Below are 55,956 nucleotides of genomic sequence, written 5' to 3'. Positions count from 1 at the left end.
GGACGCGGGCAGCAGCTCCGGCAGGCAGGCCTGTTCGACGCCCAGCAGGCGCATGGAGCGGACGGCCCGGCGGATCAGGCGGCGCAGGACGTAGCCGCGGCCCTCGTTGGAGGGGGTGACGCCATCGGAGATCAGCATCAGGGCCGAGCGGATGTGGTCGGCCACAACGCGCATGCGCACGTCATCGGTGTGGTGGGGGTCGTCGGGAGTCTCCGCGGAAGTGTATTCCTTGCCCGACAGCTCCGCGGCTTTGTCGATGACAGGCCGCACCTGGTCGGTCTCGTACATGTTCTCGACGCCCTGCAGGATCATCGCAAGGCGCTCCATGCCCAGGCCCGTGTCGATGTTCTTCTTGGGCAGTTCACCCACGACGTCGAAGTCCACCTTGGAGCGGACGTTCTCGATCTGGTACTGCATGAACACCAGGTTCCAGATCTCGACGTAGCGGGTTTCGTCCGCTATCGGGCCGCCCTCGACGCCGTAGGCCGGGCCGCGGTCGTAGTAGATCTCCGAGCAGGGACCTGCAGGCCCCGGCTGGCCGGTGTGCCAGTAGTTGTCCGACTTGCCCATCCGCTGGATCCGCTCGGCGGGGACGCCGGTGTTCTTCAGCCAGAGTTCCTCGGCCTCGTCGTCTTCCTCGTAAACGGTCACCCACAGCCGCTCGGGCGCAAGGCCGTAGCCGCCGTCGTCAACGCTGGTGGTAAGCAGCTCCCAGGCGAACTTGATGGCGTCTTCCTTGAAGTAGTCGCCGAAGGAGAAGTTGCCACACATCTGGAAGAAGGTGCCGTGGCGGGCGGTCTTGCCCACCTCCTCGATGTCACCGGTGCGGATGCACTTCTGCACGCTGGTGGCGCGGGAGTAGGGCGGTTCCTCGCGGGCCGTGAGGTAGGGAATGAACGGGACCATGCCGGCCACCGTGAACAGCAGCGAGGGGTCGCTGGAGACCAGCGATGCGGAGGGAACCGCGGTGTGGCCCTTGCTGACAAAAAAGTCCACCCAGCGCTTTGTGATCTCCTGCGACTTCATGAGCTGTTTTCTTACCCTTCTTGGTCCGCGCCGCCTTGCGGCACGGGAATTTCGTTCAGGTGGCCGGTCCCGCGAGGGGATCCTGCCGTTGTTGGCTGGCTGCCCGTCAAACGCCCAGGGGGCTCAGCGACGAACCAGTTCCGCGGATTCAATCCCCAGGGCGCTCCGCAGGTCGGTTTCCCGCTCCTGCATCCCGGCGCGGACGGCGTCGGCGAAGTCGTAGACCCCGTCCGCGAGCCGTCCCACCGCGCGGTTCAGGCCCTCCGGTCCGAGGCTGGACTGCGCCTGGCTCACTTTGCGGAAGGCGATGACGCCAATGGCCACGCCGATTCCCATCCAAACAATTCTTTTCATGTTCTTCTTTTCGGATCTAGCGGCTGCGGCGGCCGGCTGCGGGCTTCCGGCGGGTGGCGAAGGCGCTGCGGACGCCGTAGCTGAACGCCGCCACCTTGATCAGCGGGGAACCCACCGTCGCGGCCACCAGGGAGGACAGGGCGGAGATGTTGGCGGATGCATCCGACACATTGGTCGAGATGCCGTCCACCTTCTTCAGCTGCTGGTTGGTGGTGGACACCGTGGCCGTGACCTCGTCCATCAGGGGCGTTGCGCCGTCGCTGATGGACCTGATGGCGGTACGCACCTCATCGAAAACCTTCCCCAGCTTCAGGATGGGGACCGCAAGCAGCAGGACCAGGAGTGCAAACACCCCGGCAGCGATCAGGCCGGCAATATCGCCACCAGACATAGACGTTCATCTCCTCGAAATTCCGTGGTTGGGCTCCATCCTGCACGCGCCTGGAAGGTGCGCCGCGCAGATTGTCCCCCAAGTACCTTACATACAAAGAAGCCCGCGGCGCTTGCCACGGGCTTCTTTGGATACGCTGCTGGGATTTAGCGTGCGTAGAATTCGACGACGAGCTGCTCTTCGCAGGTCACCGGGATTTCCGAACGCTTGGGGCGGCGCACCAGGCGTGCCTGGAGGGCTTCCAGCTTGACGTCCAGGTAGCCCGGAACGGCAGGCAGGACGTCGCGGTGTGCACCGGCTGCGGCAACCTGGAGCGGAACCATGGTTTCGCTGCGGCTGTGAACGTGGACCAGCTGGCCCTCGCCGACGCGGAACGACGGACGGTCAACGCGGACGCCGTCAACCATGATGTGGCGGTGCACAACCAGCTGGCGGGCCTGGGCGATGGTGCGGGCGAAGCCGGCACGCAGGACCAGGGCGTCGAGGCGCATTTCGAGCAGTTCGATGAGGTTCTCACCGGTCAGGCCCTTGGTGCGGCGGGCCTCTTCGAAGGCACGGGTCATCTGTGCTTCGCGGATGCCGTACTGGGCGCGCAGGCGCTGCTTTTCGCGCAGACGTACGGCGTAGTCGGAGTCCTGCTTCTTGCGGGCACGGCCATGCTCACCGGGGCCGTACGGGCGGCGCTCCATGTACTTGGCGGCCTTGGGGGTCAGAGCGATGCCGAGGGACCGCGAGAGGCGGGCCTGACGGCGAGCACGAGTGTTGTTAGCCACTTGTGTCCTTCCAATATCTGCGGTGTGTCAGTGTTACTGGCCTCCACGATGGAGAGCATCGGCCAACCGCTGCCTTTTGCTACTGGGCACAGGGCATAACCTGCTCGAAGGGAATTCAAGGGGATTGTGCGTCCGTGCCTTGCCAGACAAAGATTCAGCTTACCATGCCGTCAGGTGCCCCGGACAATCTTCCGCAGCCGCTCCAGCCGTTGTGCAATGTCCCGCTCAGCGCCGTTGCCGGTGGGCTGGTAGTAGTCGCGGCCCACCAGGTCGTCCGGGGGATACTGCTGTGTTGCCACAGCGTGGGGGGCGTCGTGCGCGTATTTGTAGCCCACGCCGTGGCCCAGTTGCTTTGATCCCGGATAGTGCGCATCGCGCAGGTGCGCGGGAATTCCGATGCCGAGGCCCGCCCGCACGTCCGCGATCGCTTTGTTGATGCCCATATAGGCGGCGTTCGACTTTGGTGCGGTGGCGAGGTGGACGACGGCCTCGGCCAGGATGATCCGGCCTTCGGGCATACCGATGAGCTGGACCGCCTGTGCGGCTGCCACGGCGGTCTGCAGCGCGGTGGGGTCCGCCATGCCCACGTCCTCCGCCGCGGAGATCACGATCCGGCGGGCCACGAACCGTGGGTCCTCCCCGGCTTCCAGCATCCGGGCCAGGTAGTGCAGGGCCGCGTCCACGTCGGATCCCCGGATGGATTTGATGAAGGCGCTGGCCACGTCGTAGTGCTGGTCGCCGGCACGGTCGTAGCGGACGGCGGCTGCATCCAGGGCGCGCTCGGTGTGGCGCATCTCCACGGTGACCGGCTCTTCGGTGCCCGCCGCGGAAGGTGGACCGTCCTCCCCCACGGAACGTTCGACGTCGTCCGCGTCACCGAACGCGACACCGGCCGCGGCCTCCAGCGCCGTGAGCGCCCTGCGGGCGTCCCCGCCGGACAGCCGGACCAGGTGTTCCAGGGCTTCATCGCTGAGCCGGACCTTGCCGCCCAGCCCCCGCGGATCCTCCACGGCCCTTACCAGGAGGCCCTCGATGTCCGCATCGGTCAGGGGCTTGAGCGTGAGGAGCAGGGAGCGGGACAGCAGGGGCGAGACCACCGAGAAGGAGGGGTTTTCCGTGGTGGCGGCCACCAGGACCACCCAGCGGTTTTCGACGCCGGGCAGCAGGGCGTCCTGCTGGGCCTTGTTGAAGCGGTGGATTTCGTCCAGAAACAGCACTGTGGTGGTCTTGTACAGGTCGCGGGCCGTAAGGGCGTCATCCATCACCCGGCGGACGTCCTTGACGCCGGCGGTGATGGCGGACAGTTCCACGAACTTCCGGCCGGGGCCACGGGCGATCACATGCGCCAGGGTGGTCTTTCCGGTACCCGGTGGTCCCCAGAGGATCAGGGAGCTGGGGCCCGCCGGCCCGGCGGCGTCGGCCCCGGCGCCGGCGGCAAGCTGCCGCAGCGGCGACCCTTGGCCGAGGAGATGCTGCTGTCCAACCACTTCATCCAGCGTGCGCGGCCGCATGCGGACGGCAAGCGGACTCCGCGGCGAGCCCTGCCCCCGCGCACCTTGCCCCCTGGAACCGGTGCCTTGCCCCGGGGTGGGACGTTCGTCGTCGTCGTCGTTTTCTGGCCCGTTGCCGAAGAGATCATCCACATAGATAGGCTACTTCCAGTCCAGCACCTGCTTTTCCCCGACACTTTCTCCCCGACGCTTCAAGGAAGGCCGCATGCCTGCCCCAGGTCCACCCGGTGCCCCGGTGTCCGTCCGGACTGCCTTTGTGACCGGCGCCCGGCTGGCCGGGTGGGCGGAGCGCTTCGGCTCATCCCACGGCGGGTACCGGCTGCAGGATTGCGACGACGGTCTCCGCCTTTTGGCGGGCGACGGCACGGAAGCGCTCCTGCAGCCGCCGTGGCCGGCAGACGGACGGCCGGGACGCGGCGCCGGAGCCCTGGAGCGCCTGGCCGCGCTTGCGTCGCAGCCGCGCCGGCTGGGACTGCTGCTGGTGCGGCGGGGCGGTTACGGCATTGGGGTGGCAAGCGAAGGCACGCTGCTGGCGTCGAAGGCGGGCACCAGATACGTCCAGTCCCGCACCGCGGCCGGCGGCCAGTCCCAGCAGCGGTTTGCCCGTCGCCGTTCCAACCAGGCCGACGCCTTGGTAGTGGCCGTGGCGGAACAGGCAAGGCTGGTCTTCGCCGGCCACCCTTTCGAATATGTGGTGCCCGGCGGCGACCGTACCCTTGCTGACCTTGTCCTTGAAGAACCACTGCTGCGTGATTATGCACCCCTTCCGCGCCTTGCCTACTTGGATGTCGCTGAGCCCCGGGCCGCCGTGTTGAAGAAGGCCGCGGCAGATGCCTGCTCAGTGCGGATTACGGTGACCGACGCGTAGGGCCAATCGGTGGCCGGGAACAGGTACGGCAGGCTCAGCCACCGGGTGCGGTCAGCAGCCTGTGGGGGCGCGCCGAGGGCGTTCCTGCCGGTACAGGTAGCGGCCGGCTTCGCGGAACCCGGCTTTCCCGTAGAGTTCCTGCGCCCCACGGTTCGCCTCTGTGACCAGCAGCCAGAAGCCGTCCACTCCCCGCTCGTTGCCTGCCCGCAGCAGGGATTGCAGGATGGCGGCCGCGAAGCCTCGGCGGCGCGCTTCCGGGAGGGTGGCCATGCAGTACAGGCCACCCCGCGACGAGCCGGTGGGGAGGGCGAGGCGTCCGACGGCGGCTGGCCGGCGGTCGCCGTCCCGCAGCAGCGCATAGACGGAGGGACAGCCCTTAAGGATGGTTTCGGCGACGGCCAGGGAGTCCTCCCCGCCGCGGCCGTCCACCTCCCACCAGACCCGCAGCCACTCCGCTGACGGCTCCGTGGAGAGTTCCACCGCCAGCGTGGCGCCCGTGGGAATCCGGGCGTCCATGGCGCTGCGGGTCATGACCAGGGTCTCGGACTGGCGGGTGAAGCCCTCCGCGTCCAGCAGTTCATGGAGACCGGACGCTGCCGGGGTGTCGAAGACCTGGAAGATGACCGGCAAGCGGCGGCTGCGGTACCAGGCCCTGGCCTCCCTGAGCAGGCCCGGGAGGTCGTCGCTGCACTGGTCGCCACCGTACTGTTCACTGCGGGGCCAGATGGAGTTGGCCCGTTGGGTGACGCCTGCGGCCGCACGCAGCGTCCAGCCGCCGGCATCATGGCGGTCCAGGGCAGGCCAGGCGGCGTCCATGGCGGATTCCAGTTCGTCGGGCTCGATGCTGTTGCGGGTGGTCAACGGGCAGGCTCCTTGATGACCGAAGGGAGGTTCCCCGGAAATGTCCGGGGAACCTCCCTTGGCTGCTTTCTGCGCGGGATTGCGGGTGCTACTGCTTGTCTTCGGGCTTCTTCACTTCCGGCTTTTTGGCCTCCGGCTTGAAGTCCACGCCGGCCTCCTTGCGCTGCTGGGGCGTGATGGGGGCCGGTGCTTCCGTGAGGGGGTCGTGGCCGCCGCCGGACTTCGGGAAGGCGATGACGTCGCGGATGGAGTCAACCCCTGCCAGCAGCGACACCACGCGGTCCCAGCCGAATGCGATACCGCCGTGCGGGGGTGCGCCGTACTTGAAGCCCTCCAGCAAGAACCCGAACTTGGTCTGCGCGTCTTCCTTGTCCAGGCCCATCAGTTCGAAGACGCGCTCCTGCACGTCGCGCTGGTGGATACGGATGGAACCACCGCCGATTTCGTTGCCGTTGCAGACAATGTCGTAGGCATAGGAAAGCGCCGACTCCGGGTCCTTGTCAAAGGTGTCCAGGTATTCCGGCTTGGGCGAGGTGAAGGCGTGGTGCACGGCCGTCCACTGGCCTCCGCCGACAGCAACATCGCCGGAGGCGACGGCAGCGGCGGCGGGCTCGAACATGGGCGCATCCACCACCCAGCAGAAAGCCCAGTCGTTGGGGTCGATCAGGCCGGTGCGGTGGCCGATCTCCACGCGGGCAGCACCCAGCAGGGCGCGCGACGGGGTCTTCTCACCCGCGGCGAAGAAGATGCAGTCGCCGGGCTTCGCACCAACTGCGTCGGCCAGCCCCGCACGCTCCATCTCGGTGAGGTTCTTCGCAACCGGTCCTGCGAGCTCGCCGTCCTCCTTGTACAGGACGTAGGCCAGGCCCTTGGCGCCGCGCTGCTTGGCCCATTCCTGCCAGGCGTCCAGGGCACGGCGCGCCTGGGAAGCACCGCCGGGCATGACCACCGCGCCCACGTACGGAGCCTTGAAGACGCCGAAGTTGGTGTCCTTGAAGAATTCGGTGAGCTCCGTCAGTTCCAGCCCGAAGCGAAGGTCCGGCTTGTCCGAGCCGTACCGTGCCATGGCGTCGGCGTAGGTGATCCGCTGGATGGGCGTGGGAATGTCCGCTCCGATGAGCTGCCACACGGCCTTGACGATGTTTTCGCCCAGCCGGATGATGTCGTCCTGGTCAACGAAGCTGGCCTCGATGTCCAGCTGGGTGAATTCCGGCTGCCGGTCCGCACGGAAGTCCTCATCGCGGTAGCAGCGTGCAATCTGGTAGTACTTCTCGAACCCGCCCACCTGCAGCAGCTGCTTGAAGAGCTGCGGGGACTGCGGGAGGGCGTACCAGGAACCCGGGGCCAGGCGTGCCGGAACCAGGAAGTCACGGGCGCCCTCCGGCGTCGAACGCGTCAGCGTCGGCGTCTCAATCTCCACGAAGCCCTCCTGGTGGAGCAGGTCGCGCGCCACCCGGTTGGCCTCGGAGCGGAGGCGCAGGTTGCGGCTGGGGCCGGGGCGGCGCAGGTCAAGGTAGCGGTGCTTGAGGCGGGCTTCCTCGCCGACTTCCACGTGTTCGTCAATCTGGAACGGCAGGGGGTCGGAGGTGTTGAGGATGGTGACGTCCTCGGCAATGACCTCGATCTCGCCGGTGGCCAGCGCAGAGTTCTCGTTCCCCTCCGGACGCTTGGACACCGTGCCCCTAACCTGCAGGACGTACTCGTTGCGCAGTCCGTGGAACACTTCTTCCTCGCGGACCACCACCTGGGCCACGCCGGAAGCGTCGCGCAGGTCCACGAATGCCACACCACCGTGATCACGACGGCGGCCCACCCAGCCGGCCAGGGTTACGGTTTGTCCAATGTGCTCGGAACGAAGGGATCCGAGGTCATGTGTGCGCAGCACAGCACGCCTTTCTGCGGGAAAACAGTGGGAAGTTCAATATGATCGTTGCGGGAACGATCCCGTCCGAGTTTACCCGCTGGAAGAGGAATGCCGCCCCATGAGCGAACCGCAGCAGCTGCAGCGCAGGCTCGGGACCTTTGATGCCACCGCGATCGGACTCGGCTCCATGCTGGGCGCCGGCGTCTTCGTAGTCTTCGCTCCGGCCGCCGCGCTGGCCGGAAATCTGTTGGTCCTGTCAGTGCTCATCGCGGGGGTGGTGGCGTACTGCAACGCCGTGGCCTCTGCCGCCCTCGCCGCCAAGTACCCCACCAGCGGCGGTACCTATGTGTATGGCCGAAACCAACTCGGTGAGTGGCCGGGCTTCCTGGCCGGCTGGGGTTTCGTCACCGGCAAGACGGCGTCCTGCGCGGCCATGGCGTTGACATTCGGCAGCTACGTGGCCCGGGACTATGCGGTCCCGGTTGCTGTGGCCGCCGTCGTGGCGCTCACCGGCGTCAACCTGCTCGGCATCACCCGGACCGCCCTGCTGACTCGGATCCTGCTGTGCATGGTCCTTGCAACGCTGGTGTTCGTTGCCATCGCCGCAGTCCTGGGCCCGCACCCTGCCGCGGCGACAACCGGCACGCAGTCGGGCGGAGCGGCAGGGGTCCTCCCTGCCGCTGGCCTGATGTTCTTTGCCTTTGCCGGTTATGCCCGAATCGCCACGCTTGGCGAAGAGGTCCGGAATCCCGCGCGGACCATCCCGAGGGCCATTTTGGCGGCCTTGGCGGCGGCTTTCTCGATCTACCTGCTGCTGGCGGTACTCCTGCTGGCCCACCTCAGAGAGCGGCTGGCCACTTCCGGGACTCCCCTGCTGGACACCGTATTGGATTCCCGCTTTGCCGCTGCTGCGCCGCTGGTACAGGCGGGCGCTGCCGCCGCCTGCCTGGGCGCCCTCCTCGCCCTCATCACGGGCGTGGGGCGGACCACCCTGGCCATGGCACGGGAACGCGATCTTCCGGGTCCGCTGGCAAGGGTGGGCGGCGCCCGGACTGTCCCGTTCGTGGCGGAACTTGCCGTGGCAGCCGTCGTCATCCTGCTCCTGCTGACCACCAACGTGATGACGGTGGTGGGCTTCTCAAGCTTCGGCGTCCTGATGTACTACGCAGTGGCCAACGCGTCCGCCTTCACCCTCACGACCCATCCAGGCTATGCTCCCCGCTGGCTCAACGCCGCGGGTCTCCTTGGGTGCGTCGTCCTTGCCTTTACCTTGCCGCCGGCGCCGGTCCTGACCATGGCTGCCGTTCTCGCTGCCGGGGTGGCAGGGCGCTGGCTGGTGCTGCGCGTCCGGCGGCACCAGCCCAAGCTTTAAGTTCCCGCGCTATAGGGAGGCTGCTGCGGAAGCGGTTGTTTCCACCTGCACCGTCAGGTCCTCCAGCGGCGGCATCCAGGTTTCGGGGGCCGCCAGCACCTGTTCTCCGGTGCGGATGTCCTTCACCTGGTGGATTCCGTCCTCGTCGGTGAACCAGACGAACGGGATCCCCCGCCGGTCCGCGAACTTGATCTGCTTGCCGAACTTCTCGGCCTTGGCCGCCACTTCGGTGGGAATGCCCCGGCTGCGCAGCAGGGCGGCTACGTCCTGGGCGCCGCCCCAGCTGTCGTCGTGGTTCAGGGCCACCAGTACGGTGGTGGGAACCGAACGGGAGGCTTTGGCCAGCTCCTGGCTCAGGATCCGGGACACCAGACGGGTGACGCCGATCGACAGCCCAACGCCCGGGAATTTCCGGTTGCCCTTGGACGCCAGGGCGTCGTACCGGCCGCCGGAGCAGATTGACCCGAGCTGTTCGTGGCCCACCAGCACGGTTTCCACCACAGTGCCGGTGTAGTAGTCCAGGCCGCGGGCGATGCTGAGGTCTGCCAGGACTTTGCCGGGAGCCCGCTGCACGGCCGCGTCGATGACCTGCTCCAGTTCGTCCAGGCCTTCATCCAGGAGTTCGTCGCTGACGCCCAGGGCGCGGACCTGCGCCACGAAGGACGTGTCTTCGGTGCGGATGGCTGCAAGCTGCAGCGCCTTCGCGGCCTGGTCATCAGTAGCGCCCAGTTCGGTCTTCAGCAGTTCGGCCACCTTTGCGGGACCGATTTTTTCAAGCTTGTCGATGCTGCGCAGCACGCCTGCGGTGTCATCGAGGCCGATGCCGCGGTAAAAGCCTTCGGCAAGCTTGCGGTTGTTGATCCGGAGGCGGAAGTCGGGGATGGGCAGGGCGCTGAGGGCCTCGGCGATGACCAGCGCAATCTCAACGTCGTAACGGAACGGAAGCTCGCCGTCGCCCACCACGTCGATATCCGCCTGCGTGAACTCGCGTGCCCGGCCCTCCTGCGGCCGCTCGCCGCGCCACACCTTCTGGATCTGGTAGCGGCGGAAAGGGAACGCCAGGTAGCCGGCGTTCTCCACCACGTAGCGGGCAAACGGTACCGTCAGGTCAAAATGCAGGGCCAGTGCGTTGGGGTCCGCTTTGCCGCCCTTAACCGGGTTGTCGCTTTCATCCTCCTGGAGCCGGCTGAGTCCGTAGACTTCCTTGTCAATCTCCCCCTTGCGCAGCAACTGGCCAACGGTTTCCACCGCCCGGGTTTCGATCGAGGCAAACCCGTGCAGTTCGAACACTCGGCGCAACGTATCGAGCACGTGCAGCTCCACCATCCGCTCCTCGGGAAGCCACTCGGGGAATCCGGACAGGGAGGCGGTGCGTGCCATGGGAAAGGTTCTCCTTAAGGGGATGGACGGCGCGCCGAAGCTGCCTGCCGCAACCCCTTCAGAGGCAACGTACGGCGGCAGCACAGCCAGCCATGCATAAACTATGTGCGGCAGCCAGTTTATGCGTCATCCGTGTGCATCTCTAATGCGGCGGACACGCACAGCCTGGCCCTGAAGACCTGCGCCCTGCGGCCGACCGCCGGGCACCAGCAGCCCGACGATGAGGAGGACCCTTGGCGGCCAGTTCACGCAGTGCACGCGAAGCGAAGCGGCGCATCCAGCAGATGGAAGCCAAGCGTGAGTTCCGGCGCGCCCAGGAGAAGCGGCGGAAGCGGGACAACCTGATCGCCGCGGGTGCCGGAAGCGCCGCCGTGGTCCTCGCCGTCGTCCTCCAGCTCACTGCGTTCGCCGGGAATCCCACTGAAGCCGAATATGCAGCCGCGCAGGCGGGCCTGACCGAACCTTCGGCCAGCGCAAGTGCCTCCGCCACGCCCTCTGCGCCGCCGACCAACGGGCCCAACATTCCCTCGGCTGACACCGCTGCCGGCAAGACGTTCACGGGTGAGCTGGTGCTGAATGGCAGCCCGCTGGGCGTTGAAGTGGACGGCACCAAGGCGCCGCAGGCTGCCGCGGTTTTCAAGTCCCTCAGCGATGAAGGCTACTTCAAGGGCAAGACATGCCACCGGCTTACCACTGCCGACCAGTTCGGCGTCCTGCAGTGCGGCTCGCCCAATGGAGACGGGCAGGGCGACCCCGCCTACACCTGGGGTCCGCTGGAAAACACGCCGGCTGACAACACCTATCCGGCGGGGACCATCGCCGTAGCCCGTACCGGGAACAACGCGTATGGCAACGGGACCCAGTTCTTCATCGTGTACAAGGACACCGTCATCCCTCCGGACGCGGCCGGTGGCTACACCGTGGTGGGAAAGGTGACGTCAGGGCTTGATGTCGTGACCGGCATTGCTGCCGCGGGCATCACTCCTGGCAGCAGCGACACGGACGGCGCGCCAAAACAACCAGTCACGATAGACTCGTTTTCTCTGAAGTAGGAAGCCGGGCCGCACAGGCCACGGTGCAGTACGTGAGTATTTCCCTCCAAGCGAAAGACTTTTAGCGGTGACAGACAGTCAGAAATCCGACGAAACAGCCACAGGCGTGACCGAAACGGCAGTACCGGAAGCTACGGAAGCAGTACCCGACGCTGCAGGAAACGACGGAACCGGCGCGCAGGAGTCTGCAGCCCCCCAGGAGTCCGCGGAAACGCCCGCTGCTGCCCCTGCATCTGCACCGGCAACCCCGGCTGCTCCGGCCCCGCGGCCGTCTGCCCCGTCGCCCGCCGCCTTCGCATCGCGCCCCAAGCCCGCTGCCGCCGCGCCCGCGGCCACCCCGGCTCCCGCTGCCCCGGGCACTTCCGTCGCCGAGGCGTCCAAGTGGGGCCGCGTGGAGGGCGACGGCCACGTCTACCTCACCATCGACGGTGGCGAGCACCCCGTGGGGCAATACCCGGGCGTCAGCGACGAAGAGGCACTGATCTACTTCGCGCGGAAGTACGACGACGTCCTCGCCCAGATTGTGCTCCTCGAGCAGCGCGTCAGCTCCAAGGCGCCGAGCACGGATATGCAGAAGACCGTAACGCACCTGCGAGAGCAGCTCGCCGAGCGCAACATGGTGGGCGACCTGCGCGCAGCCGAGGCACGGCTGGACACGCTGTCCGACCAGATTGCTGAGCTTGAAAAGGCCGAAAAGGCCGAGCACGACGCCGTCCGGGCCGCCGAACTGGCAGCACGTGAAGCGATCGTTGCCGAAGCAGAGCAGATCTCCGGCCAGGACCCCACCCAGACGCAGTGGAAGACCTCCAGCGCCCGGATGAACGAGCTCTTCGAAAGCTGGAAGGCAGCCCAGAAGAGCGGTGTTCGCCTGGGTCGCAGCAATGAGGACGCGTTGTGGAAGAGGTTCCGGGCAGCCCGGACCGTGTTCGACCGCCACCGCCGGGCATACTTCTCCCAGCTGGACAGCAACAACTCGGCAGCGAAGGCTGCCAAGGAGAAGCTCATCGCCGAGGCCGAGGCCTTGTCCACGTCTACGGACTGGGGCTTCGCCGCGGGCGAGTACCGCAGGCTCATGGACCAGTGGAAGGCGTCGCCGCGGGCCAGCCGCAAGGACGATGACGCACTGTGGGCACGGTTCCGCGCCGCGCAGGACGTCTTCTTCACGTCGCGCCAGGCCGCCAACGACGAGATCGACCAGGAGTACGCCGCCAATCTCACCGTCAAGGAGGCGTTGCTGGCCGAAGCCAACACAATCCTCCCGGTCAAGGACCTGGCGGCTGCCAAGAAGGCGCTCCAGTCCATCCGCGACCGCTGGGAAGAAGCCGGTAAGGTGCCGCGTGCCGACATGGGCCGGATCGAAGCTGGCCTGCGGAAGGTCGAGGACGCCGTCCGCCACGCCGAGGAAGAGCAGTGGCAGCGGTCCAACCCGGAGCGCAAGGCCCGGACCAACAGTGCACTGTCCCAGCTGGAGTCGGCCATCGCCGGGCTGCAGGAGGACCTGGCCGACGCCGAGAAGACCGGCGACCAGCGCAAGATCAGGGCTGCAAGGGAAGCCCTGGAGGCACGCCAGTCATGGCTCGACCAGATCCAGCGTTCGGCCAGCGAGCTGTCCTGATGCTCCCGTCCTGATGTGACGGCACAGGCCCGGTCCCGGTTATCCACATAACCAGGACCGGGCCTGTCCCTGTTAAGCATGGTCCGGGCAGGATGGAGGCATGGCCTCACCTTCAGTTCCTTCCGCCGCCGGACCCGGCAGGGACGCCTTACTGGCTGCATCCTGGGCGGGGTGCCAGGCAGGGCCGGCGGAGGCGGCCACCCCGCCCCGGTTTCCGGAACTGTACGCGCCTGGCATGCCCTTTGCCGGACCCGAACTGCAGTCCCTGGCAGCGGACGGATTGCTGGCCAGGTTCCATCAGAACGGGTACACCCTTCCCGGGACGCATGCATCCCCGCAGATGCGGGCGAGGGCAGCCGCCGGGGCGGTGCCCGCGGCAATCCGGCAACGGGTGGTCGCTGGACGGATGACTGCGGCATGGATCTACGGCTGCGCCGCGGAACAGGACAGGCTGGCCCTGCTGGTGGACGCCAAACGTAGGGTGTCCAGCCTCCGGAGCACCCGCGGCTGCACCCTGCACGAAGTAAGGCTTGGTCCGTTCGACGTCGTCAGCCTCGGGGGCCTGATGGTAACCAGTCCGCTGCGGACCGCCCTCGATCTTGCCCTGCATGTCGAACCGGAGCGTGCGGTACCCGCTCTGGCCGGACTGTTGGCCCGGCCGCAGCAGGATGTACGGCTGCGGCTGCTGGTACGCGCAGTTGAAGCCAGCCCCCGCGTGCCGCACAAGCGTGCCGCCCTGGCGAAGCTTGCCCTGCTAGCTCCGGCGCTTGTTTCCGGTGGTGCGGTAGACGTCGAAGACACCGTCGATCCTGCGGACGGCGCTCAGGACGTGGCTGAGGTACTTGGGGTCGCCCATCTCGAACGCGAACTTTGAAATTGCCACGCGGTCCGTGGAGGTGTGGACGCTTGCCGCAAGGATGTTCACATGGTTGTCCGACAGGACCCGTGTCACGTCCGAAAGCAGGGATTTACGGTCCAGGGCCTCCACCTGGATTTCCACCAGGAACACGCTCGACTGGGTGGGCGCCCAGTCCACGTCGACGATCCGGTCCGGCTGGTCCTTCAGGTCCGAGATGTTGGTGCAGTCGGTGCGGTGCACGGAAACCCCGGAGCCCCTGGTCACAAAGCCAAGGATCGGATCCGGCGGAACCGGCGTGCAGCAGCGGGCCAGTTTCACCCAGACGTCGCCGACCCCGCGGACCACCACGCCTGAATCCGAGAAGCGGGCCTTGGTGACCTGCGTGGGGATGCTGACTTCCTCGACGTCGTCATCTGCGCTCTCGTTGCCGCCGAGGCTTTCGATGAGCTTCTCCATGACCGACTGGGCCGACGTGTGCCCGTCGCCGACCCCGGCGTAGAGGCCGGAGATGTCCACGTACTTGAATTCCTCGGCGACGGCGGCCAGGGCCTCGTGCGTCATGAGCCGCTGCAGCGGGAGGTTCTGCTTCCGCATGGCGCGGGTCAGCAGCTCCTTGCCGCGGTCAATCGCCTCTTCGCGGCGCTCCTTGCTGAACCACTGGCGGATCTTGTTGCGTGCCCGGGCGCTCTTGACGAAGTGCTGCCAGTCCTGGCTGGGCCCGGCGCCCTCTGCCTTTGAGGTGAAGATTTCCACCCAGTCGCCATGGTTCAGTTCGCTGTTGAGCGGGACCAGCTTGCCGTTGACCCTGGCGCCGATGGTGCGGTGGCCAACCTCGGTATGCACTGCGTAGGCGAAGTCGACGGGCGTTGACCCGGCCGGCAGCGCCATGACTTCACCCTTGGGCGTGAAGACGAATACTTCACGGGCGTTGATTTCAAACCGGAGCGAGTCCAGGAACTCGCCGGGATCGGAGGTTTCCTGCTGCCAGTCCACCAGGGACCGCAGCCAGCCCATGTCGCCGTCGCGGGGGCTTCCCGGACCCACGGCGGTGCGGTTGGGCTGGTCCTTGTATTTCCAGTGCGCAGCCACACCGTATTCCGCCCGGCGGTGCATCTCGTGGGTGCGGATCTGGATTTCCACCGGTTTGCCGCCGGGACCAATCACGGTGGTGTGCAGCGATTGGTACATGTTGAACTTGGGCATCGCGATGTAATCCTTGAACCTGCCGGGCAGCGGATTCCAGCGTGAATGCATGATGCCCAGGGCGGCGTAGCAGTCCCGGACGGAGTCCACGAGGACGCGGACACCCATGAGGTCGTTGATGTCGTCGAAGTCCTTGTCGCGGACGATCATCTTTTGGTAGATGGAGTAGTAGTGCTTGGGCCTGCCGGTAATGGTGGCCTTTATCCGTGCACCGCGCAGGTCTTCGGTGATCTGGTCGCGGATGACGCCCAGGCTCTTCTCCCGCTCAGGGGTCCGGTCCCCCACCATCCGGACGATCTCTTCGTAGACCTTGGGGTACAGTGCCGCGAACGAGAGATCTTCAAGTTCCCATTTGATGGTGTTCATGCCCAGGCGGTGGGCGAGCGGAGCGAAAATCTCCAGGGTTTCGCGGGCCTTGCGGGCAGACGATTCCGCCGACACGAAGCGCCATGTCCGGGCGTTGTGCAACCGGTCGGCCAGCTTGATCATCAGGACGCGGATGTCCTTGGCCATGGCTACGACCATTTTGCGGACTGTTTCGGACTGGGCGGCCTCGCCGAAGCTGACTTTGTCGAGCTTGGTCACGCCGTCGACCAGCATGGCCACTTCAGGTCCGAAGTCCCGCTTCAGGTCTGCGAGGGTGTAGGGGGTGTCCTCAACGGTGTCGTGCAGCAGTGCTGCCGCGAGGGTGGTTCCGCTGAGGCCCAGTTCGGCCAGGATGGTCGCCACGGCAACGGGGTGCGTGATGTAGGGGTCCCCGCTCTTGCGCTTTTGCCCGCGGTGGCTGCGCTCAGCGACATCGAAGGCGCGCTGGATGAGGTCGAAGTCCTCTTTGGGGTTGTTGGCGCGGACGGTCCGCAGGAGCGGCTCCAGGATGGGTGAGTAGGTGGTGGTTCCGCGTCCGGTCAGGCGCGCCAGCCGGGACCGGGTGCGCTCCCGGCGGCCCGGAAACGTGGCCCGCGATCCTGAATTGTCGACAGGGACCAGGGATCCAGGGCGCGCAGGCGTAGCCGCACCGGCCTGTACGCCGGCAGGACTCTTATCTTCCTGTGCCGTTGGCGCCGACGCCGAACGTTCTTCCAATGAAGCACCCCTCACACCGTCTTAATTACCTCAGTCTATTCCTCACGGCACCCACTTTTATAACCGGGCCGGAACGGCCAACGGCCGGGCGACGCGAAAGATGCGTCACCCGGCCGTTGTACGTTTTTGGCTCCCCGGCAGCCCGTCCGTCAGGCCTTGGCCGGCGAGGCGGGAACTGCCTTGTCCGCGGACCCGGCGCGGCGTTGCTGGACGCGCCGCGCCTGCTTGACAAGGTCAGGTTCGCCCTGGCGCAGCCAGGCATACATGGGGGCTGCCACGAAGATGGTGGCCGCCGTACCGATCAGGATCCCGACAAACAGTGCCAGGGACAGGTCGCGCAGGGTCCCGGCGCCAAGGAGGCCGGCACCGATGAAGAGGATGGCCCCCACCGGGAGAATGGCCACCATCATGGTGTTGATTGAACGCACCAGCGTCTGGTTGACGGCGAGGTTGACTTCCTCCGCGAATGTCCGGCGCGTGGACGCATCGATCCCGGAGGTGTTTTCCCGGATCTTGTCGAAGACCACCACGGTGTCATACAGCGAATAGCTGAGGACGGTGAGGAAGCCGATGATCGCCGACGGCGTGACCTCGAAGTCACTAAGGGCGTAAACTCCGGCGGTGATGAACATCGTCACGGCCATGCCGGCAAGCGCTGAAAGGGACATCTTCCAGGTGCGGAAGTACAGGGCCATCAGCAGGGCCGCCAGCAGCACGAACACCGCCAGGCCGATCAGGGCCTGCTTGGTCACGTCGGCGCCCCAGGTAGGACCGACGAAGGTGGAGGTGACCTCGTTGTCCGTGACGCCGTAGGCACCGGTGAGGCCCTGCTTGATGCGGAGCGTCTCGTCGTCGGTCAGCTTGTCCGTCTGGATGCGCATGGTGTTGCCCGCGACGTTCGCCACGCGTGGCACGCTCCCGGAGACAACGTCCGTGACAGCCTTCTCGCCGATTCCGGCATCCGTGGTCTTGACGTTGGACACCGTGAATTCGGAACCGCCGCGGAACTCGATGCCGAGATTGAAGCCGCCCTTTGCCAGCGGGATGATGATGGCCAGCGCCACCCCCACCGCGGCGATGATGAACCAGATCTTCTTGGCGCCGACGAAGTCGTAGGAGCGCTTTCCGGTGTAGAGCTCGTTGCCGAATGTGGCGAAGCCTGACATTACTTGTTCTCCTTACCGGATGTCTTGGACGAGCCGGCCAGCTGTTCCTGCTTTTCCGCCATGCGCCGTTCCGCGATCGTCATGCGGCGTTCGGCCTCGGCCGCGGCGCCTGCGTTCTTGGTGCGGACGGCCACGGGCCGGTCCTCCGGAGTGCGGACGCGTCCGGCACCGCGGTACAGCGGCACGGCACCCAGCCGTTCGGGATCCAGTCCGGAGAATTTGTGGCCTTCACCGAAGAACCGGGTGCGGGCCAGCATCTGCAGCGTGGGGTGCGTGAACATGAACACCACGATCAGGTCGGCAATGGCTGTCAGGCCCAGCGTGAATGCGAAACCACGGACGTTGCCCACCGCCACGAAGTAGAGGACGAGTGCAGCCAGGAGGTTGACGGCCTTGGAGGCGAGGACGGTGCGTTTGGCGCGCTTCCAGCCGTTTTCGACGGCGGACACCAGGCCGCGGCCTTCACGGAGCTCATCACGGATGCGTTCGAAGTAGACGATGAACGAGTCTGCAGTCTGGCCGATGGCCACGATGATGCCGGCCACGCCTGCCAGGGACAGGCGGTAGTTTTCGGTCCAGCCCAGAATCGCGATGGCGAGGTAGGTCAGGGCACCGGCCACCACCAGCGAGGCAATGGTAACAAACCCGAGGGCACGGTATTGGAAGAGCGAGTAGACCACCACGAGCAGGAGTCCGATCAGGCCCGCCAGCAGGCCCATGCGCAGCTGTTCGCCACCAAGCGTTGCGGAAATCTGCTGTTCGCTCTGGATGTCGAAGCTGATGGGCAGGGCGCCGAACTTCAGCTGGTCCGAGAGGGCCTTGGCGGTCTTCTCGGTGAAGCCGCCGGTGATCTGCGGACGGCCGTCGGTAATCACGGCCAGCGCACGGGGCGCGGAAATGACCCGGTCGTCCAGCACGATGGCGAACTGGGCCTTGGGGTCGGTGCCCGACTCGCCGCCCGCCGCCACGTAGAACTGGTTCAGGCGCTCGGTGACCTCTTTGAACTTGGCCGTGCCGTCGGCGTCGAACTGGATGTTGACGGCCCAGTCATTGGTGACCGCACCCTGTGCACCCTGCTGCAGCTGGAAGGAGGAGGTCACGATGTTGCTGCCCTTCACCTCCACCGGACCAAGGATGTACTTGATGGCCGGGGACTTGTCGGTGGCAGGTTCGCAGGTCACCAGCGGCTTGGCCGGATCCGAGCGTTCGGACTTTTCCGCCGCGGCGCTGTTGCAGTCCAGAGCCTCGAACTGCTTGTAGATCCCCGGGGTGATCCAGTTGGTGTCGCTGCTGTTGGCCGGCGCGGCGGTCGGCTTGGGCAGCTGGTCTTCGGGGGTCTGGGATTCCGGCGGAACAGCCGCGCCGTCACCGTTGAGGAGGACGGGCCGGAAATTCATGTCCGCAGACGCCTGGATCAGGTTCCGGGTTTCGGCGGAGGGGGTGCCCGGGAGGCTGACCACCACGTTGCGCCCTGACTGGGTGCTGATTTCCGCTTCCGAGACGCCGGAGCCGTCAACGCGCTGGCGGATGATCGCCACAGCCTGGTTAAGCTGCTGTTCGTTGATGTCCGAACCGCCCTCAACCTTTGGAGCCAGGATCATCTGGGTTCCACCCTCGAGGTCGAGGGCCAGTTTAGGTGCCCAGCTGGCCTGCCCGGCGATGGTTCCGCCAGCCAGGACGGCGGTGAGCGCTGCCAGGAGTACACCGAGCCATACCAGGACGCGGAGCCCTGGTTTTTTGCGGCCAGTTCGTGCCATTGTCGATCTTTCTCTTATTCGCGGAGGAACCGCCGGCACGGGCTTCTGCCTGCGCCGGCGGTGGTCCGCAGCGGTAGAGGGAGGAAAGGGGCCAGCGGGCCTAGCTGTCCTTCTTGCCCTCGTCGTTGAGGCGCTTCAGGGTTTCTTCAGGAGTCTCGACGCCGGCGGCGTTGCTCCCGGCCTCCGGAGTGGTGAGCGAGGACGCGTCGTCCGGCACCACGGGCGAAGCGGCGGCCGGTTCGGCTGCGGCCACCGCTGCAGGCTCGATGACCTTGGTGACGGCCTGGCGGTGCACGCTGGCGAGGGTGCCGGGGGAAAGCTCAAGGGTGACCTTGTTCTCGGCTTCGTCGATGTCCACGATGCGGCCGAAGAGGCCAAAGCTGGTCATGACCTCCACGCCCGGGCCAAACTTCGACTGGAGCTCTGCCTGCTGCTGCTGCGTCTTCTTGTTGCGGCGGAACATCATGAAGATGAACACGCCGAGCATGACGAACAGGAGAATTGACATTGGATCCAAGGGGGAATTCCGTTCTTTAGCATGGTGAAGCTGGTTTACCAGCGACGTCGGCTTCGCTTCGGCCGGGGTGGGCTGGTGGCGCAGGCACAAAGCCCTGCATGCCGTTCCCCAAGCGACGGGGGCATCGGGGCCACCCGCGAAACAAAGACCCGAACGTGCCGGGCGTCATACCAGTCTAAAGGGAAAAGCTGAAGGGAGCCTGCTATTGGCCTTCCGGGGCCCAGTCCCCCGCAAGGGAGTCATCCCCGACAGGTTCGAAAAGGTCCAACGGCTCCTGCGCGAAGCTACCCGCGGGGATGGCGTAACCCAGATGTGTCCACGCCGGCGCCAGCGCAATCCGGCCGCGGGGCGTGCGGCCCAGCAGGCCCTCCCGGACCAGGAAGGGCTCTGCAACTGTTTCCACCGTTTCGGTCTCTTCTCCGACAGCGATGGCAAGGGTGGAAAGACCCACCGGGCCGCCGCCGAATTTCGTGATGAGGGCGTCCAGGACGGCCCGGTCCAGCCGGTCCAGCCCCTTCTTGTCCACTTCGTACATGTCCAGGGCGGCGGACGCGGCCCTGGCATCAATCTGTTCCACCCCGTGCACCAGGGCCCAATCCCGGACGCGGCGCAGCAGCCGGTTGGCGATGCGGGGAGTACCGCGGGAACGCCCCGCGATTTCGGCGAACCCGGCGGAGTTGACCTTCAGGTCCAGCAGTCCCGCTGAGCGCCGCAGGACCAGCTCCAGCTCGGGGACGGAGTAGAACTCAAGGTGCCCCGTGAATCCGAACCGGTCACGCAGCGGGCCCGGCAGCAGCCCGGCACGGGTGGTGGCGCCCACGAGGGTAAACGGGGGCAGCTCCAGCGGGATGGCGGTGGCCCCGGCGCCCTTGCCCACCACGATGTCGACGCGGAAGTCCTCCATGGCCATGTACAGCATCTCTTCGGCCGGCCGGGACATCCGGTGGATTTCATCGAGGAACAGGACCTCACCCTCGGACAGGGAGGACAGGATGGCGGCGAGGTCCCCTGCGTGCTGGATGGCCGGTCCGCTGCTAAGACGCAGCGGAGCGTTCATCTCTGCCGCAACGATCATTGCCAGGGTGGTTTTCCCGAGGCCGGGAGGACCGGAGAACAGCACGTGGTCCGCCGTGCGCCCGCGCATCCTGGAGGCCTGGAGCACGAGCGACAACTGCTTGCGCACCCGGTGCTGGCCCACGAAATCGTCGAGGTTCTTCGGCCGGAGCGCCGCCTCGATGGCCCGCTCCTCCGGTTCCTCCCCAGCGGCAACCACTGAAGGTTCAGCCACGGCTGCCTACGCGGTTGCCGGCACGCGCGCCGTCTTGGCCCAGCCACCGCAGGGTGGTGCGCAGGATCTCGGCCACGTTGCCCCGGAAGGAAACTTCCGGCTCGTCGGCCAGGGCTTTGTCGATGCTGGCGGAGGCGTCCTTCTCGGACCAGCCCAGACTGGTCATCGCGGCCACCACCTGGGGCTTCCAAGCGGCCTCGGCAGGGGTGGCGGCACCGGCAGGTGCGGTGGTTCCGTGCGGAACCAGCTTTCCGGCAAGCTCCAACACGATCCTGCCGGCCACCTTGGGCCCGATGCCGGGAACCTTGGTGAAGGTCTTGCTGTCCTCTGTATGGGCCGCAACCCTGATCGCCTCGGGATCGTGGACGGCCAGGACAGCAAGGGCAAGACGTGGGCCGACCCCGCTGACACTCAGCAGGACGTCGAAGACCTCGCGTTCGTCGTCGGATGCAAAACCAAAAAGGGTGAGCGAATCCTCCCGGACAATCAGGGACGTGAACAGCTGGCCCTCGTCACCCACGCGCAGCCGGCTCAACGTCTGCGGGGTGGCGTTGACGCTCATCCCGGCACCATTGAGGTCGATCACGGCCGTTGACAGGCCAACGTGCGCTACGGTTCCGCGGAGGAAACTGATCAAGGCCGGGCTCCCGTTGTACTGCGGGCCTCAAGCGTGAGAGCCCGGCTATCCGAACATATCTACGAATACCCTAGCAAGCGGCAAGGATAATCAGCGCGCGCGGCGCGCCTTGGCCTCGGCTTCGGCCCATGCCCGCTGGGCGGGTGTGAGGGATGAACTGCCGGGGCCGGTCGTGGCCACGGCCGCCCCGCTTCCGGCCCGCCACGCGTGCGTGATGGCCAATGCCAGGGCATCTGCCGCGTCGGCAGGGCGGGGCGGAGCATCCAGCCGCAGGATTTTGGTGACCAGCTTGGTGACGGCGTCCTTGTTGGAGGACCCACTGCCGGTGACCGCGGCCTTGACTTCCGACGGCGTGTGCAGCGCTACCGGGATACCCCGCCGTGCCGCCGCCGCAATGACCACACCGGACGCCTGGGCCACGCCCATCACCGTGCTGACATTGAGCTGGGAGAAGACACGTTCGACGGCGAGGACGTCCGGTTCGTAGCGGTCCAGCCACTCGTCGATGGCGGTGGCGATCACCAGCAGGCGCCGGTCAAGGGTCTCGTCCGGGGACGTGCCCACCACGCCCACAGCCACCATGCTGGCCCGCCGGTTCCGCTCGACGTCCACCACGCCAATGCCGCAACGGGTCAGGCCGGGATCAACGCCGAGAACCCGCAGGGTCACTTCTGCCCCGCTGCGGCCACGCGACGCTGCTTCAACTCCGGCGGGCTAGCTGGCAAGGCGGGAGATCACTCGGATTCCAGGGCAGCCTGGACTTCGTCGCTGAGGTCGGCGTTGCTGTAGACGTTCTGGACGTCGTCAAGGTCCTCCAGGGCGTCGGCCAGCTTCAGGAACTTCCGGGCGCCGTCGACGTCCAGCTCTACCTGCATGGAGGGCACGAACTCCACCTCGTCGGTGTCGTACTCTATGCCGGCTTCCTTGAGCGCCTCGCGGATGGCCGGCAGGTCGCCCGGTTCCGAGTGGATCTCGAAGCTGTCGCCGTTGTCCTTTACTTCCTCCGCGCCCGCCTCAAGGACGGCCATCAGGACGTCGTCCTCGCTCAGGCCGTTCTTGGGCAGGTTGACGACGCCCTTGCGGGTGAAGAGGTAGCTCACGGAGCCGGGGTCGGCGATGGTGCCGCCGTTCCGGGAGATGGCCAGGCGGACTTCGGAGGCCGCACGGTTCTTGTTGTCAGTGAGGCACTCGATCAGGAGGGCTGAGCCCTGGGGCCCGCGGGCCTCGTACATGATTTCGGTGTAGTCCACCACTTCGCCGGTGAGGCCGGCGCCGCGCTTGATGGCGCGGTCGATGTTGTCGTTGGGAACCGAGGTCTTCTTGGCCTTGGTCACGGCAAGTTCCAGGCCGGGGTTGCCGGCGAGGTCCGGTCCGCCCATCCGGGCGGCAACTTCGATGTTCTTGATCAGCTTGGCGAACGACTTTGCGCGGCGGCTGTCAATGATCGCCTTTTTGTGCTTGGTCGTCGCCCATTTGGAGTGGCCTGACATGCTTTACGCTTCTCCTCTGATCATTCGGATAAAAAGTTCGTGTACGCGTTTCTCGCCGGTCACTTCCGGATGGAAGGAGGTGGCCAGCAGCTGGCCTAAACGCACTGCCACAATTCTAGCCGTCCCCGGCAGCGGGGCGGCGTGCGATGCATGGCCGGGGTCTGCCGGTTCCACCTGGGCCAGGACCTCCACGTCCGGACCCACCCGTTCCACCCAGGGGCCCCGGATGAAGACGGCGTGCACGGGTTCGACGCCGGATTCGGTGGCGCTGAAGTCCAGGCCCTTGAAGTCGAGGTCGGTTTCGAAGGATTCGCGCTGCCGGCCAAAGGCATTGCGGCGGACCGTGATGTCCAGCCCGCCGAACGTCTGCTGCGGCGCCCCGGACAGATCTGTCGCCGGATCGGCGATGTCCGCGGCCAGCAGGATCATGCCGGCGCAGGAGCCGTAGACGGGCAGGCCCTCGGCGATGTACTTGCGGAGGGGGTCCGCGAGTTCGAAGGCACGGGCCAGCTTGTCGATGGTGGTGGACTCGCCGCCGGGGATGATGAGGCCGTCCAGGCCGTCCAGCTCTTCCGGGCGGCGGACAGCCACGCCGTGCGCGCCGGTGGCTTCCGCGGCACGCAGGTGCTCGCGGAAGTCTCCCTGGAGGGCCAGGACACCGACCCGAAGGCCTGAGCCCACGCTCGCAGCGGCGGCAGAAGGGGGATTTGTCATCCCTCCAGCATACGGGTCCTGCTCCGCCGGCTCATGCGCCGGAGCGGTCCCCGGCAAAGGTTGCATGCCGCTGCTGGGATATATTCAAAACATGGTCTTCTTCAGTGTTCCGCTCGGCAAGCTGGTCCGCGGGGTGTCCCGGCTGCGGGGCGGCGGGTCCGCACTTCCCGGCCTGGTGGTCGAAAAAATCGATCCCGGCTTCATGCGGCGTACGCTGACCACGCTGCCGCATGGGGTTGCCGTGGTCAGCGGCACGAACGGCAAAACCACCACCACCAAAATGGTGGTTGAGCTGCTGGAAAGCCAGGGCCTGAAGGTCTTCACCAACCGCACCGGCAGCAATTTCACGCGTGGCGTGGCGGCAGCCCTCCTGGGCGAGGTGGACTGGCGCGGCAGGCTGGACGCGGATGTTGCCGTCCTGGAACTCGACGAAGCCCACGCCGTCCATTTCGTGAACAGCGTCCCGCCCCGGTACTGTCTGCTCCTCAACGTGCTTCGCGACCAACTGGACCGCTTCGGTGAGATCGATAAGACCGCACAGCTGCTGCAGCACATTGCCGCCAAGACCACGGGAACGGTGGTGCTGAACCGGGAGGACCCGCGGGTTGCGCGGATCGCGGACACGCTGACGGGACAGGACGTCAGGTACTTCGGCCTGGACGATTCCCTGCTGGCGACCTTTCCGAACGATGACGAGATGCGGGCCGCTCCGGGCAGCCCAGCGCCGGGGGGCCTGCCCGCAAAGCCGGCTGCCGACGTCGTACTTCGCAAAGTCGGCGCGGACAGCGCTGAATTTGAATACGACGGCCGTACGGTGACCACGGCGATGAAGCTGCGCGGCGTGTACAACATCTTCAACGCAGCTGCCGCGCTGACGCTGGCCCGCAGCATCTGTGGTGGAGGCGCCGCCGCCACCAACCATGAGACCCTGCTGCATGCGCTCTCCCAGGTGGCTCCCGCTTTCGGCCGCGGCGAAAGCCTGACGGTGGACGGCCAGCCCCTGGACCTGGTGCTGGTCAAGAACCCCAGCGGTTTCCGCCTGGGACTGAAGTCCTTTCCCGCCGGCGGATACGCCACCATGATTGCCATCAACGACAACTACGCCGACGGCCGGGACATGTCCTGGCTATGGGACGTCGAATTCGATTCGCTCCGCGAGGGCGGGGTGGATACGCTCACCGGGTCCCGGGCCTATGACATGGCACTGCGGCTGCAGTATGACGAAGTCCCCGTCGGGGCCGTGGAGACGGACATCCCGGCAGCCCTTGCTGCCTTCATCAGGGAAGGCCAGGGCAAGCCCAAGCGCATCTTCTGCACCTACACTGCCATGCTCGCCATCCGCCGTGAACTGTCCAAAATCACCACCGTGGAGGTTGTCTCGTGAATCCCGCAGAAGCAACGGACGGCGGAAAGTCCAAGGGCATCATCCGTGTGGTCCAGCTGTACCCGCGGGATATGAACATCTACGGCGACTGGGGCAATGCCCTGGTCCTGCAGCGCCGCATCCAATGGCACGGGTACACCCCCGAACTGCTCGAATACAACGTGGGCGATCCCTTCCCCGCGGACGTGGACATCATCCTCGGCGGCGGCGGGCAGGACAGCGGGCAGCTGGTCATCCAGGACGACCTGCAGGCCCGGGCCGGCGAACTCAAGGAACTGGCCGAGGACGGTGCGCCCATGCTGCTGATCTGCGGCTTGTACCAGCTTTTCGGCCGGTTCTTCAAGACCCGTACCGGCTCCGTGATTCCGGGCATCGGCGTCCTGGACGTGGAAACCCAGGGCACCGATGAGCGGCTGATCGGCAACGTCAAGGTGGCCACCGAGGAATTCGGCGAGGTCCTTGGATACGAAAACCACAGCGGCCAGACGACGCTGGGCAGCGGCGTGCGGCCGCTTGGCACGGTGGCCAAGGGTACGGGCAACAACAGCAGCGACGGTCATGAAGGTGCCCGGTACCGCAACATCGTTGCCAGCTACCTGCACGGCTCCCTGCTGCCCAAGAACCCCGCCATCGCGGACTTCCTCATCCGTACAGCCGCGGAACGCAAGTTCGGCAGCTTCTCCCCCGGCACCCCTGACGACACCTATGCCGTCCTGGCCCGGGAGCACGCGGTGCGCCGCCCCCGCTGACACGCCCGGGTCACCGCCACTGGAAATACTCCCGGTGAATGTTGGCCCTGCGGACACCCGCTGCCCGGAAGGCTTTACGGAACTGCCGCAGCATCGCATCAGGGCCGCCCATGAACACGGACAGCAGCCGGGGCTCGGTACCGGCTGCAGCAAGCACCGCCTCCGGTGTCAGCCGTCCGCCGGCCGCAGTATCCACCCAATGCACCGTGAGCCTGGGCTGGTTCCTGGCGGCGGCGACGATCTCGCCGGCAAAGGGGGACGGACCCGCAGACGTCACGAAGAAGTGGACATCCTCCTGCAGTTCCCGGTCCAGCGCCCTGAGCCAGCTCAGGAAGGGCGTGATGCCCACCCCGCCGGCGATCCATACCTGGTGGGCCGTACCGTGGTGACGGTCAAACCGGCCGTACGGGCCGCCCACCACAGCCGGCATCCCGGGCTGGACCACATCCGGGAGCCTGGTGGTGTGGTCACCCAGGGCCTTGACCGTGATGCTGATCCCGCCTTCCGGTGCGGGCCCCGAAATGGAAAACGGGTGCCGTTGCCAGCCGTCCGCGGTTTCCAGGTACACCATGGCGAACTGGCCGGGCTTGAACTGAAGGGGCCGGCCCAGTGGGCGCAGTGCCACCTCCACCAAATCCGCCGCAACCGGCCGGACCGCCGACACCTGGTAGTCGTGGTGTGGCAGGAAATGCCGAGCCAGCAGTTCCCGGTAGGCATAGAATCCCAATCCAATCCCGCCGATCGCCACGTAGCTCCACCGAAGGGCAGGTGCAGCCTCGAACGCGCTGGCATCGAGCAGGCCATGCAGGAACCCGGCAGCCAGGAAGAGCCCTGTCAGCCGGTGGAAGCCCCGCCACCGTTCATAGCCGCCCAGCAGGCGTGCAGCCAGCTGCACCGGCCGAGTGGCAAGCGACGTCAGGACAACGCGCCGGACGGGGGCGGGAAGCATGGTCCGCCAGCGTGGAAGGATGGCCCACACCACCAGCGCCGCGAGTCCGCAGATGGCCACCACGGCAAGTGTCTTTCCCAGGCTTGTTGCTTCCGGGTTGGAGGCAAGTTCAATATGTGGCAAAAGCAGGATGGTTGCCGTTACCGCTGCCCGGCGGTGCCAGATGGCCGCATGGTCGATGCCGCCAAAGATTGGTTCGACGTGGGGAAGGGTGCTGATCAGGACCATCGCGATCGAGTAGAGCAGCACGGACTCACCGCCGAGGAGCTGCCCCGCATGACCCAGGACCGGTTCGCCCGGCGGACGCACCAGGAACCAGAAAATGCCGTACGCTCCCACCAGCACCACGATGGCGCCCGGGCCCACCCAGCGGTACGGCATTCCCAGGAAGCTGGTTCCCGGCGTCGTGCCCTCTTTGGCCATGCCAGCGTCCTTCCATCGTGCCGATCCGTGCGCCTTCCCTGCTGGAAACCCCCGCGCGGTCCGGGACGGGCCGCATAGCGGCAATTGTAGGGATGCTTGCTGGGAACACGGCCAGTTTCCCTTCGTTGAGAAGGCTGTCCGGCTGTGACAGGTTTAGCCCATGACGAATCCTCTTCTGGCCGCCAGTCCCCTGCCCTACGGCCTTCCTCCCTTCGAAGACCTCACCGTGGAGCAATACCGTGAAGCCTTCGAGGCTGGGCTGTCGGCACATCTGGACGAGATCCGGGCCATCACCGAAAACCCGGAGCCGGCAACGCTCCACAACACGGCCCTCGCCATGGAACGCTCCGGGCAGCTGCTGAACCGGGCGGCTGCCGCGTTCTTCACCCTCGTCTCGGCGGATGCGTCCCCGCAGATCCGGGAACTCGAAACCGAGCTCTCGCCCCGTCTCTCGGCGCACCAGGATGAGGTATTCCTCAACCGGGCGCTGTACGGGCGTTTTGCCGCGCTCAGCACCGACGGTTGCGATCCTGAATCGGCTCGCCTGGTGGAGGAGTACCTCAAAGAGTTCCGGCAGTCCGGCATCCAGCTCGACGAACCGGGCCAGGAGCGGCTTCGCGCCATCAACTCGGAACTGGCCCGCCTGGGCACCGGATTCGGCCAGCGGGTCAAGGAGGGGATGAAGTCCGCCGCCCTCCTGCTCGAGGACGCCGCTGACCTGGCCGGCCTGCCGGCCGGCGACGTGGCCAAGGCCGCGGAAGCAGCCCGTGCCGCCCGGCATGCCAGCGGATACCTGCTCACCCTGGTCCAGCCGGGCAACCAGCCGGCCCTTGCCGCGCTCGAGAAGCGGGATGTCCGACGCCGCCTCTTCGAGGCGTCAGTAGCCCGCGGCACCGGCGGCGGCACCCTGGATGTCCTGGACCTCGCGATCGACCTGGCCAGGCTCCGGGCGGAGAAGGCCCAGCTGCTGGGTTTCGGCAACTACGCGGAACTTGTGGCGGACCGACAGACGGCGCCGGACTTTCAGGCGGTGGGGTCCGTGCTGAACCGGATGGCGCCGGCGGCGATCCGCAACGCAGACGCCGAGGCCCGTGCGTTGGCACAAGTTGCCGGACACCCGCTGGAGCCATGGGACTGGGCTTACTACTCGGCAAAGGTGCAGCGGGAGAAGTACGACGTCGACGAGCAGGCGCTCCGCCCGTACTTCGAACTGGAACGGGTCATTACCGACGGCGTGTTCTTCGCTGCCACAGCGCTGTACGGGATCACTTTCCAGGAGCGGACCGACCTCTACGGCTACCACCCGGATGTCCGCATCTGGGAAGTCCACAATGGGGACGGCACGCAGCTCGGGCTGTTCCTGGGCGACTACTATGCCCGGGAATCGAAGCGGGGCGGCGCCTGGATGAACTCGCTGGTGGACCAGTCCGCGCTGCTGGGCACCCGGCCCGTGGCCATCAACACGCTCAACATTTCCAAGCCTCCGGCCGGTGAGCCGACGCTGCTGACCCTTGATGAACTGCGGACGCTCTTCCACGAGTTCGGCCACGCACTGCATGGCCTGCTCTCTGACGTCACCTATCCCCGCTTCTCCGGCACTGCCGTTCCGCGGGACTTTGTCGAATACCCGTCGCAGGTCAACGAGATGTGGATCATGTGGCCCGAGGTGCTGGCCAACTACGCGCGCCACCACACCACCGGCGAACCGCTTCCCCAGGACGTTGTGGACCGGCTGGAGGAATCCCGGCTCTGGGGTGAAGGCTTTGCCACCACCGAGTACCTGGGTGCCGCCCTGCTGGATCTGGCCTGGCACACCCTGGAGCCGGGCGACGTTCCGGATGATGCCTTGGAGTTTGAGGCAAAGGCCCTGGCCGCGGCAGGGATTGCGCACCCACTGATCCCGCCCCGCTACCGCACGGGCTATTTCCAGCACATCTTCGCCGGCGCCGGCTACGCAGCCGGCTACTACTCGTACATCTGGAGCGAAGTGCTGGACGCGGAGACCGTGGACTGGTTCAAGGAAAACGGAGGCCTCACGAGGGCCAACGGGGAACGCTTCCGCCAGGAGCTCCTCTCCCGCGGCAACAGCCGCGACCCGCTGCAGTCATTCCGCATCCTGAGGGGCCGCGACGCCCGCCTCGAGCCGCTGCTCAAGCGCCGCGGCCTGCAGTAACCCGATCGATTGCTCCGTACATGCCGTTTTGAGGCCTGAAAACGGCGTTTACGGAGCAATCGATTTAAAAAGAACGACGCCGGTCCCCCACCACAGAGGGTGAGGAACCGGCGTCGTCAGTCAACACCGAAAGCAAGGCGCCCACGAGCGACAGGCGGCGATGATCCGGCAGCACGCGTAAAAGGGCCCCCGCGCCCCAGCCAGCTTCTAAGCTGCCAACAAGGCGCGGGGAATAGCGTGCAGAGGATCAGCGCCGCCAGACGCCCCTACAGGACGCGAGGAGCGAGTTACCAGCCGCGCTCGGCGAGGCGGTGCGGCTGGGGGATCTCGTCGACGTTGATGCCCACCATGGCTTCGCCGAGCCCGCGGGAGGCCTTGGCTATGACGTCGGGGTCGTCGTAGAAGGTGGTGGCCTTGACGACGGCGGCGGCGCGCTGGGCGGGGTTGCCGGACTTGAAGATGCCGGAGCCGACGAACACGCCGTCGGCGCCGAGCTGCATCATCATGGCCGCGTCGGCAGGGGTGGCGATGCCGCCTGCGGTGAACAGGACCACGGGGAGCTTGCCTGCTGCGGCAACTTCCTTGACCAGTTCGTACGGGGCCTGCAGTTCCTTGGCCGCGACGTAGAGCTCGTCCTCGGGCAGCGAGGACAGCTTGGCGATCTCGGAGCGGATCTTGCGCATGTGCCCGGTGGCGTTGGAGACGTCGCCGGTGCCGGCCTCGCCCTTGGACCGGATCATGGCCGCGCCCTCGTTGATGCGGCGCAGGGCCTCACCGAGGTTCGTGGCGCCGCAGACGAAGGGAACGGTGAAGTTCCACTTGTCGATGTGGTTGACGTAGTCGGCCGGGGTCAGGACCTCGGACTCGTCGATGTAGTCGACGCCGAGGGACTGCAGGATCTGGGCTTCGACGAAGTGGCCGATCCGGGCCTTGGCCATGACCGGGATGGACACGGCGTCGATGATCTGGTCGATCATGTCCGGATCGGACATCCGGGACACGCCGCCCTGGGCACGGATATCGGCCGGAACGCGTTCCAGCGCCATGACTGCCACGGCACCGGCGTCTTCGGCGATGCGGGCCTGCTCGACATTGACGACGTCCATGATGACGCCGCCCTTGAGCATCTCGGCCATGCCACGCTTCACGCGGCTGCTGCCCGTGACGCTGTTCGCGGACGAACCGGCCTCGTTGCTTACATCAGGTGTAGACACAAAAACCCCTATGGGTAGACAGATGATCTTCGCCGGGCATGCGGCGGCAGCTGCCGGGTGAGCACGCACGGATTGCCGGGTCCGTTGACCGGGCACTTATATACTAGACCCCCGCTGGCCGGCCGGCTTAATCAGGCTTAATCAGCCGGTGTCGGTTCCGCCAGCGCCTGCCGTCGCACCGAGATGACACGCTGCACCACCGTGATGAGGCTTGCCCCGGCGAGGAGGACCAGGGTCACCAGGAGCACCACGGGCGGCAGGCCCAGGCCGGTCAGGCCGGTGACCACCAGGACGGAGACCAGCCGTTCGGCGCGCTCAGCGATTCCTACGTTGGCGCTGAATCCGAGCGACTCCGCCTTGGCGCGGGCGTAGGAGACGACCATTCCCAGGACGAGGCAGAGCAGGGCTGCGACGGCAATGGCGGTGTTGTTTCCGCCAGTGAAGAACCAAACGGCTACGCCGGCAAAAAGTGCCCCGTCCGCGATCCGGTCCAGCGTGGAGTCCAGGAAGTTGCCCCAGCGGCTCTTCACGTCCTGCATCCTGGCCATGATGCCGTCCAGGACGTCGGAGAAGATGAAGGCGGTGATGAACAGGGTGCCCCAGAAGAGCTGGCCCAGGGGGTAGAACACCAGGGCGCCGGCCGAGACGCCGGCAGTACCAAGGATGGTGACAGCGTCAGGTGATACACCGATTTTAAGGAGCCAGCGGGCCAGCGGGGTGAACAGCGCGGTGAAGAAGCCGCGCGCATGCCTATTCAGCATGCGACTCCCCGGGCCAGGCGTCGGCCACCTGCTGCCGGACCTCGTCAAGGGTCTGGGTAATGGCCTTGGTCTGGGCGATGATCGGGAAGAAGTTACCGTCGCCGCCCCACCGCGGAACGATGTGCTGGTGCAGGTGGGCTGAGATCCCGGCCCCGCCAACGACGCCCTGGTTCATGCCGAGGTTGAAGCCGCCCGGATTGGATACCTTGCGCAGCACCCGCATCGCCGTCTGGGTCAGCTCTGAGAACTCGGCTGTTTCTTCCACGGTGAGGTCGGTGTAGTCCGGGATGTGCCGGTAGGGGCAGACCAGCAGGTGGCCCGGGTTGTATGGGAAGAGGTTCAGCACCACGTAGCAGGTCCGGCCGCGGTGGACGATCAGTGCCTCTTCGTCGGTGCGGGCAGGACCCACGCAGAAGGGGCAGTCGTCCTTGTCCTTGAACTGGTGCTGACCGCCCTTGATGTAGGCCATGCGGTGCGGAGTCCACAGGCGCTGGAAGGCATCCGGGACACCGGCGAGGGCGAAATCGTCGGTAACGCCGGCATCGCCTGGATACCCTGCGCCTGTGTTCTCCTGCACTTGCGGCTTCCGTTCGGCTAGCTGGTCCGGTTGCGGACAGCGTCGGTGATCCGTTTGACGGCTTCAGCGACGGGCACCCCGTTGTCCTGGCTGCCATCGCGGAAACGGAAGGACACGGCGCCGGCTTCGGCGTCGTCGCCGCCTGCTATCAGGACGAACGGGATCTTGTCCTTGCTGGCGGTGCGGATCTTCTTGGGGAACCGGTCCGACGACGTATCCACCTGGGCGCGGATGCCCTCCGCCTTGAGCTGGTCCACGACGTCGAACATGTAGTCGTTGAACGTTTCCGCCACTGGGATGCCCACCACTTGGACCGGAGCCAGCCAGGCGGGGAAGGCACCGGCGTAGTGCTCGGTGAGGACGCCCATGAAGCGCTCCACCGATCCGAAGAGTGCACGGTGGATCATGACCGGCCGCTGCCGGCTGCCGTCGGCGGCCTGGAATTCCAGTTCGAAGCGCTCGGGCAGGTTGAAGTCCAGCTGGATGGTGGACATTTGCCAGGTGCGGCCCAGCGCGTCCTTGGCCTGGACGGAGATCTTGGGACCGTAGAAGGCCGCTCCGCCCGGGTCCGGCACAAGCTCCAGCCCGGACTCCTGGGCCACTTCCGCAAGGGTGCGCGTGGCTTCCTCCCAGGTTGCGTCGTCGCCGACGTACTTCTCGGGGTCCTTGGTGGAGAGCTCCAGGTAGAAATCGTTCAGCCCGTAGTCCTTGAGCAGGTCCAGGACGAAGGTGAGGGTCTTGGTGAGCTCATCCTTCATCTGCTCCCGGGTGCAGTAGATGTGGGCGTCATCCTGTGTCATGCCGCGGACCCGGGTCAGGCCGTGCACCACGCCGGACTTCTCGTAGCGGTAGACGGAACCGAATTCGAACAGCCGCAGGGGCAGTTCGCGGTAGGACCGGCCGCGGGAGCGGAAGATGAGGTTGTGCATGGGGCAGTTCATCGGCTTCAGGTAGTAGTCCTGGCCGGGCTTGCGCACGCTGCCGTCCTCGTTGAGTTCGGCGTCGACGTGCATGGCGGGGAACATGCCGTCCTTGTACCAGTCCAGGTGGCCGGATACCTCGTAGAGATGCCCCTTGGTGATGTGCGGGGTGTAGACGAACTCGTAGCCGGCCTCCACGTGGCGCTGCCGTGAGTAGTCTTCCATCTCCTTCCGGATGATGCCGCCCTTGGGGTGGAAGACGGGCAGGCCGGAGCCCAGCTCGTCCGGGAAGGAGAACAGGTCGAGTTCAGAGCCCAGTTTGCGGTGGTCGCGGCGCTCGGCCTCGGCGATGCGCTCCTGGTATTCCTTCAGTGCTTCCTTGGTGGGCCAGGCGGTGCCGTAGATGCGCTGCAGCTGCTGGTTCTTCTGGTTGCCGAGCCAGTATGCCGACGACGACCGGGTCAGCGCGAAAGCGTTGGAGATGAGTTTGGTGTTGGGCAGGTGCGGGCCGCGGCAGAGGTCGCACCAGACGGTAGTGCCTTCCTTGCGCTCCACGTTGTCGTAGATGGTGATGTCACCGGCGCCGACCTCGACGTTGACGCCTTCCCCGGCTTCGGCGGCGTCGTTTTTCCTGCCGAGCAGCTCGAGCTTGTAGGGCTCGTCCTTCATGGCTTCGCGCGCCTGGTCCTCGGTCACAACCCGGCGGACGAATTTCTGGTTCTGGTTGATGATTTTCTGCATCATCTTTTCGAGGGTCTTGAGGTCCTCGGGGGTGAACGGCTCGGCGACGTCGAAGTCGAAGTAGAAACCGTCGGTGATGTACGGGCCGATGCCAAGCTTGGCCTCGGGGCGCAGCTGCTGCACGGCCTGGGCCATGACGTGCGCCGTGGAGTGGCGCAGGACGTTCAGGCCGTCGGGTGAGTCAATGGTGACGCCTTCCACCTCGGCGCCTTCGGGAAGTTCCTGGTCCAGGTCCTTCAGCTCGCCGTTGACTCGGGCAACAACAACTTCACGGCGCTCAAAGAAGAGTTCCGCACCGGTGGTCCCGGTAGTCACCTTGGTCTCTTCGCCATCGACGAGAAGGGTGATCTGCTGGGCATCTGACACGGGTGTCTCCTATTCAAAGTTAAGGCTTCATAGCTTGTGGCATACGGGGACCACAGCCAGCCACCGACAATGCTATCGGTTCGGGTAAGGGCCGACCAACGCGGCACACGGGAGGGCTACCCGTTGAAGCCGGTGATGGCCAGTGTCCTGCTGATGCCGTCCAGGGGGTGCGGGCCATCCCCCGGGATGGGGGTGCCGGCCTCCGGGAAGGGCAGAGTCTCCGGCCTGGCAAGGTCCCACGCCATGCTTGCGCTGATGCTGATGCCCCGGGGGCCGGTCCTGCGGGTGGTGCCCCGGATCAGGAGCAGCCGGGTGCCAAACAGGAGCGGCCCGGCACTTTCCTGGGCTTCATGGAAGAAGACCGAATCCACGCAGCCGGTACCGTCGTCGATGCTGATGAACACCACCCTCCTGCCGCCCCGCATCGGAGGGGTCTGGGTGGCCACCCGGACTCCCGCCACCAGCACTTCAGTGCCGTTCCGGAGGCTGAGGAGCTTGTCCGCTGTGGTGACGCCCAGCCGTTCGAGCAGTGGGCGGTGGCTGTCCATGAGATGGGTGCTGACGTCCACTGCCATCAGGTCCAGTTCGGCACGGACATTTTCCACCAGGGTGGGGGCGGGAAGACCTGGCTTGAGGTTGCGCAGTTCAACGTCGCCCAGGGGCAGGGACAGTTGCCCGTCCACCACATCAGTTCCTTTGCGCGTCCCAGTGGAAGACTGCAGCTGCTGGAGATGCTGCACCAGGTCGGCACGGTTGGCGGTACCCCCGGCTTCGCGGTGCAGGGAATCGAAGGCGCCCAGCTGCGCCAGGCGGCGGATGCTTGGCTTGCTGAGCCGCGAGCGCGCCCGGAGGTCTGCCAGGGAGTCGAAGGGCTGGCCGGCCACGATCCGTTTCAATTCGGCTGCGGACAACCCATAGATGCCGTTCAGGCTGAGCCTGATCCCCAGCCTGCCGGCATCTTTACCGGATTCGATCCGCTCCACCCGGTACTCGGTTTTGCTCCGGTTGATGTCCAGGGGAAGGATGGGGATGCCAAGCCTGCGGGCTTCGGCCACCAGCAGGCGTTTCGGGTACATTCCGGGGTCGTGCTCCCACAGGCCGGCCAGGAAGGCCTCGGGGTGGTGGGTCTTCAGCCAGGCTGACTGGTAGGTGGGAACAGCGAAAGCGGCACCGTGTGCTTTGCAGAAGCCGAAACTGGCGAAAGACTTCAGCGTGCCCCAGACCTTGTCCACCACATCCGGGGTGTATCCCCTGGCTTTGGCGTTGCGGCGGAAGTATTCCTCCACCTGGGCTTCGCCGGCTTCGCTGCTCAAGGCCCTGCGGAATTCGTCGGCTTTGGCCAGTCCGCAGCCGGTCATGATGTCCAGGGTCTTCAGGATCTGTTCGTGGAACACAGTGACCCCGTGGGTTTCTTTCAGCACCGGTTTAAGGTCCGGGTGGGGGTAGACCTCAGGGGCGAATCCGTGCCGGTGTTCCAGGAAGGGACGGACCATGTCCGATTTCATGGGTCCCGGGCGGAAGAGGGAGATGTCGATGATGAGGTCGTTGAATTCCCGTGGCGCCATTTTGCCGATGAGTTCACGTTGGCCCGGGGATTCGATCTGGAAGCAACCAAGCGTGTGGGTGCTTCGGATCAGTTCATAGGTGGCTTCATCGTCGAGGGGAACGGCATTGAGGTCAATCCTGCCGTCGCCGGCGATGTAGTCGGGGCCTGAGCCGTCTGGCCCTTGCGGGTGGTGGCCTGCGGCTACGACATCCTTTTTTGTGGGGTGGATACGGATGATCTCGCGGACGGCAAAAGCCATGGCACTTTGCATGCGGACCCCCAGGACATCGAGTTTGAGCATGCCCATGGGGTCCATGTCATGTTTATCGAACTGGCTCATGGGCAGTCCGAGTCCGCTTGGCTGGACGGGGGTGCGGTCCAGGAGGGTGGCGTCGCCCAGGATCACGCCGCACGGATGCATGGAGATGTGGCGGGGCAACCTGTCCAGGCGCTCGGTCAGGTCCACCAGCAGGTCGAGCTGCTGGTTTCCGTCGGCGTCGCGCTGTTCCACCCGGCCGGCAAACTCCCTGAGCTCGGGTTTTTCCTGCAGCGCTTCACGGAATTTCCGTGCTGAGAACCGCCACAACTGCTTGGCGATCTCCCCCACCTCGGCGTCGTCCATGCCCAGGGCGAGTCCGGCATCACGCACAGCTCCCCGTGCCCGGTATCCGTTCTGCATGCTCATGAGGGTGACCCGTTCACGGCCGAAACGCTCGAAAATCCTGCGGTAGACGTTGTGGCGTTCCGCGCTTTCGACGTCGATGTCGATGTCCGGGAGAGTGGCCCGGTCATTGGACAGGAAGCGTTCAAAGATCAGGTCATGCTGGAGGGGGTTCACATGGCTGACCTCAATCAGGTAATTGACCAGGCTGGATGCCCCGGATCCCCTGGCGGCAGCCCTGACCCCCATGTCCTGGATCATCCTGGACACTTCAGCCACGGTCAGGAAGTAGGAGGAGAACCCGAGGTTCTTGATGATGCGCAGCTCATGGTCCAGCCGCACCAGCATCTCCTGCTCCTGTTTGCCTGCAATCCCCGGGAACCGTCTGCCGATTCCGGCGTGGCAGCGCTGGATGAGTTCAATGTGCGGATCCTGGCTTATGCCTATGACGGATGCCTCCGGCACCACTGGCTGCTTCCATCCCATGTCTGTGATGGGATCGATCCGGCACAGATCGGCGAGCGCTTCCGTCTGCACCATCAGTTGCCTGTGGTCGGCGGCGCCGTAACCGCCGGCGGAAATGATTTCCCTGCCCAGGCCCAGCATCTGGTTCCCGGTCTTCAGCCATCCCTGGCCGGTGGGTTGCAGGAGCGGCTCACCTGCAAGCTCCGGGAGGGATTTCAAGGTTCGGGCAGAGTCCAAAACGTCGGCGGTGGGGGCGCCGTCGGCGGCGCAATACCGTACGGCGTTGGTAAGGATTGCGGGTACGTGGTGTTCCTCTGCAAGCCTCAACATCCGGACTGCATGCGCTGTGCTGAAAGGTGTCCCCGGGGCGCTGAGCTGGGAGACGATTTCCGCCACAAGTGTCCCGGCCGGCATGGCATCGAGCCATTGCTTGAACAGGGTTCGGGGACGGAGGTAGCGCCGGCCGCCCATGGCCCGGCCAACGTCGGAATCAGGGCCGAGCAGGACGGTCAGGACAGGCTTGAGGGTGTTGGGGTCGATGGTCCGGGATGCGAGTTCGGCCCTGGTGACCGCCACGGGTACCGCTCCCCCGGCTTTACCTGAAGTCCTGGCGTGGGCGTCGGACACCAGGCGGCACAGCGCACGGTAACCGGCTCCGTTGTTGTGGCCGCGGGCAAGCACCACCACCCTGCCGGCCAGCTGGGTGCGGTGATCGCCGTCGTCGTCAAATACTGCGAGGTCCACCCCGACGATGGGATCTATACCCGCAGCCATGCAGGCCTTGAGGTGCTTGATGGTGCCGTAGAGGCCGTCACGGTCGGTGCAGCCCAAGGCAGTGGCGCCGTCGGCGGCAGCTGCATTGGCAAGTTCTTCAGGCCAGGAGACGCCGTAGTGGGCGCTGAATGCAGTGGAAACGTGGAGGTGGGTGAAGCTCATGCTGTTCTGTGGTCAAGCCGCACCGGGAGGAGGGCATCATGGATCCGGAGCAACCGCCAGCGGCCGCTGCGGATATGGCGGGTCAGGTCAAGGGTGAGGGTCTCTTCGGCTGCGGGAGCCGGCACACGTGGAGCATTGGCAGGAAGCACCTGGACGCGCCAGATTTCGTGGTCCACCACTCCCTGGCCGCTTCCGAGCGGAGCCCGGCTGTCTTCGGCCCACCACTGCCGGCGTTCATACCAGCGGACGGGTTCTGCACAGACGGTGTAGGTCCTGCCCTGCCAGGTCAGGGACTCAGGCTGGCCTTCGGCGGAAGACACCACGTCAACGGACTCGCTGAACATGCCCATGGGCGCCTCCCTACGGTGATTTTTGCTGCTTATTCGAATAAGTGTTCGAATAAAACCAGTTTACGCCGGGTGGGCAGCAAAACATAGGCGGGGGTGGACGGAGCGTGCGGCAGGGAGCAGGATGTTGGCATGAGTACCGATGACGCGCTCCTGAAGCAGGCCAGCATCAAGACCGAGGACTCCACCCTTGTGGCGCAGTTCGACATAGACGGGGCGATTCCGGATTCCGGCGCCTACGTGGTGGGTTTGATGGGTGCCTCGCCGGACTTTTCACTGCAGCGGCGGCTGTGCATCGAGTTCATGAACGGGGAGGCCATTGCCTGCTACTCGTTCAACCGGGACCAGGGAATCGAGGAAGACTACGACCTGTCCGGAGTATCCCACTCGGAAAACAGCATCACCGGAAGCTTCCCCCTCACTGCCCTGAACGGGCTTGGACAGGGGCACGTCCTGTCAGCCTTCAGCGAAGCTGACGGCCGGGAATTCCAGCACGGGGTACCGGTGGAGGAAGCCATCTAAGGCTCCTCCACCTGCCGGTGCGGCTGGTCAGCTGTTTTCTTTATGGATCTTCAGTTCAAGTTCAATGAACCCCGAGATCATTGCCCGGTAGGTTGATTCGACGATGTCCGGGTCGATGTCCTTCTTCTCGGCCGCGGCCCGCACATGCTCAATGATGCGTTCCACACGGCCGGGGGCCCGTACCTCGGCGTCATCACCCTTGAGGGTTCCGGCGATCCTGATCAGCCGTTCGCGGCGGGCGATGAGGGTGACGATTTGTTCATCGACCTCATCAACGGCAATGCGAACGGCAGCGAGCTGTTCCTTGTCGGCCCCGGCATCCCTGTCGTTTCCTTGAATTGTCGCCATCATCTGACAGTATCGAAGCATGGAGCCCAGAGTCGACTTTATCTCCCTCGGTGTCAGCAATGTCCAGGAGTCGCGGGCCTTCTATGTTGACGGCCTGGGGTGGCCGGTCCACCGCGAAGTGGCCGGCGAAGTGCTGTTCATCCAGGTGAACCATGGCCTGGTGCTCTCCCTGTGGGATGTCCGCCAGATGCAGGCCGAGGCAGGCGTGAGCCCTCCTGACGGCGTCCCGCGCATCACCCTGAGCCACAATCAGCCCAGCGCCGCCGACGTGGACCGGGTGATGGACGAGGCTGCGGCGGCAGGAGCAACCGTTATTGCCGAACCCGTCACCCAGCCGTGGGGAGGCTACACGGGGTACTTTGCCGATCCCGACGGCTTCCGCTGGGAGGTGGCCTACAACCCCAGCTGGACCGTGGACGACGACGGTACGGTCACCGTGTGACGCGGCGGCACCTTGGTGCACGCCTGCTAGAACAGTGTTTCCACCGGGTGGATCAGTTCCGGTCCGTTGTTCCGGACATTGCCAACGTCCCGGCCAACGGCTTCCACCTGCCAGGCCGCCGCGGCTTCCTGCACTCCTGACCGCACCAGCTCCACCAGCGCCGCAGGGTCGCCGGCCTGCGGGTCCAGCCATGCCTCCATGGTTGCCTTGTCCATGGGCAGCGGCACTCGGTCATGGAGTTCGGTGAGCTTGCCGAAAATTCCGTGTTCACTTCCCGGCGGCGGCGTGTCTGCGGTAAGGATGGAGGTGGTGAGCAGCCAGCGGCCGGGCTCCCCATCCGGAACCGACGGGTCCTTCCACCATTCATAGAGTCCCGCGAACGCGATGCTCCGGCCCTGGCCCGGGTGCACATAGTAGGGCTGTTTCGATTTCCCCGGGCCCTGTTTCCATTCGTAGTAGCCGTCAGCGGGGACGGCGCAGCGCCGGGACCGCACTGCCTTCCTAAAGGCCGGTTTGTCCAGCACGGATTCGCTGCGGGCGTTGATCATGCGCGAACCGATTCCGGGATCCGTGGCCCAGGACGGGACCAGGCCCCAGCGCGCCACGTGCAGCTGGCGTACCTGCCGGGACGCGGCGGGGTCTTCAATGATGCGTTCCAGCACGATAGGGACAGCGTCCGTGGGAGCCACGTTCCAGGACGGCGAAATGCTGACCTCGTCCTCCAGGCCGGCATCGAATTCGGCCAGCAGGTCCCCCACGGCGCGTGCCATAACGTAGCGTCCACACATGGCACCAAGCTTGCCAGTGCGCGCCACAAACTGTCATCCAGGCCGGCAGGGCAGGTTCAGCACCGGGGAATACCGCCGGCCGCGCTACCGTTGACCGTAAGGAAACCTTTCAAGCGACGTTTAGGAGATCCCTGTGGACTTCACTCCCGAATCCGGCACTATCACCATGTTTTCCACCACCTGGTGCGGCTACTGCAACCGGCTGAAGAAGCAGCTGGATGCGCAGGGCATCGGCTACACGGAAATCAACATCGAAGAGGTGGACGGCACCGCGGAACTCGTGGAGCAGCTCAACGGCGGAAACCGCACCGTCCCCACGGTCCTCTTCCCGGACGGATCCGCCGCCACCAACCCGTCGGCCGCCGAGGTGAAGAGCCGCCTGGCCGCTTAGCCGGACGTCCGGCCGGGCCGCGAATATGCTGCCCGGCCCTGGACCGTTTCGATCATCTGCGGGTCATGCCCCCAGGCTGCTGAAGGAAGCAGTTTCCAGGGTGGCATCGCCCGCATACGTTTGCAGCAGGGCCTGCTCCACAGCGTCCACTTCAAGGCCGGGCACCAGGTCGTTGGCGGCACCGGCGGTGGCAGGATCCCAGTCCAGTCCGAGCGCTGCGTAGCTGTCGGTGAGGACCTTGCGGATCGGGGCGGAATCCTCCACCACGATGACGGAGCTGAAAAGCCAGCCGCCGGAGACCACCCGCTGTGCGGTTCCCACAAGTTTCACCCGGCGGGAACTGTCCGCGGGATCCGTTCCGTGCACGCTGAATTCGCCGGGACAGTATTCACCGGGGATTTCCCCTACCGCCGCCTGTACTCCAACGATTCGCAGCGCCTGGGCAAAGAGTTCGCCGAAATACCCGAAGCGGGCCTTGGATCCGGCGACAGCGTCCGCGTCCGGTTCGATGTGGTCCACCACGAGCGTTCCCTGGTGGTAGGCGGCGGCGCGTCCCCCCGCCCGCCGGACCAAGGGCTCGAAGCCGTTGTCCCGGCAGGCCTGGGCAGCTGCCTCGAAGCCCGGCAGCCGAGTGTCCCGTTGCCCGAAGGCCACGGTGGGAGCGGGCCGGTAGAGCCGGAGGGTGGGGCCGAGGCCGCCGCTCCTCGCCCTGGCGAGCAGCTCGAGGCCGAACTCAAGGTCGCGGCCCGCGCCGAGGGACACGTCCTGGCGCACCACGGTGAGCGTGCGCAGTCCAGTACCGGTGTGGTGCATTGTGGCGAAGCTCCCTGGCTAGGTGTCGGCGGTTCCGACAGGTTCGATGGCTGCGGCCCGGGCAGGCCACCCCTAGGTTACGCCCGACGGCGGCAGCCGCCTTAACGGCCCCGGCGCCCGACCCACAGTGCGTGCAGCAGCGGAACCGCTGACGCGCTCATCAGTACAGTACCCAGCACCAGGTCGTCGGGGCGGACAATGGCTCCCGCGAGCAGCAGGGCACCGAAGACCAGGGCGGAGGCCGTGCGGCGCACGGCACGGTCCAGCCGTGCAGCCTGCCGCTCCAGACGGGGGACAACAACCTCCAGCGATCCTTGCTCGAGCCTGTCGGCGAGGGCGTCCAGCCGGCCCGGGAGCCGGACGGCGATACCGGCGGTGTCGAGGGCCTGCCGGGCCACGTCCTGCACCACGTTGCCGCGCTCGTTCCGCAGCAGTTGCGCGGCGTAGGGCTCCACGGAATCCCAGAGGTTGAAACGCTCATCCAGGGCGCTGCACACGCCGGATGTCAGGGACATGGCCCGGATGATCAACAGGAAGTTCTCCGGCAGCTGGAATGGCAGCGAGCGGACCACGTCGCCGAACTCCACCGCAAAGTCGCGGAATTCCCGCGGGTCCACCTCGCGCAGTTCTGCGAAGCCCATGCCCCCGAAGCGGGCAAAGAGCTGCGTCATGGCGCGCTCCAGTCCCACGCTGTCGGCTGACGGCATCAGGACGCCCACGTCGTTGATCGCCGCAACGAGTCCCTTGCCGTCCCGGGCGGCAGCTGCGATCAGCAGCTTCCGCAGGCCGCTGCGCGTGGAAGCCGTTACTTCGCCCATCATGCCGAAATCGATGAACGTCAGTTTCCAGGGAATCCCTCCTGAGCCTGGAGGGACCGGGGTGACGAAGATGTTCCCGGGATGCGGGTCGGCATGGAAGAAACCGTTGGTGAAGAGCTGGTCGAACATGATGGACGCGAACACCGGCGCGACCGCGGCGGGATCGATGCCGGCGGCGCGAAGCGTCCGGACGTCCGTGATCTTGATGGCCGTGACATCCTCCAGCGTGAGCACGCGGCGGGTGGTCCTCTCCCACACCACGCCCGGGACTTCCACGCGGTGGTCCCCGGCGAAATCCGCGGCGAAACGCTCGGCGTTGACGGCCTCGTGCAGGTAGTCGATTTCCAGCAGGCTGGTCTGGGCGAATTCCTCCACCAGCGCCGGCATGTCGGCGCGGCGGGAAACGATGCGGATGTGGCTGAGCCAGCCGGCAACCTTGCGCAGGGCGGCAAGATCGACGTCGACAATGGCACCGATACCCGGACGCTGCACTTTCAGGACAACGGCGTCGAGCCCGGTATCCCCGGCATCAACGGCGTTCAAGCGGCCCCGGTGGGCCTGGCCCAGGGAGGCGGCCGCGATGGGCGTTGGGTCCACGGAGGCAAAGACCCGGTGCAGCGGCGTCCCCAGTTCCCGGGCTGCAAGGGCGGAGATGGCCGGGAAGGCGACCGGCGGCACCTCGTCCTGCAGTCCTTCCAGCTCCTTGGTGATCTCGGGCGGAAGGACATCGAGCCGGGAGGACAGGAACTGCCCCACCTTGATCATGAGTCCGCCGAGCTCCACGGCGAGGTCGTGGAACCGCTGGGCAAAGCGCCGCATCCGCCGTGAACGCGTCCGGGCGGCCACCCGGCCAAGTCCAATCCGCGGCAGGAACAACTCAAACCACCACGTCGAAGCGAGGTTCCACGCAGCAAAGCGCAGGATCCGCCGGTAGCGTCCGGCGTGCTCCCGCACGGGGAGCTTCCCGGCTGGACTCTCCTGGACAGCGGACGCCACCCGGGTCAGTCCTGGGCGAGGATGGCGTACAGCCGGCGCCGGGCCTCGTCCAGCACCGCCACCGCCTGCTGTACCTGGCCGGCGGAACCGGTACGGCCAACCTGTGCTGCTGCCTGGGCCAGTTCCATCCCTGCCCGCGGAAGGGAGGTGACCCCGCCGGACGCGGCACCTGCCGGATCCCAGGGGGCAGCGCCCTGCCGGGCCGCGGCTTCTTCGCGGCCGGCCTCGGTCAACGAGTAGATCTTTCGGCCGTTGGATTCCTCGGCGCTGATGGATCCTTCATCGGCCAGGAGCTGCAGCGTGGGATAGACCGATCCGGCGCTCGGTTTCCAGCTGCCGCTGCTGCGCTCCTCGATCTCGCGGATGATCTGGTAGCCGTGCATGGGGCGCTCCGCCAGCAGGGCAAGCACGGCCGCACGGACTTCACCCTTCCCGGCCCGGGTTCCCATCCGCCTGTCGATCCGGGAACGCAGCTCCTCGACCGCCTGCCACATGCCGTCCAGGCTGTTTCCGCCGTACCCGCCGGCGGGGGATGAAGCACGCATGATGAACTCCTTCGTCAAATCGTGAACGATATACAACGATACTCAGCGATACATGCGGCCACCATACCTGCGGCGGGACCGTCCGCCGTCAGTGCAGCCTGCCCTGGCCCGGGCGGTATGCGGTGTCCGCTCAGGTCCGGCGCAGGGTCAGGATCTGTTCGGCCCGCCCAAAGGGTCCCTGCCTGTCGTGCAGCACGGTGGACGTCAGGCCGATCCCGTCGCGGCCGAACGACACAGCGTTGTCCAGCCCCAGCCATTCCCCCTCCGGCCTGCGGTACATGTGGATCTGGAGGTCCAGGTTGGGGAATGCGTAGCTCCCCTGGCCCGGAGGGACGCGGGCGGCGATGCCGTTGGCTGTATCGACCAATCCCATCAGCCGGGCGAAGTCACCGCTGTCGGCCTGGTCGGTCAGGGGGTGGTCGGTGCGGAGCCAGACTTTCCCGGCGCCGGGCCTGTGCCCTTCGGCCACCCTCATTTCGAGCGAGCGGATGTAGCCTCCCGGCCAGACAGCCGAGCCGTCGTAGGGCTTGCATTCGTCCGGGTCGGGGATGGCAGCATCTTCGACGGCGGCCACGGCAGCCGTGTCGCTGGTCAGCATGCGCCACCCCGAGGCCCGGATTGCCGTCCGCCCGCCGGCAATCAACTCGGCCTGCACCAGTTCAATGGTGCGGCCGGGCCGCAGCGTGGTGGTGTCGATCCGGAATTCACCGCCGGAGATCAGGCCCAGGATCTCGTAGCTGATGCGGGCCATCCGCATGTCATCCCGCGGTTCGTGCCGCTCCAGGACGTCGGCCATCAGTCCCGATGCCGGTGCCATGTGCTGTTCGTGAACGTTCCAGGCCCCCTGGGCATGGATGGTGGACCGGAAGCGGCCACCGCCAAGGTCCTGGTAATAGAAGTTGCCTTCGGCGAGCTCGGGCAGGTCTGCAGTCAAGGCTGGCCCCTTACGGAAAGTCAGTGAATTGCCACTAACTCTATCCCGCCAGCCGGGGACGGCGCGCTGCGGCGGCTGATGAAATGTTGGAGGCTGCGGGGGGCGATCGGGCTAGACTCAGGAACTGGTCCTGTCAGCAACCTCGAACGAGGTGTTTTATGCGCGTCATCAGCTACAACCTCCGCAAGCACACGGCCAGCGGCGAGCTCCTCGCCCTGGCACGGAACCACGACATCGATGCGCTGTGCCTGCAGGAGGTGGATTCCAGCGACCTTCCCGAGACCCTGGGGCCCCTGCACCTGGCCGATGCCACGAAAGGCAACCGGCTGGGGCTTGCCATCTATTACCGCACCAGCCGGTTCACAGCGCTGGATACGCAGTCCTTTGCACTGAAGAAATCGATGCACGACCGGGTGCTGGCACCGGCGCACGAACGCCTGATTGGCACGCGGGTCATGGACAACGAAACCCAGCACGAATTGGTGATCGGCTCGTTCCACGCCGCCCCGCTGACGGCATCGAACTCGCTGCGGCGCAAGCAGATCCACGCAGCCCATGCCGAGCTGCTGAGCATGGGCAAGGGCCTGATGACCCTGATGGTGGGCGACTTCAACTATCCGTTCTTCACCAAGAACCTGGACATGCACATGAAGAACTCGGGGTATGCCCTGTCGCTGAGCAACAGGCGCACCTACACCCGCTACAAGGTATTCAAGGGCCACTTCGATTTTGCCACCTCACTGGGCTTGGACATCGCCAGTGTCGAAACACTCCCGCGCGGCAACTCGGACCACCTGCCCATCCTGGTCACGGCCGAGTACGGTGAGGGCTACTAGGAGCTCATGGCGTGGGCAGCCGGTAGATTCGTGCGTCGGCGTTGCTGAACACGAGTTGCACACCTGGCTGGGACTTTAACCAGTCCTCCATCTGGGCGGAGTTGCGCTCGGTGGTCTGGCCCTGGAGTTCGAGGCTCGCCTCTGTGGACCGCATGAGCAGCACGAAGGCGCCGGCAGGGTTGTGCCGGCCGTAGTTGTAGAAGATCGGGCCGCAGCTTGCCGCTGACAGGTTCCGCCGGCACAGGTCATCCATGGTCCGGTACCGGTGTTCCAGGTAGGCGTCGCTTCGCCACGGCGTGGGGTGGGCAGCGGAGATGATGGCCGCGCCGTGGGGCGCCATCCGCTCAACTTCAGCCACCGCGGCCATTTCGCTGCCCGTGAATATGTCGAATTTCGTATTCCCGAACCTGCTGGTCTCGATCAGCAGGGAAAGCACCAGGAAGGTGGGAACGAGGGCCGCCATGGTGCGGAGGGGAAGGCCGCGGCTGCCCTCCTTGGGCAGCAGGATCGAAGACGCCTGCAGGGCGACGAAGGGCAGCGCGAACAATGAGACGCGGATGAGCATTTCCCCGCCATAGGACTGCATCGGGAAGAGCAGGATCGGGGTAACCGCCAGCAGGACCACCCGGATGTCAAGGCGCTTCCTGCGCCAGTCCCGCAGCGCCCCTGCCGCAGCGAGGGCCCACAGCACGAGGGTCAGGACCATGCGGACCTTGACCACAAGCGAATGGCCTGGAGTTCCCGTCACGCGGTCAACGACATTCGCCGCAACGGCCCCCTGCAGTCCTGCGTCCTCAAGCGGCGGGTGTCCGATGAGATAAGCACTGGCCGGATAGACCAGCCAGAGCGCAAGGATCACGGCGGTGATCAGGGGCAGCCGGCCGGTCCAGACGCGCCCGGTGAGGCAGAGGGCCATCACGGCAATGAGCATCATGAAGGGCGTCAGCTGGTGGCTTGCGCAGATGACGGTGACCAGCAGGAGGGTGGCCACTAACGCACTGACCCGATGCTGTGGCCGGTGCTCGGAGGGGGACCGGCCGCGCCACCACACCGCAAGGTTGGCGGCCCGGAAGCCGCGGAACGTGCCGGGCCGCGCGGCCAACGGGCCGAGGAGCAGGGCGATCACCACGAGGTACAGGAAGAAGGCAAAGGCCTGGGGCGACAGATAGTCCTGGTCCTGCCAGTTACCGAGGCAGAAGAGCCAGAGTACAAGCCAGAGGCGGCGGGGATCAGCCGTCAGGAACCGCGTCAGGACCCCCAGGGCGGCGAGCCACAATCCCACGTTAACCACGGGAGCCCAGAGCGCTACGCTTGCCGGCGCAAGGCCTGTGGCCTTAATGATCGTCGCCAGCAGGGCAAAGTAGCCCGGCCAGTTGAAGTAGGCATCAATGTCCGGATCTATCACCTGGGTGCTCGAGAGGGCGTCGGCGATACCCAGATGCCGGAACGCGACTTCGCCCCGCGGTACATCGGTAACAAAGGCCGCTGTTCCAAACAGTTCAAGCACGAGCACTGCGAGGAGCCACATCATCACTGCCCGTCCTGCAGGCCCGCCGGCTTTCCCCCGCAGCGCCGCGACGAAGGTGACATTAACGAGCACGAGCCCTATCCAGTAGGGGTAGGGCAGCACCGCAACGAGGCCCAGGTCGCTGGTGACCGGTACCGCCACGGTGGAGGCCGCCCCTGCAACGAGCAGCAACGAAACGAGGCCAGCCAGCGCGAACCCCAGGTCGCGCAGCCGCACCCTCCCCTGGTTGCGCCGGGGTGCATCGACCGCGGCGCTCACAGGGCCTGCACCAGGAGGCTGCACACCCGTTGCCCGTATGCCTCATTCGGGAAGTCGCCGGAAGCCTGATGTCGCGTTTCGGTGGCCCGGACATGGATCGTTGACGGCTCTTTGCCCGGCAGTCCGCCGTCGTGCCCTAATGCTGCAACAGGTGACAGGAGAGGAAGAGGCAACTGGCTCACCAACCTTGCTGTATTACGCGGACTCATGTTCGGCCAATGGGTCAGGGCCCCGGCATGCGGCGCGCCAAGGCTGCTGCGGCGGTTGTCCTGTCACCTGTCCGGCATCCCAGCAGCCACGACATCGCCGTAGCCTGGAGCATACGGGCTGGTCATGCGGCGGGCACCAGTAGTGGGTACCTAATTTCGCGCCCGGACTTACCCTGTTTTGTGGGCAGCCAGCTGGGGTTCTTCCGTGCGGAACTGCTTCCCGAAGGGAGTCAGCCCATCAGTGCAGCGTCCGTGAGACCTTTCCGGGAAAGGCCTGGCTACCAGGATTCTTCGGCGTCCAGCCTTGCCATCAGGTCCGGCCAGGATGCAGCGAAGCCGGGATGCAGCTCCAAAGAGTCCACTTCAGCCACTGGAATCCAGAGCAGCGCGATGCTTTCAGGATCGCTGATGACGGGCTCGAAGGATTCCTGCACCCGCACCACCACCGTGGTGTAGGACCAGTAGCCATGGTCCAGCACCGACGTGAACAGCACTTCCACGCTCTCTGGCGGGACGGCGGCTTCCTCGTAGGCCTCCCGGAGGGCGCCCTCAACCGCTTCCTCGCCCTCGTGGAGTGCACCGCCGGGCAGGCCCCACGTGCCGCCGTTGTGGCTCCAGACGGCACGGTGCTGCAGGAGCACCCCCTTGGTGGGGTCGTAGGCCAGGACTCCGGCCGCGCCGAACCTGCCCCAGTACCGGCCGCGGTCGCCTTCCACCCAGGCGTCGCCGGGGTCCCGGGGACCGGTGCGCGGCGGTGGCGTGGAGGACATGCTGGAGGACAGTGGGTGATCCATTAATCCAGTCTGACAGGTCGGGCGGCAGGATGCCGTCCTGCGTCAGGTGTCGTGTCCGTGGTCGACGGTGAAATCGCCGCCGGGGTACATGACTGTCTCGTGTCCGTCGTCGAAGCGGACAACGTAGGGCGGGTGTCCGCCCTCGCCACGGACTTCCAGGATCACTCCATGCCGGTCCGAAGACCCCACGTTCCTCCCATGGACCACGATGCGGTCTCCTTGGGCTGCCTCCATGGCAATCACCTCCAAGCCCCCAGATTACGACTCCGGGCGGGCATGGAACAGGGGCGCCGTGGCAGGATTCCGGTATGCCGTTGAACCTGGTCCTCATCGCCGATACGCACGTGCCCAAGCGCGCCAAAACCCTGCCTGCGCAGGTGTGGGCCGCCGTCGAAAAGGCTGACGTGGTGTTCCACGCCGGGGACTGGGTGGAGGCGGCCCTGCTGGACGAATTCGAACGCCGGAGCAGGCGGCTGTTGGGTGTTTACGGCAACAATGACAGTCCGGAACTGCGGCGGCGGCTGCCGGAAACGGCCACCGCAACGCTCGGGGGCGTCCGCTTTGCAATGGTCCACGAGACAGGCCAGGCGAAGGGCCGGGAACTGCGGTGCGAGGCGCTGTACCCGTCCGCGGATGTGCTGGTGTTCGGCCACAGCCACATCCCCTGGGACACCACCTCACCCCGGGGACTGAGGCTGCTGAATCCGGGGTCGCCCACGGACCGCCGCCGCCAGCCGGCCTGCACGTACATGGAGGCGGTGCTCGACGCCGGGCAGCTGTTCCGGGTCACCTTGGTGGAGGTCGGCCGCAGCTGACTCCGCCCGGGCTTGGCAGGGCGGGGAATCTATGCCTAGGCTGGGAAACGTAAGCATGCTTAGCTTTTGCTGTTGCCGGTGGGCAGCCGCAGTTTCCCGGAGTCCGGGCAGTGAACCGGCCAGGACTCCGCACGAACAGGAGGACCGCCATGACTGACCAGTACACTTTCCGCAACCCCGTCACTGCGTACGAAAAGATCTCCCCACCCAAACAACACCAGCCTGAGCCCGGCCTGGATGCCGAACTTGAGCCCAAGGCCGACCTCGGCGAGGAGACGTACCGGGGCACGGGGCGGCTGGACGGCCGCCGGGCCATCGTGACCGGCGCCGACTCGGGGATTGGTGCGGCAACGGCCATCGCCTTCGCACGGGAGGGTGCCGACGTCGTGCTTTCCTACCTGCCCCAGGAAGAGGAGGACGCCTCACGTATCGCGGGCATCATCGAAGCGGCCGGCCGGAAGGCCGTCAAGGTCCCGGGCGACCTTAAGGACTCCGCAGCCTGCCGGGACCTGGTGGACACCGCGGTGGCCGTCCTGGGCGGCGTGGACATCCTGGTCAACAATGCCGGAAAGCAGGTGGCCCAGGAAGACCTGCAGGACATCACGGACGAGCAGTTCGACCACACCCTGAAGACCAACGTCTACGCCATGTTCTGGGTGACGAAGGCCGCCGTGCCGCACATGCCGGCGGGCTCCACCATCATCAACACCACATCCATCCAGGCCTACAACCCCTCCCCGACCCTGGTGGACTACGCCACCACCAAGGCCAGCATCAACAACTTCACCAAGGGCCTGGCCCAGCAGCTGGCCCCCAAAGGCATCCGGGTGAACGCCGTGGCTCCCGGCCCTATCTGGACGCCCCTGCAGGTCAGCAGCGGCCAGCCCAAGGAGCAGCTGCCCGAGTTCGGCCAGTCCACTCCCCTGGGCCGGGCGGGCCAACCCGCCGAGCTCGCCCCCGCCTATGTCTTCCTGGCCTCACCCGAGTCCAGCTACGTGGTGGGCGAAACACTGAACGTCAATGGCGGCAGCCCCACCCCATAGCTTCCGCTCCCGGGAACCGCCGGCGGCGAACGCCCTCAGCGGTCGGCGTCCTGGCCGGACGCATCCTGGTCTGCCAGGAGCCGGTCCGTAGCGGGGTCGGGCTCGCCGCCGAAGAATTGGGCCAGTACCGTTTTGAACACTGTTTCTCCGGGTGCAGCCCGGAGAAACAGTGTCATGGACGAGCGGAGCTTTTTGGCGTCGATGCCGCCGAAGACGTCCTGTGCAGACTGGTCGGCATGGTTCGCCAGGACCATGGCACATTCGAGCAGCCGCGGACCGAGAACCTCGTGGTCCAGGTAAGCACGGGCCTCGGCAAGCGAGGAAATGGCATACCGGCGTGAGGTCTCACTCTGCCCGAGCCCGGCAATCTGCGGGAAGATGAACCACATCCAGTGCCCGGACTTCCTGCCCACCTGGAGCTCCCCCAGCGCCTGCTCATAGGTTCCGCCGCTGTTCTGGGCGGCGACAAAGCGGTCAAGGCCAAACTGATCATTCATGGGGTTCTCCTGGATGCATTCAAAAGGGACAAGTCTTCCTCAAGGGATGCAGCGGCAGCCTGCAACTGCGGGTCCGGGTCTTCCCGCCACCTCGCCAGGACAACGGATGCCCGTTGCTGCTCCCGCTCCCCCAGCCCTGCCAGCATGGGCGCCAGCACATCGGCGAGGAGCGGCGCTGTCAGATCCGCCGCCTGCGCGGACCGAAGGAGACCCTCCAGCCGGGTCAGGTCCGAGTGCCGGAGCAGCCGAACGCGCGACTGCAGCAGCACCACGGCGGCCAGGCGGCGTTCGAAAACGGGCCGGCCGCCCGGCCGCGGCTGGCCCCACAGGGCGGAGGCCAGCATCACGGTGTCGTCATGGTCAAGGTCCTTGAACTTCCGCAGGGCATCGCGGACCGTGCCACGGACTGCCCCGATGGAGGAACCGTAGGAGGCAAGGCGCCCGCCCAGCCGGTGCGCCACTTCGTCCGCACGGTACCAGGCACCTTCGTTCTGGAGGGTCCGGTCGATGAATTCCGCCGCGGCGGACACTGTCTCCGCAGGGCCCGTCATCGTCCGCGCCCCGTGGAGGCGTGGAGGATGCAGAACGGCGTCCAGGGCCGCGCTTCGAGCCGGCCCTCGGCGATGGGTTCCCCGCACGCAGCACAGATGCCGTAGGTACCTCCGGCGAGCCGGGCCAGGGCAGCTTCCACCTCGTCCAGTCCGGCGGAGCTTTGCTTCAGGAGCGCCGAGGCCTGCGATAGTTCGAAGGCGATGGTGGAGCCTTCGGGGTCATGCTCATCGTCGACGTTGGAGTCGCGGCGTGCCGAGTTTGCCGCGTCAATGTCGGCCCGCAGCGCGGGCAGCAGTGCCATGCGCCGTGCCCGCTCATCTTCGAGCAGCGCACGGAACCGTTCGAAATCTGGCATGGGGAAAGCCTAGCGCGTCAGTCAGTACCAGTTCAGGGACACGGAGTGGTTCCAGGCGGCGCACGGGGAGCCGTAGCGGTCGCGGATGTAGCCGAGGCCCCACTCGATCTGGGTGCGGTAGCTGGTCAGCCAATCGCTGCCGGCGCTGGAATACTTTCCCGGCGGCAGGGCCTGGGGTATTCCGTAGGCGCCTGAATAAGGGTTTGTGGCGGTGGTCAGCCACCCCGATTCCCTGGTCCAGAGCTGGGCGAGGCAAAGGAACTGGTCCTGGCCCCAGCCGAAGGCGGCGAGCCGTCCGGAAGCGTAGCTTTTCGCCCCGGCCGGGTCATTCACGGCCCCACCGGGAACGGAAGGCACGACGACGGCGGGCGGGGCGGGTGCCACGGGCGGGGTACCAGGAGCAGGAGCGGCCGGATTGTCGGCGGGAGCGGCGGCCTGCACGGGATCCGGCGGCGCCGGATTTGGCTGAACGGGACTTTGCTGTACGGGATTTTGCTGTATGGGAGTGCTGGGAAGGGCCGGGGTTCCGAAGGGTGCCGCAGGTTCGGCGGGTGCGGGCAGCCGCGCAGCAGCGGCCGCGGCGGCCGCCTGCCTGCGGGCCTGTTCCCCGGCTGCAGCACGCCTGGCCTCCTGCGCCTGCCCGTAGGCGGCCAACGCCGCCTGGCCCTGCCGGTACTCCCCCTCAAGGGCCGCCGTCGTCCCCTTCAGTGCAGCCAGCTGCGCCGTCAGCTCCTCGCTGTGCTGCTGTTCCTGGGCGACCTGCCGGCCGAGCGCGTCACGCGCTGAGCGGGCAGAATCCAGTTTTGCTTTGGCCTCCGCCGACAGCCGCTCCCGCTCGCTCCTGGCAGCCCTTTCCTGTTCCGTGAGGGCGGCGGCGACCCTGCCGGCGGCCCCCGCTTTTTCCACCAGCGCGGCAGTCTTGTCACCGACCAGCTTGACCAGGTTCAGTCCCTGCACGCTGTTGGTGCCGAGGGCGTCCAGTGCCACGAAGAAACCCGCGTTGGTGCCCCCGGTCTTGTAGGACTGCGCGGCAAGGGCACCAATGTCTTTCCGGCGCCTGGCCAGTTCATCGTTGGCCCGCGCTGCCTGCGCGGTCAGGGCTTCCAGCCTCAGCGTCGCGGAGTCGAGTCCGGCCTGGGCGACGGCGTATTCGGCCGCCGACCGGACGGCGGCGTCCCCGGCGGCTTCCGTCTGCTGCTGCAGTCCGTCCAGGAGGCCTGTAATGGTGGTGATTTCGGCTGCCTTCGCGGCTTCCGATGACTGCGCCGCGTGCACGTCAGCCCAGGAGGGGTAGCCGGCGGGCGGGGCGGGATCATCCGCAGTGGCCGGCAGCGGGAAGGATGCCACCGCCAGGGCCAGCAGGACCCCGGTCAACCGGCGCCGGGGATTGATCACGAACAGGGGCATAGTCCCGAAGCCTACCCTTCGCCGGGGCCTGCAGGCAGGGGTCCGTTTCGGGATTGTTATCGCTGGCCTTTCCGGGACGTCAGCCAAGGTCAGCCCGGAAAAGGCTGTCCGGATCCATTCGGTGGCGGAATCCGAGAGGACCACCTCGTATGTTACCCAAATGTGACAATTAGCGGGAGCGCGGGTTATGGTCTTCTGGTGTCCCTCTCAGTCGGGACATTCCCATCAGTATGCCGAGCCCTGCCGCTGATCATGGGACACAACCGCTCCAGCTGGCAGGGACGGGGGAACCAAGTTTCCACGGCCACGTGTGTGGCCTTGGGGTTAAGTCGATAGTGTCTCCGTACGTCACGGGGTGCTTCCGGCCGGGTATCTCCAGCCCGAACCCGACAGCTCACCCCGCAGGCATGGGAGAGGCGATCAACCGTGTCAAAAATTTCCACCACTGCCCGTCACCGCGCGACCCCGGCCCGCTCCATTGTGCTCGAGGGCCTCGCCGTCACAGCCAAGTCCCAGGCCCGCTCGCTGGGCCGCCCTGCGCTCGCCGTTGCTGCGGCATCCGGCATTGCATTCGGCGTTGGCGCCCCGGCCCACGCCGGTGTGACCGGAGCGGACACCACTGATAACAGCAGCGTCCAGGCATACTCCGCGCCCGCTGCAGCCCCCGCGGCTGCCACGGGAAGCGTGCACACCGTTGTTTCCGGTGACACCCTCGGCGCCATTGCGTCCGCCTACGGCGTCGGCCTGAACGACCTCCTTGCGGCCAACGGCCTGGGTCTGTCCTCGATCATCTACCCGGGCGACCAGATCCAGATCCCCGGCGCAGGCTACACGGCTGCTCCTGCTCCTGCCCAGGCACCGGCACCGGCACCGGCACCCGTCCAGACTGCCGCAGCCACGGCACCGACGAACACCGGCATGAACATGTCCTACGCTTCGGCCACCACGGGCACCGGAACCGGCGCAGCCATCCTGGCATCCGCCTACAGCCAGGTCGGCGTGAACCAGGACTGCACTGCCATGGTTGAGAAGGCGCTGCGTTCCGTTGGCAAGACCGTCGGCGACCTCGCGCCCACCCAGTTCTTCCAGTACGGAACGGTGGTAGGCGCTCCGGCCCCCGGTGACCTCATCATTACCTCCGGCCACGTGGGCGTTTACGCCGGCGACGGCCAGGTTGTGAGCGGTGGCGTCAACGGCTACACCACCCAGGTCCACTCCATCAGCTGGCTCAGCGGCTACTCCGTGGTCCGCGTAGCCTAGGTTCGACCCAGCCTCGCCCGCCGAGGCGGCGTCACGCACGAGGGGCGGNGCCCCTCTGCCGTTCGTGCCACAGCAGACCCGTCACGTGCCGCAGAAGGTCATGTAGTTGCCAAAGTCCTCGGGGGCGCCTTCGGCATAGCGTTCCAGGCCGGACCGCTCAGTAAAGGGGTCGGTGACTGCCTCAAGCAGCCGCTGCAGGGGAGCAATGTCTCCCCCGGTCGCGGCGGTCAGCGCCTCCTCCACGAGGTGGTTGCGGGGGATGTAGGCCGGGTTCACGCTGTCCATCAGCTCCGCGTCGGGGTTCATCGCCTGCCACCGCTGGACCCAGCCATCGAAAGCCGCAAGATCAAGGACCATGCCACGAACCGGACGCGGGTTGCCCCGGGCCGCCTTGCCGAGGTTGCGGAAGAACAGGGTGTAGTCCACCGGGCCGTCCTTCAGGAGTGCGATGACGTCGTCCACCAGCGCGGAGGCAGCGTCCTCGGCTTCTTCCCCGCCAGCCGGGGCCAGCCCGAGCTTTGCTTTCATCCCCTTGGACCAGGCCTCGCTGTACTGACGCCGGAATCCGCCCAGCACCTCCACTGCGGGGGCCACAGCCTTCTCCTGGTCTCCGTCGATAAGCGGCAGCATTGCTTCGGCAAGCCGGGCAAGGTTCCATTCGGCAAGAACGGGTTGGTTGGCGTAGGCGTAGCGGCCGCTGACATCGATCGAGCTGTAGACGGCGGCCGGGTTGAAGGAGTCCAGGAACGCACATGGGCCGTAGTCGATGGTCTCCCCGGAGATGGTCATGTTGTCTGTGTTCATCACTCCGTGCACGAAGCCAATAAGCATCCACCGCGCCACCAGTTCGGCCTGGGCTGATACAACCGAGGCGTACAGCGCGAGATAGGGATTGTCCGCGTCGGCGGCGTGCGGATAGTGCCGGCTGATCGCATGGTCCGCCAGGCGCTTGAGGAGGTCGAAATTTTCGGTGGCCCGGGCGTATTGGAAGCTGCCCACCCGCAGATGGCTGCTTGCAACCCGCGCCAGGACGGCGCCGGGCAGCATGCCATCGCGCCGGACCTGCCGTCCGGTGGCCACGACAGCGAGTGAGCGGGTGGTGGGAATGCGCAAAGCGTGCATGGCTTCACTGACAAGGTACTCACGCAGCATTGGTCCGACGACGGCCCGCCCGTCTCCGGCGCGGGCGAACGGCGTGCGGCCGGACCCCTTGAGGTGCAGGTCCACCAGACGGCCGTTGCTGTCCGTGAGTTCACCGAGCAGCAGGGCGCGTCCGTCACCGAGGAGCGGCGAATAGCTGCCGAACTGGTGGCCCGCATAGGCCTGTGCCACCGGAGTGGCGCCGGCGGGAACATGGTTCCCAGCCAGCATCCGCACGCCTTCGGGGCTGCGGAGGTACCCGGGGTCGAGCCCCAGGTCCTGCGCAAGCCTGGTGTTAAGCACCAGGAGTTCGGGATTCGGTGCTTCCTCGGCCTGCCAGGGAACGGCCAGCTCGGCCAGTTCACGGGCGAAGCGGCCGTCGAGAAGGGCCGTGGATTCAGCTGCTGCCGTCATGGTTAAACCCTATCGCCGTTGTTTGGCCTGCTGTTTGCGGGGGTGGTTGCCGCCGCGGGGGAACGGCAACGCGGTCCAGGTCGCTGGCGGCGATGACGTTGGTGCGGGGGGCCCGGTCCCGCGCCTGCTGCGCGAGGAGGGAAACGTCGTCGCCGTACCGGGATGAGAAATGCGTGAGGACCAGCGTCCGGGCCCTCCCGGACCACGCCAATTCCCCTGCCTGCCCGGCGGTGAGGTGCAGGTATTGCTCCGCCAGCC

The 55,956-nt window shown here is 66.2% G+C and carries 53 protein-coding genes, 1 pseudogene and 1 riboswitch (1 of these 55 only partly in view); of the genes and pseudogenes, 15 read left to right on the top strand and 39 right to left on the bottom strand.

Annotation, left to right across the window (positions count from 1 at the left end; all coding sequences use genetic code 11):
- The 5 genes from alaS to ACTJK0_RS09285 form a co-directional block, all read right to left on the bottom strand.
- Positions 1–1,026 carry the 5' end (the start) of an alanine--tRNA ligase gene (gene alaS / locus ACTJK0_RS09305; RefSeq protein ID WP_440744960.1) on the bottom strand. The gene continues 1,653 nt to the left of window position 1, outside the view, so the window shows 1,026 of its 2,679 coding nt (coding positions 1–1,026); it begins with the start codon at positions 1,024–1,026; its stop codon lies beyond the left edge, outside the window.
- 123 nt (positions 1,027–1,149) lie between these two features.
- On the bottom strand, positions 1,150–1,380 hold the full coding sequence (locus ACTJK0_RS09300) for a DUF6167 family protein (RefSeq protein WP_220034365.1): 231 nt from the start codon (positions 1,378–1,380) through the stop codon (positions 1,150–1,152).
- Positions 1,381–1,396: 16 nt separating this feature from the next.
- On the bottom strand, positions 1,397–1,771 hold the full coding sequence (locus ACTJK0_RS09295) for a DUF948 domain-containing protein (RefSeq protein WP_043454431.1): 375 nt from the start codon (positions 1,769–1,771) through the stop codon (positions 1,397–1,399).
- A gap of 146 nt (positions 1,772–1,917) precedes the next feature.
- Positions 1,918–2,544: a 30S ribosomal protein S4 gene (gene rpsD / locus ACTJK0_RS09290; protein WP_050054931.1), complete on the bottom strand. Its 627-nt coding sequence runs from the start codon at positions 2,542–2,544 to the stop codon at positions 1,918–1,920.
- Positions 2,545–2,714: 170 nt separating this feature from the next.
- Positions 2,715–4,187: a replication-associated recombination protein A gene (locus tag ACTJK0_RS09285; RefSeq protein WP_440744959.1), complete on the bottom strand. Its 1,473-nt coding sequence runs from the start codon at positions 4,185–4,187 to the stop codon at positions 2,715–2,717.
- A gap of 73 nt (positions 4,188–4,260) precedes the next feature.
- Between ACTJK0_RS09285 and ACTJK0_RS09280 the strand changes: the two genes are divergently transcribed.
- Positions 4,261–4,923, top strand: coding sequence for an acVLRF1 family peptidyl-tRNA hydrolase (locus ACTJK0_RS09280; RefSeq protein ID WP_440744958.1), 663 nt, complete (start codon positions 4,261–4,263; stop codon positions 4,921–4,923).
- A 51-nt stretch (positions 4,924–4,974) separates the two neighbouring features.
- On the opposite strand, the gene ACTJK0_RS09275 is transcribed toward ACTJK0_RS09280, so the two are convergent.
- Positions 4,975–5,784: a GNAT family N-acetyltransferase gene (locus ACTJK0_RS09275; protein WP_440744957.1), complete on the bottom strand. Its 810-nt coding sequence runs from the start codon at positions 5,782–5,784 to the stop codon at positions 4,975–4,977.
- 88 nt (positions 5,785–5,872) lie between these two features.
- Positions 5,873–7,669, bottom strand: a complete 1,797-nt coding sequence (gene aspS / locus ACTJK0_RS09270) for an aspartate--tRNA ligase (RefSeq protein WP_440744956.1) — start codon at positions 7,667–7,669, stop codon at positions 5,873–5,875.
- Between the two features lie 97 nt (positions 7,670–7,766).
- Here aspS and ACTJK0_RS09265 point away from each other — a divergent pair, with 97 nt between their 5' ends.
- Entirely contained in the window at positions 7,767–9,020 is a 1,254-nt protein-coding gene (locus tag ACTJK0_RS09265; protein ID WP_440744955.1) for an APC family permease, read from the top strand.
- A 9-nt stretch (positions 9,021–9,029) separates the two neighbouring features.
- On the opposite strand, the gene hisS is transcribed toward ACTJK0_RS09265, so the two are convergent.
- Positions 9,030–10,400 (bottom strand): histidine--tRNA ligase, encoded by a 1,371-nt coding sequence (gene hisS, locus ACTJK0_RS09260; protein WP_440744954.1) that lies wholly within the window; start codon positions 10,398–10,400, stop codon positions 9,030–9,032.
- A gap of 233 nt (positions 10,401–10,633) precedes the next feature.
- Here hisS and ACTJK0_RS09255 point away from each other — a divergent pair, with 233 nt between their 5' ends.
- The 3 genes from ACTJK0_RS09255 (at position 10,634) to ACTJK0_RS09245 (ending at position 13,941) form a co-directional block, all read left to right on the top strand.
- Positions 10,634–11,452: a peptidylprolyl isomerase gene (locus ACTJK0_RS09255; protein ID WP_440744953.1), complete on the top strand. Its 819-nt coding sequence runs from the start codon at positions 10,634–10,636 to the stop codon at positions 11,450–11,452.
- A gap of 67 nt (positions 11,453–11,519) precedes the next feature.
- On the top strand, positions 11,520–13,067 hold the full coding sequence (locus ACTJK0_RS09250; RefSeq protein WP_110540758.1) for a DUF349 domain-containing protein: 1,548 nt from the start codon (positions 11,520–11,522) through the stop codon (positions 13,065–13,067).
- A 100-nt stretch (positions 13,068–13,167) separates the two neighbouring features.
- Entirely contained in the window at positions 13,168–13,941 is a 774-nt protein-coding gene (locus tag ACTJK0_RS09245; RefSeq protein ID WP_146228540.1) for a hypothetical protein, read from the top strand.
- Here the strand turns inward: ACTJK0_RS09245 and ACTJK0_RS09240 are convergent.
- The 9 genes from ACTJK0_RS09240 to pdxT form a co-directional block, all read right to left on the bottom strand.
- On the bottom strand, positions 13,822–16,212 hold the full coding sequence (locus ACTJK0_RS09240) for a RelA/SpoT family protein (protein ID WP_110540759.1): 2,391 nt from the start codon (positions 16,210–16,212) through the stop codon (positions 13,822–13,824). The two genes, ACTJK0_RS09245 and ACTJK0_RS09240, sit on opposite strands and share 120 nt — an antisense overlap.
- Positions 16,213–16,361: 149 nt before the next feature.
- A complete protein-coding gene (gene secF, locus ACTJK0_RS09235) occupies positions 16,362–17,378 on the bottom strand; it encodes a protein translocase subunit SecF (RefSeq protein WP_110540760.1) in 1,017 nt (338 codons plus the stop codon).
- On the bottom strand, positions 17,378–19,135 hold the full coding sequence (gene secD, locus ACTJK0_RS09230; RefSeq protein WP_440744952.1) for a protein translocase subunit SecD: 1,758 nt from the start codon (positions 19,133–19,135) through the stop codon (positions 17,378–17,380). The genes secF and secD overlap by 1 nt, the downstream gene beginning before the upstream one ends.
- Positions 19,136–19,235: 100 nt before the next feature.
- Entirely contained in the window at positions 19,236–19,643 is a 408-nt protein-coding gene (yajC, locus tag ACTJK0_RS09225; RefSeq protein ID WP_110540762.1) for a preprotein translocase subunit YajC, read from the bottom strand.
- Between the two features lie 211 nt (positions 19,644–19,854).
- Positions 19,855–20,940, bottom strand: coding sequence for a Holliday junction branch migration DNA helicase RuvB (gene ruvB / locus ACTJK0_RS09220; protein ID WP_110540763.1), 1,086 nt, complete (start codon positions 20,938–20,940; stop codon positions 19,855–19,857).
- Positions 20,933–21,577 (bottom strand): Holliday junction branch migration protein RuvA, encoded by a 645-nt coding sequence (gene ruvA, locus ACTJK0_RS09215; RefSeq protein WP_440744951.1) that lies wholly within the window; start codon positions 21,575–21,577, stop codon positions 20,933–20,935. The genes ruvB and ruvA overlap by 8 nt, the downstream gene beginning before the upstream one ends.
- 90 nt (positions 21,578–21,667) lie before the next feature.
- Entirely contained in the window at positions 21,668–22,246 is a 579-nt protein-coding gene (gene ruvC, locus ACTJK0_RS09210; RefSeq protein WP_110540765.1) for a crossover junction endodeoxyribonuclease RuvC, read from the bottom strand.
- A gap of 65 nt (positions 22,247–22,311) precedes the next feature.
- Entirely contained in the window at positions 22,312–23,067 is a 756-nt protein-coding gene (locus ACTJK0_RS09205) for a YebC/PmpR family DNA-binding transcriptional regulator (RefSeq protein ID WP_440744950.1), read from the bottom strand.
- A gap of 3 nt (positions 23,068–23,070) precedes the next feature.
- Entirely contained in the window at positions 23,071–23,781 is a 711-nt protein-coding gene (gene pdxT / locus ACTJK0_RS09200) for a pyridoxal 5'-phosphate synthase glutaminase subunit PdxT (RefSeq protein ID WP_440744949.1), read from the bottom strand.
- A gap of 91 nt (positions 23,782–23,872) precedes the next feature.
- Between pdxT and ACTJK0_RS09195 the strand changes: the two genes are divergently transcribed.
- Both ACTJK0_RS09195 and ACTJK0_RS09190 read left to right on the top strand, forming a co-directional pair.
- Positions 23,873–25,165, top strand: coding sequence for a MurT ligase domain-containing protein (locus ACTJK0_RS09195; protein ID WP_440744948.1), 1,293 nt, complete (start codon positions 23,873–23,875; stop codon positions 25,163–25,165).
- Positions 25,162–25,914, top strand: coding sequence for a type 1 glutamine amidotransferase (locus ACTJK0_RS09190; protein ID WP_440744947.1), 753 nt, complete (start codon positions 25,162–25,164; stop codon positions 25,912–25,914). Before ACTJK0_RS09195 ends, ACTJK0_RS09190 begins: the two co-directional genes overlap by 4 nt.
- Positions 25,915–25,924: 10 nt before the next feature.
- Here the strand turns inward: ACTJK0_RS09190 and ACTJK0_RS09185 are convergent, their stop codons facing one another.
- Positions 25,925–27,286, bottom strand: coding sequence for a hypothetical protein (locus ACTJK0_RS09185; protein WP_110540770.1), 1,362 nt, complete (start codon positions 27,284–27,286; stop codon positions 25,925–25,927).
- Positions 27,287–27,446: 160 nt separating this feature from the next.
- On the opposite strand from ACTJK0_RS09185, the gene ACTJK0_RS09180 reads away from it, so the two are divergent.
- Positions 27,447–29,459, top strand: coding sequence for a M3 family metallopeptidase (locus ACTJK0_RS09180; RefSeq protein WP_440744946.1), 2,013 nt, complete (start codon positions 27,447–27,449; stop codon positions 29,457–29,459).
- 287 nt (positions 29,460–29,746) lie between these two features.
- Here the strand turns inward: ACTJK0_RS09180 and pdxS are convergent, their stop codons facing one another.
- The 6 genes from pdxS to ACTJK0_RS09150 all read right to left on the bottom strand — a co-directional run bounded on the left by pdxS (position 29,747) and on the right by ACTJK0_RS09150 (position 37,996).
- Entirely contained in the window at positions 29,747–30,673 is a 927-nt protein-coding gene (pdxS, locus tag ACTJK0_RS09175) for a pyridoxal 5'-phosphate synthase lyase subunit PdxS (protein WP_440744945.1), read from the bottom strand.
- A gap of 137 nt (positions 30,674–30,810) precedes the next feature.
- The gene (gene pgsA / locus ACTJK0_RS09170) at positions 30,811–31,434 is read right to left on the bottom strand and encodes a phosphatidylinositol phosphate synthase (RefSeq protein WP_440744944.1); all 624 of its coding nucleotides are present in this window, start codon (positions 31,432–31,434) and stop codon (positions 30,811–30,813) included.
- On the bottom strand, positions 31,424–32,011 hold the full coding sequence (locus ACTJK0_RS09165; RefSeq protein WP_110540774.1) for an HIT family protein: 588 nt from the start codon (positions 32,009–32,011) through the stop codon (positions 31,424–31,426). Before ACTJK0_RS09165 ends, pgsA begins: the two co-directional genes overlap by 11 nt.
- A 17-nt stretch (positions 32,012–32,028) precedes the next feature.
- Positions 32,029–34,038, bottom strand: coding sequence for a threonine--tRNA ligase (gene thrS / locus ACTJK0_RS09160; protein ID WP_440744943.1), 2,010 nt, complete (start codon positions 34,036–34,038; stop codon positions 32,029–32,031).
- A 116-nt stretch (positions 34,039–34,154) separates the two neighbouring features.
- The gene (locus ACTJK0_RS09155) at positions 34,155–37,646 is read right to left on the bottom strand and encodes a DNA polymerase III subunit alpha (protein ID WP_440744942.1); all 3,492 of its coding nucleotides are present in this window, start codon (positions 37,644–37,646) and stop codon (positions 34,155–34,157) included.
- The gene (locus tag ACTJK0_RS09150) at positions 37,643–37,996 is read right to left on the bottom strand and encodes a DUF6504 family protein (protein WP_440744941.1); all 354 of its coding nucleotides are present in this window, start codon (positions 37,994–37,996) and stop codon (positions 37,643–37,645) included. The genes ACTJK0_RS09155 and ACTJK0_RS09150 overlap by 4 nt, the downstream gene beginning before the upstream one ends.
- 129 nt (positions 37,997–38,125) lie before the next feature.
- Here ACTJK0_RS09150 and ACTJK0_RS09145 point away from each other — a divergent pair, with 129 nt between their 5' ends.
- The gene (locus ACTJK0_RS09145; RefSeq protein WP_440744940.1) at positions 38,126–38,515 is read left to right on the top strand and encodes a hypothetical protein; all 390 of its coding nucleotides are present in this window, start codon (positions 38,126–38,128) and stop codon (positions 38,513–38,515) included.
- Positions 38,516–38,542: 27 nt separating this feature from the next.
- Here the strand turns inward: ACTJK0_RS09145 and ACTJK0_RS09140 are convergent, their stop codons facing one another.
- Positions 38,543–38,866: a chorismate mutase gene (locus ACTJK0_RS09140; protein WP_440744939.1), complete on the bottom strand. Its 324-nt coding sequence runs from the start codon at positions 38,864–38,866 to the stop codon at positions 38,543–38,545.
- 16 nt (positions 38,867–38,882) lie between these two features.
- Here ACTJK0_RS09140 and ACTJK0_RS09135 point away from each other — a divergent pair, with 16 nt between their 5' ends.
- On the top strand, positions 38,883–39,305 hold the full coding sequence (locus ACTJK0_RS09135; protein ID WP_440744938.1) for a VOC family protein: 423 nt from the start codon (positions 38,883–38,885) through the stop codon (positions 39,303–39,305).
- A gap of 26 nt (positions 39,306–39,331) precedes the next feature.
- Here ACTJK0_RS09135 and ACTJK0_RS09130 read toward each other — a convergent pair whose 3' ends face one another.
- Positions 39,332–40,093 (bottom strand): SOS response-associated peptidase, encoded by a 762-nt coding sequence (locus tag ACTJK0_RS09130; RefSeq protein ID WP_440745001.1) that lies wholly within the window; start codon positions 40,091–40,093, stop codon positions 39,332–39,334.
- Positions 40,094–40,226: 133 nt separating this feature from the next.
- Between ACTJK0_RS09130 and ACTJK0_RS09125 the strand changes: the two genes are divergently transcribed.
- On the top strand, positions 40,227–40,484 hold the full coding sequence (locus tag ACTJK0_RS09125; protein WP_043454512.1) for a mycoredoxin: 258 nt from the start codon (positions 40,227–40,229) through the stop codon (positions 40,482–40,484).
- A gap of 63 nt (positions 40,485–40,547) precedes the next feature.
- On the opposite strand, the gene ACTJK0_RS09120 is transcribed toward ACTJK0_RS09125, so the two are convergent.
- From ACTJK0_RS09120 to ACTJK0_RS09105, 4 genes are all read right to left on the bottom strand, one after another.
- Positions 40,548–41,297, bottom strand: a complete 750-nt coding sequence (locus ACTJK0_RS09120) for a lipoate--protein ligase family protein (RefSeq protein ID WP_440744937.1) — start codon at positions 41,295–41,297, stop codon at positions 40,548–40,550.
- A gap of 101 nt (positions 41,298–41,398) precedes the next feature.
- Positions 41,399–43,111: an ABC1 kinase family protein gene (locus ACTJK0_RS09115; protein ID WP_440744936.1), complete on the bottom strand. Its 1,713-nt coding sequence runs from the start codon at positions 43,109–43,111 to the stop codon at positions 41,399–41,401.
- A gap of 5 nt (positions 43,112–43,116) precedes the next feature.
- Positions 43,117–43,656 carry a PadR family transcriptional regulator gene (locus ACTJK0_RS09110; protein ID WP_440744935.1) on the bottom strand — a complete coding sequence of 180 codons (540 nt, stop codon included), beginning with the start codon at positions 43,654–43,656 and terminating at the stop codon, positions 43,117–43,119.
- Between the two features lie 130 nt (positions 43,657–43,786).
- Positions 43,787–44,590 (bottom strand): thioesterase family protein, encoded by an 804-nt coding sequence (locus ACTJK0_RS09105; protein ID WP_440744934.1) that lies wholly within the window; start codon positions 44,588–44,590, stop codon positions 43,787–43,789.
- Between the two features lie 158 nt (positions 44,591–44,748).
- On the opposite strand from ACTJK0_RS09105, the gene ACTJK0_RS09100 reads away from it, so the two are divergent.
- On the top strand, positions 44,749–45,426 hold the full coding sequence (locus ACTJK0_RS09100) for an endonuclease/exonuclease/phosphatase family protein (RefSeq protein WP_110540785.1): 678 nt from the start codon (positions 44,749–44,751) through the stop codon (positions 45,424–45,426).
- 4 nt (positions 45,427–45,430) lie between these two features.
- Here the strand turns inward: ACTJK0_RS09100 and ACTJK0_RS09095 are convergent, their stop codons facing one another.
- From ACTJK0_RS09095 to ACTJK0_RS09085, 3 genes are all read right to left on the bottom strand, one after another.
- The gene (locus ACTJK0_RS09095) at positions 45,431–47,212 is read right to left on the bottom strand and encodes a glycosyltransferase (protein ID WP_440744933.1); all 1,782 of its coding nucleotides are present in this window, start codon (positions 47,210–47,212) and stop codon (positions 45,431–45,433) included.
- A 487-nt stretch (positions 47,213–47,699) separates the two neighbouring features.
- Positions 47,700–48,215: an NUDIX domain-containing protein gene (locus tag ACTJK0_RS09090; RefSeq protein ID WP_440744932.1), complete on the bottom strand. Its 516-nt coding sequence runs from the start codon at positions 48,213–48,215 to the stop codon at positions 47,700–47,702.
- 42 nt (positions 48,216–48,257) lie between these two features.
- The gene (locus ACTJK0_RS09085) at positions 48,258–48,449 is read right to left on the bottom strand and encodes a DUF1918 domain-containing protein (protein WP_440744931.1); all 192 of its coding nucleotides are present in this window, start codon (positions 48,447–48,449) and stop codon (positions 48,258–48,260) included.
- A 74-nt stretch (positions 48,450–48,523) separates the two neighbouring features.
- Here ACTJK0_RS09085 and ACTJK0_RS09080 point away from each other — a divergent pair, with 74 nt between their 5' ends.
- The gene (locus ACTJK0_RS09080; RefSeq protein ID WP_440744930.1) at positions 48,524–49,030 is read left to right on the top strand and encodes a metallophosphoesterase family protein; all 507 of its coding nucleotides are present in this window, start codon (positions 48,524–48,526) and stop codon (positions 49,028–49,030) included.
- Positions 49,031–49,179: 149 nt separating this feature from the next.
- The gene (locus ACTJK0_RS09075) at positions 49,180–50,073 is read left to right on the top strand and encodes a glucose 1-dehydrogenase (protein ID WP_110540790.1); all 894 of its coding nucleotides are present in this window, start codon (positions 49,180–49,182) and stop codon (positions 50,071–50,073) included.
- Positions 50,074–50,108: 35 nt separating this feature from the next.
- Here ACTJK0_RS09075 and ACTJK0_RS09070 read toward each other — a convergent pair whose 3' ends face one another.
- From ACTJK0_RS09070 to ACTJK0_RS09055, 4 genes are read right to left on the bottom strand one after another with little or no spacing between them, the layout of a single operon-like run.
- Complete coding sequence (locus ACTJK0_RS09070) at positions 50,109–50,570, bottom strand: DUF1810 domain-containing protein (protein WP_440744929.1); 462 nt, start codon at positions 50,568–50,570, stop codon at positions 50,109–50,111.
- Positions 50,567–51,121: a DNA alkylation repair protein gene (locus ACTJK0_RS09065; RefSeq protein WP_440744928.1), complete on the bottom strand. Its 555-nt coding sequence runs from the start codon at positions 51,119–51,121 to the stop codon at positions 50,567–50,569. The genes ACTJK0_RS09070 and ACTJK0_RS09065 overlap by 4 nt, the downstream gene beginning before the upstream one ends.
- Positions 51,118–51,477, bottom strand: a complete 360-nt coding sequence (locus tag ACTJK0_RS09060) for a TraR/DksA C4-type zinc finger protein (RefSeq protein WP_110540793.1) — start codon at positions 51,475–51,477, stop codon at positions 51,118–51,120. Before ACTJK0_RS09060 ends, ACTJK0_RS09065 begins: the two co-directional genes overlap by 4 nt.
- Before the next feature lie 21 nt (positions 51,478–51,498).
- The gene (locus ACTJK0_RS09055; protein ID WP_440744927.1) at positions 51,499–52,884 is read right to left on the bottom strand and encodes a lytic transglycosylase domain-containing protein; all 1,386 of its coding nucleotides are present in this window, start codon (positions 52,882–52,884) and stop codon (positions 51,499–51,501) included.
- Between the two features lie 251 nt (positions 52,885–53,135).
- A riboswitch (cyclic di-AMP (ydaO/yuaA leader) is annotated at positions 53,136–53,307 on the top strand.
- A 3-nt stretch (positions 53,308–53,310) separates the two neighbouring features.
- Here ACTJK0_RS09055 and ACTJK0_RS09050 point away from each other — a divergent pair.
- The gene (locus ACTJK0_RS09050; RefSeq protein WP_440744926.1) at positions 53,311–54,144 is read left to right on the top strand and encodes a LysM peptidoglycan-binding domain-containing protein; all 834 of its coding nucleotides are present in this window, start codon (positions 53,311–53,313) and stop codon (positions 54,142–54,144) included.
- Positions 54,145–54,225: 81 nt separating this feature from the next.
- On the opposite strand, the gene ACTJK0_RS09045 is transcribed toward ACTJK0_RS09050, so the two are convergent.
- Entirely contained in the window at positions 54,226–55,698 is a 1,473-nt protein-coding gene (locus tag ACTJK0_RS09045; protein WP_440744925.1) for a protein adenylyltransferase SelO, read from the bottom strand.
- Positions 55,682–55,956, bottom strand: a pseudogene (locus ACTJK0_RS09040) (ribonuclease Z); the annotation flags it as partial. The gene ACTJK0_RS09045 and the pseudogene ACTJK0_RS09040, both read right to left, overlap by 17 nt.

The sequence above is a fragment of the Paenarthrobacter sp. 22069 genome (assembly GCF_052046035.1).
Lineage (GTDB): Bacteria > Actinomycetota > Actinomycetes > Actinomycetales > Micrococcaceae > Arthrobacter.
The sequence above is the reverse complement of the archived record's forward strand: the minus strand, read 5'-3'. Positions and strand labels throughout refer to the sequence as shown.

Excerpts from the sequence above, each read along its gene's own strand:
- ACTJK0_RS09205 (WP_440744950.1), bottom strand. The coding sequence starts at position 23,067 with ATGTCAGGCCACTCCAAATGGGCGACGACCAAGCACAAAAAGGCGATC.
- ACTJK0_RS09055 (WP_440744927.1), bottom strand. The coding sequence starts at position 52,884 with ATGCCCCTGTTCGTGATCAATCCCCGGCGCCGGTTGACCGGGGTCCTG.
- ACTJK0_RS09080 (WP_440744930.1), top strand. The coding sequence starts at position 48,524 with ATGCCGTTGAACCTGGTCCTCATCGCCGATACGCACGTGCCCAAGCGC.
- ACTJK0_RS09135 (WP_440744938.1), top strand. The coding sequence starts at position 38,883 with ATGGAGCCCAGAGTCGACTTTATCTCCCTCGGTGTCAGCAATGTCCAG.
- ACTJK0_RS09075 (WP_110540790.1), top strand. The coding sequence starts at position 49,180 with ATGACTGACCAGTACACTTTCCGCAACCCCGTCACTGCGTACGAAAAG.
- ACTJK0_RS09070 (WP_440744929.1), bottom strand. The coding sequence starts at position 50,570 with ATGAATGATCAGTTTGGCCTTGACCGCTTTGTCGCCGCCCAGAACAGC.
- secD (WP_440744952.1), bottom strand. The coding sequence starts at position 19,135 with ATGGCACGAACTGGCCGCAAAAAACCAGGGCTCCGCGTCCTGGTATGG.
- ACTJK0_RS09130 (WP_440745001.1), bottom strand. The coding sequence starts at position 40,093 with ATGTGTGGACGCTACGTTATGGCACGCGCCGTGGGGGACCTGCTGGCC.
- ACTJK0_RS09295 (WP_043454431.1), bottom strand. The coding sequence starts at position 1,771 with ATGTCTGGTGGCGATATTGCCGGCCTGATCGCTGCCGGGGTGTTTGCA.
- yajC (WP_110540762.1), bottom strand. The coding sequence starts at position 19,643 with ATGTCAATTCTCCTGTTCGTCATGCTCGGCGTGTTCATCTTCATGATG.
- ACTJK0_RS09150 (WP_440744941.1), bottom strand. The coding sequence starts at position 37,996 with ATGGGCATGTTCAGCGAGTCCGTTGACGTGGTGTCTTCCGCCGAAGGC.
- ACTJK0_RS09145 (WP_440744940.1), top strand. The coding sequence starts at position 38,126 with ATGAGTACCGATGACGCGCTCCTGAAGCAGGCCAGCATCAAGACCGAG.
- ACTJK0_RS09245 (WP_146228540.1), top strand. The coding sequence starts at position 13,168 with ATGGCCTCACCTTCAGTTCCTTCCGCCGCCGGACCCGGCAGGGACGCC.
- ACTJK0_RS09300 (WP_220034365.1), bottom strand. The coding sequence starts at position 1,380 with ATGAAAAGAATTGTTTGGATGGGAATCGGCGTGGCCATTGGCGTCATC.
- ACTJK0_RS09100 (WP_110540785.1), top strand. The coding sequence starts at position 44,749 with ATGCGCGTCATCAGCTACAACCTCCGCAAGCACACGGCCAGCGGCGAG.
- ACTJK0_RS09280 (WP_440744958.1), top strand. The coding sequence starts at position 4,261 with ATGCCTGCCCCAGGTCCACCCGGTGCCCCGGTGTCCGTCCGGACTGCC.
- ACTJK0_RS09045 (WP_440744925.1), bottom strand. The coding sequence starts at position 55,698 with ATGACGGCAGCAGCTGAATCCACGGCCCTTCTCGACGGCCGCTTCGCC.
- ACTJK0_RS09085 (WP_440744931.1), bottom strand. The coding sequence starts at position 48,449 with ATGGAGGCAGCCCAAGGAGACCGCATCGTGGTCCATGGGAGGAACGTG.
- ACTJK0_RS09265 (WP_440744955.1), top strand. The coding sequence starts at position 7,767 with ATGAGCGAACCGCAGCAGCTGCAGCGCAGGCTCGGGACCTTTGATGCC.
- ACTJK0_RS09120 (WP_440744937.1), bottom strand. The coding sequence starts at position 41,297 with ATGCACCACACCGGTACTGGACTGCGCACGCTCACCGTGGTGCGCCAG.
- ACTJK0_RS09180 (WP_440744946.1), top strand. The coding sequence starts at position 27,447 with ATGACGAATCCTCTTCTGGCCGCCAGTCCCCTGCCCTACGGCCTTCCT.
- ACTJK0_RS09185 (WP_110540770.1), bottom strand. The coding sequence starts at position 27,286 with ATGGCCAAAGAGGGCACGACGCCGGGAACCAGCTTCCTGGGAATGCCG.
- ACTJK0_RS09065 (WP_440744928.1), bottom strand. The coding sequence starts at position 51,121 with ATGACGGGCCCTGCGGAGACAGTGTCCGCCGCGGCGGAATTCATCGAC.
- pgsA (WP_440744944.1), bottom strand. The coding sequence starts at position 31,434 with ATGCTGAATAGGCATGCGCGCGGCTTCTTCACCGCGCTGTTCACCCCG.
- ACTJK0_RS09195 (WP_440744948.1), top strand. The coding sequence starts at position 23,873 with ATGGTCTTCTTCAGTGTTCCGCTCGGCAAGCTGGTCCGCGGGGTGTCC.
- pdxT (WP_440744949.1), bottom strand. The coding sequence starts at position 23,781 with ATGACAAATCCCCCTTCTGCCGCCGCTGCGAGCGTGGGCTCAGGCCTT.
- ACTJK0_RS09090 (WP_440744932.1), bottom strand. The coding sequence starts at position 48,215 with ATGGATCACCCACTGTCCTCCAGCATGTCCTCCACGCCACCGCCGCGC.
- secF (WP_110540760.1), bottom strand. The coding sequence starts at position 17,378 with ATGTCAGGCTTCGCCACATTCGGCAACGAGCTCTACACCGGAAAGCGC.
- ACTJK0_RS09140 (WP_440744939.1), bottom strand. The coding sequence starts at position 38,866 with ATGATGGCGACAATTCAAGGAAACGACAGGGATGCCGGGGCCGACAAG.
- ACTJK0_RS09060 (WP_110540793.1), bottom strand. The coding sequence starts at position 51,477 with ATGCCAGATTTCGAACGGTTCCGTGCGCTGCTCGAAGATGAGCGGGCA.
- hisS (WP_440744954.1), bottom strand. The coding sequence starts at position 10,400 with ATGGCACGCACCGCCTCCCTGTCCGGATTCCCCGAGTGGCTTCCCGAG.
- ACTJK0_RS09155 (WP_440744942.1), bottom strand. The coding sequence starts at position 37,646 with ATGAGCTTCACCCACCTCCACGTTTCCACTGCATTCAGCGCCCACTAC.
- ACTJK0_RS09110 (WP_440744935.1), bottom strand. The coding sequence starts at position 43,656 with ATGCGTGCTTCATCCCCCGCCGGCGGGTACGGCGGAAACAGCCTGGAC.